A 56755-nucleotide genomic window follows, 5' to 3' on the forward strand; every position below is an offset into this window, starting at 1 on the left:
CGATGCCGAGCGCGCGCACATCTTCGTGGGGGTGCAGATCCGCAACCGCGGCGAGTCGCAGCAGATCGCGAAGACCTTCGTCGATCACGGTTTCCCGAGCGTCGATCTCACTGGCGACGAACTGTCGAAGCAGCATATCCGCTACATGGTGGGCGGCCGCTCGCCACTCGCGCATGACGAGCGTCTGTTCCGCTTCGAGTTCCCGGAGCGGCCCGGCGCGCTCATGCGCTTCCTGTCGTCGATGGCGCCGAACTGGAACATCAGCCTCTTTCACTACCGCAACCAGGGCGCCGACTACAGCTCGATTCTGGTGGGCATCCAGGTGCCCGCGGCCGAGGACGCCGAGTTCCGCCGCTTTCTCGCGACGCTCGGTTATCCGCATTGGGAAGAGACGCAGAACCCGGCGTATCGGTTGTTCCTCGCGTAACCGGCCGCCATCGTGTCCGTTTCGCTTTCCGACAAACTCGTCGTCGCCATTTCGTCGCGTGCCCTCTTCGATTTCGAGGAGGAAAACCACGTGTTCGAGGCCGGCAACCTGCAAGCCTACGAGGCGCTCCAGCGCGAGCGCCTGAACTTGCCCGCGCGGCCGGGCGTGGCGTTCGCGCTCATTCGCAAGCTGCTTGCGCTCAACAATGGCGCGCATCACGTGGAAGTCGTGATCCTCTCGCGCAGCGATCCCATCAGTGGCCTGCGTGCGTTCAGTTCGTGCCGCGAGCACGGGCTCGACATCCAGCGCGGCGTGTTCACGCGCGGGCGCGAGCCTTGGCACTACCTCAAGCCGCTCAACGCTTCGCTGTTCCTTTCCGCGAACCCGGCCGACGTGAAGAGCGCGCTCGACGCCGGCTTCCCCGCCGCACGCGTCTTTCCCGAATCGGCGACAATGGCGGAACGCAACGCGCACGAGATTCGCATTGCGTTCGACGGCGATGCGGTGCTGTTTTCCGATGAAGCCGAGCAGATCTTCCAGAGCAAGGGCCTTTCCGCCTTCGTGAGCCACGAGCGCGACAACCGCGAACTGCCGCTCGCGCATGGCCCGCTGCAGCCGCTGCTAGCAGCGCTCAACCGTCTGCAGAAGCTCGCCGACGCGAACGCGCAAATGCGCATCCGCACCGCCCTTGTCACCGCGCGCTCGGCGCCGGCGCACGAGCGCGCAATCCGTACGCTGATGGCCTGGAACATCGAGATCGACGAAGCGATGTTTCTTGGCGGACTCGACAAAGGCCCGTTCCTGCGCGAGTTCGAACCCGATTTTTTCTTCGACGACCAGATCCGCCACTGCGAATCCGCGCGCTCGGTCACGGCCACCGGGCATGTGGCAAGCGGCGTGACCAATCTCGCAACCGAAGCCAACGCATCATGACTCCCGACCAATCTCCGCTCGGCAAGGCCTCCACCTACACCGAGCAATACGACGCCTCGCTCCTGTTCCCGATCCCTCGCGCCGGCGCGCGCGAGCAGATCGGCATTGGCGCGCGACTGCCCTTCTTCGGCAGCGATATCTGGAACGCCTACGAGCTTTCTTGGCTCAACGCGCGCGGCAAGCCGCAGATCGCGATCGCCACGTTCTTCATTCCCGCCGATTCGCCGAACATCATCGAATCGAAGTCGTTCAAGCTCTATCTGGGCTCGTTCGCGCAAACGCCATTCGAATCCGCCGACGTGGTGCGCGACACGATCAAACGCGACGTGACGGCGGCCTGCGGCGCATCGGTTTCGGTGAGGCTCGATCAGCCGGGCGCGTTCGGCAAGATCCCGTTCGAGGAATTCGAAGGCCTCTCGCTCGATCGCCTCGATCTCGACACGGAAATCTATCTTCCGGAGCCGACGCTTCTGAAAGCGGCCTTCGACGAAGCGCCGGTGGAAGAAACGCTCATTTCGAACCTGCTCAAGTCGAATTGCCCGGTGACGGGCCAGCCCGACTGGGGCAGCGTGCAGATCCACTACGTCGGGCCGCAGATCGATCAGGCGGGCCTCTTGCGCTACATCATCTCGTACCGCAATCACACGGGTTTTCACGAACAATGCGCCGAGCGCATCTTCATGGACATCCTGCGCGAGTGCAAACCGGACCGGCTCGCCGTCTACGCGCGCTACACGCGGCGCGGCGGCCTCGACATCAATCCGTTTCGCACCAACTTCAACATGCCGATGCCGGATAACGCGCGGCTCGCACGCCAGTAAGCGGAAGATCGGAGCACTCGCCAGAAAGCAAAACGCGCCGCAAAAAACGGCGCGTTTTTCGTTGGGGCGTATCAGCGGGCCTCAATGCGGCAACTCAGCCGCCCCCATGCGCCGCGCAATCACTGCCGTACGCTGCGCGAGATACGCCGAGTTGCGATGCTCATCGAAGTACTTGGGACGCGGCAGCATCACCGCGAGCCGCGCCGACTGCCACGGCGTGAGCTTTGCCGCCGTCGTGCGGTAGTAGTAGCGCGCGGCCGCTTGCGCGCCATACACGCCATTGCCCCACTCCACCGAATTCAGATAGATCTCGAAGATGCGCTCCTTGTCGAGCAGCGTCTGCAGCATCCACGTGATGATGAACTCCTGGCCCTTGCGGATGTAGCTTTGCTCGCGCGAGAGGAACAGGTTGCGCGCGAGCTGCTGCGTGATGGTCGAGCCGCCGCGCACGATATGGCCGCGCTTCTTGTTCTTTTCCCACGCCTGGAGGATGGCGTCGGTTTCGTAGCCGTTGTTGTTGACGAAGTTCGCGTCCTCGGACGCGATGATCGCGCGCTTGAGGTTGCGCGAAATCTGGTCGTACGGCACCCACTCGTGCTGGATTGAAAGATCGGGTCGGTCGGAGGAAAGACGCGCGGCGTCGGTGCGCATGAATGCTGTGGTTTGCGGATCGACGAAGTTCCAGAGCGCGATTTGCGCGAAGTAGAAGAGTTGCGTGGCAAGCCACGCAATCGCGACCACGCAGACGCCCCAGGCGAGCCATCGCCGCGCGCCGGGGCGTTTTCGCGACTGCGCGCGCCGCCCGCTGCCGCTGCCGAGCGCCGCGGCTTGCGCACCGATGGCTTGCCTGCGCATGGCGTCGTCTCCGTTTTGTACGAGAGGCGCTGAGCGTTACGTGGCCTGCGCGGCCAACTGCGCGCGCAATGCCACCAGCACCGGTGCGCCCTCGGGCCGCACGCCGCGCCACACGAAGAACGACTCGGCGGCCTGCTCGACCAGCATGCCGAGGCCGTCAGCCGCGCGCGCGCCGAGTGCCTGCGCGTGGCGCATGAACACGGTGGGCTGCGCGCCGTACATCATGTCGTAGGCAAGCGTGCCGGTACCGAACGCGCGTTCGTCGCACTCGGGCAAAGCCGCATCGAGGCTGCCCGCCGTCGCGTTCACAATCACGTCGTAGGGCTTGGGATCAACCGCTTGCGGGCCTCCGCCGTTCAACAGACAACCAAACTCACTCGCCGCGCCTGCGAACTGCTCGATGAGCGCGTGCGCTTTGGGCGCCGTGCGGTTCACGATGGTGATCTCACTCGGGCGGCGTTCGAGCATCGGCAGCACGACGCCGCGCGCCGCGCCGCCCGCGCCGAGCAGTAGCACGCGTGCGCCTTCGAGCGAAACACCGAGGTTCACCTCGATGTCGCGCACGAGGCCGAAGCCGTCGGTGTTGTCGCCGAAGATGCCGTCTGCGTCGAAGCGCAGCGTGTTCACCGCACCCGCCGCCGCCGCGCGCGGCGAGAGCTTGTGCGCCAGTGCGTGCGCTTCCAGCTTGAACGGTACGGTCACGTTCAGGCCCCGGCCGCCCGCCGCGTGAAACGCCTGCACGTGCTCGACGAAACCGTCGAGCGGCGCGAGCAGACGGTCGTATTCGACGCGCTCACCCGTTTGCAGCGCAAACTGCGCGTGGATGTACGGCGACTTGCTGTGCGCCACCGGGTTGCCGACGACGGCGTAGCGGTCGGCATGCGCAACAGGCTTCGACTCGCTAACACTCATTCGCGCGGCTCCGTAGCGTGCTGTTCGCTCGATTGTTCTTCTGCCGCGGGCGCATCGCTTGCTGCGTCGTCTTCGCCTTCGCCCGCTTCCGCGACGGCTTCCGCTTCGCTTTGTGCGGACTCGTCGGCGGCTTCGATCAGCTCTTCGTCTTCGCCCGAATCCTCTTCCGCCTGCTCGCCGCTCGTCACGACGGGCGCGTCGAGCACGCGCAGCATGCGCACCGAAGCCTCGATGGTCAGCTCGTCGATCGACAGCACCTCCATCATCAGGCGCGTACCACGCGCGTGCACGCCAAGCGCGAGGACGTGCATAAGCAGGGGCACTTCTTCAAAGCGCACGAGGTCGTCCTTCACCACGCTCGCCGGGAATTCGCGGCGCGCCTCGCGGCCGCCCTCACCGCGCATTTCCTGCTGGAGCCAGCGCAGGCACCAGAAGTACTCCATGCGGCGCTGATGGTCGGCGTAGGCGGTGTAAGTCTCGTCGAAGCCCTGCACGACGGCGAACAGATCGGCGTCCTTGGGCTTGAACGGCGCGACGAGCTTGGCGGCGACACCATGCTCCACGCACGCGAGCAACTGCCACTGGTTCACGAGGTCCACATAGCGGCGCAGCGGCGAGGTGCTCCACGCATACTGCGCGACGCCGAGACCTTCGTGCGGCGCGGCGTTGGTCTGCATGCGCGTGCGCTTGGGGCCGCTCGGCGCGCCGAACGCACGCTGCGAACGATAGATGCCCGGTACGCCATGATCGTGCAGGAAGGCGCCCCACGTGGAGTTCGCGAGAATCGCCAGTTCCGCGACGATCATGTCGAGCGGCGAACCGCGTCGGCGCGGCGAGATGGTCACATGCTCGCCTTCCACGTAGAAGTTGAAGTCGGTGTTGCGCTGGACTTCGCGGCGCAGGCCGTAACCCGCGCGCGCCTGCTGGCGCTTCTCGAAGAGCGCCTGCGCGAACGGCCACAGCACGGCGATGTCGTCCTTGTGCGGATACTCGCCCGTGCCCGCCGCGAGCGTTTCTTCGGTGACGACCTCGTCGAGCGTGTTGTGGCGCAGATTGCTCTTCACGAATACGCGCTCGGCGCGTGTTTCGGTCGCGACGATCTCCTGCGTCTCGCGGTTCACGATGCAGTAGAGCGACAGCGCCGGGCGCAGACCGCCTTCCTTGAGCGTGAAGGCGTCGACAAAATCGTCGGGCAGCATCGTGATCTTGTCGCCGGGCATGTAGACCGTCGAAAGGCGCGTGCGCGCGATCGTATCCGCCGTGTCGCCGCGCTGGATGCCAAGCGCCGGTGCCGCGATGTGAATGCCGATGCGCACGCGGCCGTCGGCCAGATGCTCGATGGAAAACGCGTCGTCGATTTCGGTCGTCGTGACGTCGTCGATCGAGAAGGCCTGCACGTGCTCGGCGGCGTCGGGCAGATCCTCGGGCAGCGTGCCCACTTCAACGGGCGGGAAGCCCGTGCCGTGCGGGAAGAAGTCCGCGAGGAAGCGCGCCTCGTGCAGCGCGCGCGGCGAAGCGACGCCGCCGCATTCGAGCATGAGGCGCGGCATCGAAATGCCGCGCGCGGCGGCCGCCGCTTCGAGCGCCTTGTATTCGATGGAATTCTTGTCGGGCTTCGTGAGGAGTCCGAGCGCCTTGCCCTTGAATGCCTCGGGCAGTCCGCCGGCCTTCAGTTCCTCTTCGTACCCTGCCTGAACCAGCGCCTGCTGGCGCTTGCGCTCGAGCGAGGCAAGCGCCATCTTGAGCTGCTCTTCGGGCGCGCGCTGATACTGGCCGCGCCCCTTGCGGCGGAAGTACACGGGCGAACCATGCAGGCGCAGCACGAGCGCCGCGCGCTCGACAGGGCCGTACGTTTCGCCGTAATACTCGCTCGCAAGCGCTGTGTACGCGAATTCCTCTGCGGGCGCGCACTCCCAGAGGAAGTCGAGATCGATCTCCTCGGCAGCGGCGTCCGCCTGCTCCAGCAGTTCGCTCGCTGCCGGCTTCTCGAACTCGATCAGCACGTCTTTCGCGCGCACCTTGGCGCGCCGCCCGCCGGGCAGCTCGACCTGGAACGCATCGCCCTGACGCGACAACACACTGCCGGCCTTGAAACTGCCCGATTCCTCAAAGAAAACGTTCACTCAATACTCTCGTTCAGACTTGCTTCGACCGCCGGCGCGGCGCGCGGGCGGTGCTGTATACATATAGGCGTTCGCACGCATCAAGCGGCGTCGCAGAAACGGATCACTTCGTCGACGTAATCTGCGAACTCGCTGATGCCATGATCGCTGCCTTCGATCAGGTGTGTGGGCACACCCGGATAATGCGCGAGCATCTCGCGGTAATCGAGCACTTCGTCGCCGGTCGCGGCCATCAAATAGTAGCGCGCGGGCTGCGTCACACGGGCGACGGCCAGCGCACGCAGCTCTTCCAGATGGCGCGGTTCGACGACGATGCTGCCGCCGCCGTGCCAGAGCGGCTGCTCGCCCAGATACTTCGACAGATCGCGGTCGGGCACCACGGCGGGGTTCAGCAGCGCGGCGCGCCAGCCGTGCTTTTCCGCGAGATGCGTGGCGAAGTAGCCGCCAAGCGAACTGCCGATGAGCGTAACGCGCTCGCCCGGCTTCAATTGCGCGCCGATCTCCTGCTCGGCGAGTGCAATCGCCTCCTGCGGTGAAACCGGCAGCGTCGGGCACAGCCATTCGCCGCTGCGGCCCAGCTCGGCCATGCGCGCCGCCAGCAGTCGCGCCTTGAACGACTGGGGCGACGAGCGAAAGCCGTGCAGATAGACGATCACGCCGCGCTCCGTGTAGAGAGCGCATCGAGCAGCTTTTGATGCACGCCGCCGAAGCCGCCGTTGCTCATCACGAGCACCTGGTCGCCGGGGCGCGCGGCCGCAACGACCGCCTTCACGAGTGCTTCGAGATCGTGGAACGCGCGGGCCTTCTCACCGAGCGGCTCGAGCGCGCCAGCGAGATCCCAGCCGAGCGCGTCCTTGCCGCTGGGCGCGCCGTAGCCGAACACGAGATCGGCGTCGGCGAGACTGGCGGGCAACTGTGCCTTCATCACGCCGAGCTTCATCGTGTTCGAGCGCGGCTCGAGCACGGCGAGGATGCGCGTGTTTTCGTGGCCTACGCGTGTGCGCAGGCCGGCGATCGTCGTTTCGATGGCCGTGGGATGGTGCGCGAAGTCGTCATAGACGGTCACGCCGTCCACGCTCCCGCGCACTTCCATGCGGCGCTTCACGTTGCGGAACGTGGCAAGCGAGGCCGCAGCCTGCGCGGGCGGCACGCCGACGCTGCGCGCGGCGGCAATCGCCGCGAGCGCGTTCAGGCGGTTGTGTTCGCCCTGGATCTGCCAGTCGACCACGCCCACACGCTCACTGTTGTGATACACGGCGAATCGCTCGTCCACGGGCGCGCCGTCTTCCGCGGGCAGCGCCTGCCAGCCGCCATCCACGCCGAAGCGCTCCACGTCGCTCCACACGCCGCGCGTAAGCACGCGCTCGAGCGCGTCCGAACGGCCATTCGTGACGACGCGGCCCACGCCCGGAATCGTGCGCACGAGGTGATGGAACTGCGTTTCGATTGCGGCGAGATCGGAGAAGATGTCGGCGTGATCGAACTCGAGGTTGTTGAGCAGCGCCGTGCGCGGACGGTAATGGACGAACTTCGAGCGCTTGTCGAAGAACGCCGTGTCGTACTCGTCGGCTTCGATGACGAAGAAGCTCGAATCGGTCAAGCGCGCCGAAACGCCGAAGTTCAGCGGCACGCCGCCGATCAGGAAGCCGGGGTTCAGGCCCGCGTCTTCGAGCAGCCACGTGAGCATCGAGCTCGTGGTGGTCTTGCCGTGCGTGCCCGCCACCGCGAGCACCCACTTGTCGCGCAGCACGTGCTCGCCGAGCCACTGCGGACCCGACGTGTACGGCAGGCCGCGATTGAGAATCTCCTCCATCAGCGGGTTGCCGCGCGTCACCACGTTGCCGATCACGTAGAGATCGGGATTGAGTTCGGTCTGGCTCGCGTCGTAACCCTCGATGAGGCGGATGCCCTGCGCTTCGAGCTGGGTGCTCATCGGCGGGTACACGCCGGCGTCGCAGCCGGTCACCGTGTGGCCCGCGCTGCGCGCGAGCACCGCAAGTCCGCCCATGAACGTGCCGCAGATGCCGAGGATATGGATGTGCATAAGCCTGTCGCGCCGCGCGGGCGTCGTGAACGCGTCGATCGGATTGATCGGGTTGAAGAATGCAGAAGCTGGAATGGCGGCAGTCCTGCGCCGCCGCAGCAAAGACCGGTATTGTACCCGAGGCCCCGAGCCCTATTGGCTCGACCTCGGCCTGAGGCCCGACGGAAAACCCCTGGCGACCTCGGCGGCGGGTGCGGCTCAGTGGCCGCCGCCGGGAGGCCAGGGCGATCTCTAGTATCATTAAAGGATGGTTCGCAGATCACATTTCGATCCCCAGCGCGTGCGCGAGGAAATCGCCATCGCGGCAGCAAGGATGATCGCCGAGGACGGCCTCGACTACGCCACCGCCAAACGCAAGGCAGCCCGGCAGGTGGTGGGGGAAACGCGTATCGAAGGCACCTGGCTGCCCGATAACGATCAGATCGAGGAAGAGATCCGCGAATATCAGGCGCTCTTTCAGAGTGACACCCAGCCTGCGGTGCTGCGCCGCCTGCGCGAAATCGCGCTCGAATGGATGCAGCGACTCCAACCGTTCAATCCGTTCCTGACCGGTGCGGTGCTCAACGGCACGGCGGGCGAGCACTCCGACATCCATCTGCAGATTTTTTGTGACAACGCGAAGGATGTCGCGATCTGGCTCCTGAATGCGAACGTGCAGTACGACGTGTCGGAAACACGCCATTTCGCGGCGCGCGGCTTGGTGGAAACGCTCAGCTTCATGTGGCGCGCGTCACGCGCCGAGGAGCCGGTGGGCATACACGTTGCGCTCTACAATACGGACGACTTGCGCGGCGCCGTGCGCGCCGACGCGCGTGGCAGGCTGCCGCGCGCCAATGCGCAGGCCCTCCAGGCGCTGATCGACGAGAGCGGCGCCACTTCTTCCACAACCTGAATACGGCAGCGATGAATACGAAGCGGATTCTGGCCGGCGTGGCAGTGGCGGCAATCGCCGCAGGCGGCGGCATACTGGCTGGGCACTGGGCATCGAGCGGCAGCGCTGGCGTGGCCGACGCAGCCTCGGTAAGTGCAGCCTCGGCGAGCGGCAAGCAGAATGCGGTCGGCCAGCTCTGGTCGGCGGCGGTCACGAACCCGGACGGCAAGGCGCAATCGCTCGCCATCTACAAGGGCCGGCCAATCGTCGTCAACTTCTGGGCCTCGTGGTGCGGCCCATGCATCGAGGAAATGCCGGAGCTTTCCGCGCTCCAGCGTGAATACGCGAAGAAGGGCATTCAGTTCGTCGGCTTGGGCGTGGATTCGGCGACGAACATCAAGACGTTCCTCAAGAAGGTACCCGTCGATTACCCGATCTACATCGCCGGCTTCGGCGGCGCGGATGTCGCGCGCGCGTTCGGCAACAATGCGGGCGGCTTACCTTACACGGTGGTAATCGACGCGAACGGCGCCGTTCGTGCGACAAAATTAGGACAAATCAAGCCGGACGAGCTTCGACGCACGCTCGATGCGCTTTGACGCAGCAGAAGGTCTGACAAGATCTTAAGCGCCGTATCACGGATTTTGCCGTGAAATTCCTGTCATTTGACTGAAGATCGGCCCAGACCGCCGCCGGGAAGCGTAGTCAGGGCCATATCCCCTTATCGGAAAACTAGACAAATTTCTCTAATCGGCGCTAAAGTTCGCGCAATTCCACGGAAAAAGAAGCGACCATGACGCGACTGTTGGTTCTGCACGGCCCCAACCTCAATCTTCTCGGCACCCGGGAACCGGAGGTGTACGGGCGCGTGACGCTGCCACAGATCGATCAGGCGCTCTCGGACCGCGCGGCGGACGCCGGCGTCGAACTCGCGACCTTCCAGAGCAACCACGAAGGCGCGTTGGTCGACCGCATTCAGTCGGCCCGCACCGAGCAGACCGACTTCATCCTGATCAACCCGGCCGCGTACACGCATACGAGCGTCGCGATCAGGGATGCGCTGGCAGGCGTCGGCATCCCGTTCGTCGAGATTCACTTGTCGAACGTGCATCGCCGTGAGTCCTTCCGGCACCATTCGTATTTCTCCGACCAGGCCGAAGGTGTGATTTGCGGCCTCGGCTGGAAGGGTTATCTCTACGCGCTCGAATACGCGCTCGACCGGCTCGCTGCCCGGTCGGCGGCCTGATTCCCGCGCCGGATGACCGTCAATACCTGAACAACAACCCGTGTCGGGACGCGCGCGCCCCGGCACTTCACGTATTCAAAGTAAAAGGGGCTGCACCATGGATCTACGTAAGCTGAAGACTCTGATCGACCTCGTCTCCGAATCGGGCATCTCGGAGCTCGAAGTGACCGAGGGTGAAGGCAAGGTGCGCATCGTCAAGAACGCGCCGCCGGTTTACGTGCAGCCTGGCCCCGCGCAATACGGGGCACCGATCATGGGCGCGCCGCTCGCCGCTCCCGCCCACGTCGGCGACGCCGCAGCAGCGGCCCCCGCCGCGCCCGCCGTGCCGCAAGGTCACGTCGTGACCTCGCCGATGGTGGGCACGTTCTACCGCGCACCGTCGCCGGGCGCCGACCCGTTCGTCCAGGTTGGCGACACGGTCAAGGAAGGCCAGACGCTTTGCATCATCGAAGCGATGAAGCTGCTCAACGAGATCGAGTCGGACGCAGCCGGCGTGGTCAAGGAAATCCTCGTCGAGAACGGCCAGGCAGTCGAATACGGCCAGCCGCTCTACGTGATCGCCTAAGCTTTTCTGCGCGCGGCGGCGGCTTTCTTTTTGGCCGCGCCGCGTTTGTCGCGTTTGGCGCCTCATGACGGCGACGTACGCGACCGATCCTCTGAGGCGTCCGCACACATGACTTGCGACGCCCTTTGATGAGTCGAATACCCACCATGTTTGAAAAAATCCTCATTGCCAACCGTGGCGAAATCGCGCTCCGCATTCAGCGCGCGTGCCGCGAACTCGGCGTCAAGACGGTCGTCGTCTATTCGGAAGCCGACAAGGAAGCCAAGTACGTGAAGCTCGCCGACGAGGCGGTCTGCATCGGCCCGGCGCCTTCGAACCTGAGCTACCTGAACATGCCGGCGCTCATCAGCGCGGCAGAAGTCACCGACGCAGAAGCGATCCACCCCGGCTACGGCTTCCTCTCCGAGAACGCCGACTTCGCCGAACGCGTGGAACAGTCGGGCTTCACGTTCATCGGCCCGCGCCCGGAAACGATCCGCATGATGGGCGACAAGGTCACGGCGAAGCAGACCATGATCAAGACCGGCGTGCCCTGCGTGCCGGGCTCGGAAGGCGCACTGCCCGATGATCCGAAGGAAATCGTGAAGATCGCGCGCGCGATCGGCTACCCCGTCATCATCAAGGCGGCGGGCGGCGGCGGCGGGCGCGGCATGCGCGTCGTGCACACGGAAGCGGCGCTCGTGAACGCGGTCAACATGACCCGCGAGGAAGCCGGCCGTGCGTTCGGCAACCCGCAGGTCTACATGGAGAAGTATCTCGAGAACCCGCGTCACATCGAGATCCAGATTCTCGCGGACTCGTTCAAGAACGCCGTATGGCTCGGCGAGCGCGACTGCTCCATGCAGCGCCGTCACCAGAAGGTGATCGAGGAAGCGCCGGCGCCGGGCATCGCGCGCCGCCTGCTCGATCGTATCGGCGACCGTTGCGCCGACGCGTGCAAGAAGATGGGCTACCTCGGCGCGGGCACGTTCGAATTCCTCTATGAGAACGGCGAGTTCTACTTCATCGAGATGAACACGCGCGTGCAGGTCGAGCATCCGGTCACCGAGCTGATCACCGGCATCGACATCGTGCAGGAACAGATCCGCATTGCCGCGGGCGAGAAGCTCTTGTTCCGTCAGCGCGACATTCAGCTGAAGGGCCACGCGATCGAGTGCCGTATCAACGCCGAAGATCCGTTCAAGTTCACGCCGTCGCCGGGCCGTCTCACGTCGTGGCACATGCCGGGTGGCCCTGGCGTGCGCGTCGACTCGCATGCCTACAATGGCTATTTCGTGCCGCCGAACTATGATTCGATGATCGGCAAGCTGATCACCTACGGCGCCACGCGCGAGCAGGCCATTCAACGCATGCGCATCGCGCTCTCGGAAATGGTGGTCGAAGGCATTCAGACCAACATCCCGCTGCACCGCGAACTGATGCTCGACGCGAAGTTCGTCGAGGGCGGCACGAGCATTCACTACCTCGAAAGCCGTCTGGCCGAACGTCAGGCAGTGAAGAAGGACGAAGCGTAATTCATGAGCTACCGGGAACTGATCGTCGAGCTGGATCGCAATCGCGCAGAGGCACTGTCCGACGCGCTGATCGAGCTTGGCGCCCTCTCGGTGTCGGTGGAAGACGCCGACGCCGACACGCCCGACGAGCAACCGCTCTTCGGCGAACCGGGCCTCACCCCCGATCGCACCGCGTGGCAGCATTCGCGCGTGATTGCGCTGATCGCCGCCGATCAGGATCCCGCCGTGCTGCTCGCGGCCGCTTCGAACGAGGTAGGCCTCACTGAAGCGCCAAAGTTCTCGCTGCGCGAAGTCGAGGAGCAGGACTGGGTGCGTTTGACGCAATCGCAGTTCGACCCGATCCAGATCGGCCAGCGCATCTGGGTCGTGCCGTCGTGGCACGATGCCCCGGACCCGAACGCGCTAGTGCTCGAACTGGACCCGGGCCTCGCATTCGGCACGGGCAGCCATCCCACCACGCGTTTGTGCATGGAATGGCTCGAACAGCACGTGCAGCCCGGCAATTCGCTGCTCGACTACGGCTGCGGCTCGGGCATCCTCGCGATCCTCGCGAAGAAGTGCGGTGCGAATCCGGTGATCGGCATCGACATCGACCCGCAGGCGGTCGAGTCCGCGCGTCATAACAGCGAGCGCAACCGTGCGGAGGTCACGTACGGCCTGCCCGACGATTGCCCCGCCGGCGAGTTCGACATCGTCGTCGCCAACATTCTTTCGAATCCGCTCAAGCTGATGGCCTCGATGCTCTCCTCGCGCGTGAAGCCGGGCGGACGCATCGCACTTTCGGGCATCCTCGCGCGCCAGGCAGAGGAAGTCGCGCAGGTGTACGCGCAGTGGATCGACATCTCGGTCTGGCGCGAACACGAAGGCTGGGTCTGCCTCGCGGGCACGCGGCGCGCGTAATTTCTTTTCGTTCCGATCAGGCTCGCGCGAGCCTGATCGCGCCCCGAGCGGCATGGCCGAAGTCGTAGACTGTTGTGGATTGCCAGTAGAATGCGGGTATCACCAATCCTCCGGTCTACCCAGATCATCGGCTCACATGCTTCTGGCAACGCGCTGCCCCTTCTGTGAAACTGTATTCCGCATCCAGCCCACGCAGCTCGCCGTGCGGCGCGGCCTCGTGCGTTGCGGACATTGTCAGGAAGCGTTCGATGCGTCGGGCAGTTTGTACGAGATGTCCGAAGGCGGCGACTTCACGCGCGCCGTGCCCGTTGCTGCCGAGATCGCGGCCAGTCTGACGTCGGCGCCATCGGAGCCTGCTTCACACTTTGCTGCGCAGCCTGCTTCACAACCTGCTTCACAACCCGATTCACAGTCGGCGTCACAGCGCACTTCTCAGCAGCCTGATGTTCAGCGTGGTCAGGCGACTCAGCCTGCAGCAGCGGCGCCGTCGCAGGAGCCCCCTCCGCAGCTGAGCGCCACACCCAATTTCACGAATCGCACCTGGGACCCGTGGGCGCCGCCCCAGGACGGCCAGCTCGATTCGAGCCTGAAATACAACGCCGACAAACTACCAGGGGCAAGCATTGCCCCTGGCGCCACGCCTGGTGTCACACGCGGAGTCGAGTCGCGGATCATTTTTGACGACGAGCCGACGCTTCGGCGCACGCCCCACGATGGGCCGCACGCGCCGGCGACACCAGCAGCGCCCGCGGCAACTCCAGCCGCTGCACCGGCGCCAACGCCCGAGCAACCTGCAGCCGCCGAGCCCTTCCCACCCGCCGCGCGCTGGACGCGCAGCGAGCCGAACCTGGACACGAGCGGCCCGACCGAGCCGACCTTTTCGGCCAACGAAGCATCGGCTGCGGCCCACATGAACGACCCGGAACCCGCGCTCGGCCCTCGCACTCGCGAAGCCGCGCCCGAGCCCGCGTTCAGCGCGCTCTCGCCCAACGACGGCACCTCGCCATTCGCCGTCACCCGCGAAGCGCCGGCCCGCCCGCGCGGCTCGCGCGGTCTCGTCTGGCGCATTCTCGGCACGCTCATTGCCATCCTGTTGCTCGCGCTGCTCGTCGTGCAGCTCGCGTGGTGGCAGCGCGAAACGGTCATGGTCTACTGGCCCGACTCGCAGCCGCTCTATCAGCAGGCGTGCGAGCAACTCGGCTGCCGCGTGCTGCCGCCGCGCGACATCGACGGCCTGTTGGTCGAGCCGTCCGATCTGCGCCAGGTCGACAACGAGCCGCATCACCTCGAACTGAGGGTGCCGCTGCGCAACCGCTTCAACGTGGCGCTCGCGTACCCAGCCATCGAGCTCTCGCTGCTCGACCGGCAGAACAACATCGTCGTGCGGCGCGTGCTGTGGCCGCAGGACTACGTCACGCCCGGCACGCCCATCGAAGCCGGTCTGCCCGCACGCACCACGCAGACCATGATCGTGCGGCTCGAGACGGGTGACGTGGTGGCGTCGAACTTCCGTATCGAAATTTTCTACCCCTGATTTTCCGTCTGTGCGCGGGCGCACTGGCGTGCCCCGCGCATTTCCCGGCGCCCCGCTTCGCGCGGGCGCGCCATTCACCACAACATGCATTCCCGGAGAGCACATCATGAGTCAAGTCACGCTAGGCGGTAACCCGATCGACGTCGCCGGCACCTTCCCGAGTGCCGGCCAGAAGGCCCCGGCGTTCTCGCTCGTCGGCAAGGATCTGAAGCCTGTCTCGCTCGCCGATTTCGCCGGCAAGCGCAAAGTGCTGAACATCGTGCCGAGCCTCGACACGCCGACCTGCGCCACCTCCACGCGCAAGTTCAACGAAGCCGCGGCCGGCCTGAGCAACACGGCTGTTGTCGTGATCTCGGGCGACCTGCCGTTCGCCGCAGCGCGCTTTTGCACGACCGAAGGCATCGCCAACGTCGTCACGGCCTCGACCTTCCGCGGCCATGACTTCGCGCAGGCCTATGGCGTCGACGTGACGAGCGGCCCGCTCACCGGCCTGACCGCGCGCGCCGTCGTCGTGCTCGACGAGAACGACAACGTCCTGCACGCCGAGCGTGTGAGCGAAATCAAGAACGAACCGAACTACGACGCCGCACTCGCCGCGCTGAAGTAATCCGGCGGCGGCGCACACGCTCAGAGCCCGCTTTCCCAACCGATTCGCAGGCCGGTGCGCCGCCCCTTCTCCTACCACGCCCTACAGGAATTCCCGCCTTGGCTACGCTGATCTGCGGCTCGCTCGCCTACGACAACATCATGACCTTCGAAGGTCGCTTTCGGGAGCACATCCTGCCCGAGCAGGTGCACATCCTGAACGTGAGCTTTCTCGTGCCGACGATGCGCCGCGAGTTCGGCGGCTGTGCCGGCAACATCGCGTACTCGCTGCATCTGCTCGGCGGCGACGCGCGCATCATGGCGACACTCGGCGCCGCCGATGCGCGCCCCTATCTCGAACGCCTCGACACGCTAGGCCTCTCGAAGGCGCACGTGCGTGTGCTGGACGATACCTGGTCCGCGCAGGCGATGATCACGACCGACCTCGAGAACAACCAGATCACCGCGTTCCACCCGGGTGCGATGATGCAATCGCATTTGAACCGCGCCGACGAAGCGCCCGGCATCAAGCTCGGCATCGTCGCGCCCGACGGCTTCGACGGCATGGTTCAGCACGTCGAGCAGTTCGCGAAGGCCGGTGTGCCGTTTATCTTTGATCCGGGTCAGGGTCTGCCGCTCTTCGACGGTGCGTCTTTGCGCCGCGCAATTGAACTTGCGACCTACGTAGCGGTCAACGACTACGAAGCAAACCTTGTCAGCCATCGCACCGGCTGGTCGTTCGACGAAATCGCCAGCCATGTCGACGCGCTGATCATCACGCGCGGCGAGCACGGCTCGCAGATCTACCACGGCGGCAAGATCGAGGAGATTCCTCCGGTCAAGGCCGCTCAGGTGCTCGACCCGACCGGTTGCGGCGACGCTTTCCGCGGCGGCCTGCTCTACGGCATCGAGAACGGCCTCGACTGGGCAACCACGGGGCGTCTCGCGAGCCTGATGGGCGCGCTCAAGATCGAACATCTCGGTCCGCAGAACTATGCGCCCACGCGGGCGCAGATCAACGAACGGTTCAAGGAGGCATTCGGCTACGAACTGCCGAACTGAACGCGGGCGCCGCACACGAACGGCGCCCATTGGAGCTACGGGAATGAAAATAACAAGTCGTCTGATTGTTGCAGCCATGATCGCGGGGTCGCTCGCGATGTCGGGCTGCGCCTATAACAGCAGTTCCGCCGATGTGTACACGGCCTCGCAGGCGCAGCGCGAGCAAACGGTGCGCATGGCCACGATCGAAAGCGTGCGCGCGGTGAAGATCAGCTCGAACAACGGCCAGCCTAGCGGCCTTGGCGCGATCGGCGGCGGCGCGCTCGGCGCGGTGGCCGGCAGTCAGATCGGCGGTGGCACGGGCTCGATCGTCACCGGCATCATTGGCGGCATTGCGGGCGCCGTGGCAGGCAACGCAGTCGAGAACGGCGTCGCCATGCGCGACGGCCTCGAGATCACCGTGCGCCTCGACAACGGCGACTACCGAGCCATCACGCAAACGGCGACCGGCGAAGTCTTCAACGCGGGCGACCGCGTGCGGCTGCTCTCGAGCGGCGGCGTGACGCGCGTCACGCACTAAAGCTTTCCCCTGTACCGCTGCGGCGCCTCGCACCGGATGCGGAACCTCAGGCGCATGTGCTCCCCTGTGCATGCGCCTTTTTTCATGCCCGCGCGCGCGGCATGAGCGTGCCCTCGCACCCCCAACGTCAATTATTACGAAGTCCAGACGAAAAAAATCCCGCCGCGGACAACCCAGCGACGGGATTGGGATCGAGCCTGGCGCTCCATGCCGCCCGGCCCGGCCAACGAAGCGCGCGAACGATGTAGCCTGCGCGCTTCGTCTCGGACTGCTTACGGACGGCTGCCGGTCGGGAACGGCCATGCTGCGGCCGGATTCAGGGCAGTCTTGACCGTTGCTGCGGGCGCGGACGGTTGCGCAGCAGGGGCAGCAGGTGCGGCAGCGGCCTTCGCAGGCGCCTTCTTGGCAGCCTTCTTGGCGGCAGCCTTCTTCGCAGGCGCAGCCTTCTTGGCAGCAGCCTTCTTCGCAGGCGCCTTCTTGGCAGCAACCTTCTTCGCAGCAACCTTCTTGGCCGCGGCCTTCTTCGCCGGCGCTGCCTTCTTCGCAGCAACCTTCTTCACGGCGACTTTCTTGGCTGCAACCTTCTTCGCTGCGGCCTTCTTCGCCGGTGCTGCCTTCTTCGCAGCAACCTTCTTCACGGCGACTTTCTTGGCTGCAACCTTCTTCGCTGCGGCCTTCTTCGCCGGTGCTGCCTTCTTTGCAGCAACCTTCTTCACGGCGACTTTCTTGGCTGCGACCTTCTTGACCGCGACCTTCTTCGCTGCGGCCTTCTTCGCCGGAGCTGCCTTCTTCGCTGCAACCTTCTTCACTGCGGCCTTCTTAGCCGCCGGTTTCTTCTTGGCAGTAGCCATTTTTTTTCTCCTTCAGGTTCAGATGAGAGTCAGTTCAAACTACACCCTTCGTCAAAACCCGCTTCCCGCGAACGCTTCTCACGGCGCACGCTGCGAAGCGGGCTATTCATCGGCGTACGCTGATCCCGCGCGCTTACGCTAATGAATGCGGTAAGGCGCGCCGTGCCACGAGGCACAGCGCGCCAAGTCATTCCGGCGTCGGCTACCGACACCGGGCAACGTTCGTTGAAAGCGGCGACTACATAGCCAGCGCGCTTTTCCGGGGGGAAGTTTGCCCATCCCTCTGAAGGGTTCGCAAAGTGCCTGTCACGTCGATGAGCCAACCTGGCTCCGGGCATGCTTTGCATCAGGCGTTCCTGCTCCTAATCATCATGCCGGTCGAGGCGGCTCGCGCGCCGCCTCCGGCAACCCCAATAGACTTGCACCGCAGTGCGCCCGGGTTACTCCCAGGACAGCGCACCGCCCGTCTGATATTCGATCACGCGCGTCTCGAAGAAGTTGCGTTCCTTCTTCAAGTCGATCATCTCGCTCATCCACGGGAACGGATTCTCTTCGTTCGGGAACAGTTGATCGAGACCGATCTGCTGGCAACGGCGGTTGCAGATGAAGCGCAGATAGCTCTTGAACATCGATGCGTTCAGACCAAGCACGCCGCGAGGCATGGTGTCCTCGGCGTAGCGGTACTCGAGGTCGACCGCATGCTTGAACAGTTCGGTGATCTCCGCACGGAACGCCGGGGTCCACAGGTGCGGGTTTTCAAGCTTGATCTGGTTGATGAGGTCGATGCCGAAGTTGCAGTGCATCGACTCGTCGCGCAGGATGTATTGGTACTGCTCCGCGGCGCCGGTCATCTTGTTCTGGCGGCCGAGCGCCAGAATTTGCGTGAAGCCCACATAGAAGAACAGGCCTTCCATGATGCAGGCGAACACGATGAGCGACTTGAGCAGGTTCTGGTCGGCTTCGAGCGTGCCGGTCTTGAACGCGGGATCGGTCAGCGTCTGGATGAACGGGATCAGGAACTCGTCCTTGTCGCGGATCGACTTGACCTCGTGGTACGCGTTGAAGATCTCGCTCTCGTCCAGACCCAGCGACTCGACGATGTATTGATAGGCGTGCGTGTGGATCGCCTCTTCGAACGCCTGGCGCAGCAGGAACTGGCGGCATTCGGGCGCCGTGATGTGCCGGTAGGTGCCGAGCACGATGTTGTTCGCGGCGAGCGAGTCGGCCGTCACGAAGAAACCGAGGTTACGCTTGACGATACGGCGCTCGTCCTCGGTCAGACCGTTCGGGTCCTTCCACAGGGCGATGTCGCGGGACATGTTGATTTCCTGCGGCATCCAGTGGTTCGCGCAGCCCGCGAGGTATTTTTCCCAAGCCCACTTGTACTTGAACGGGACCAACTGATTCACGTCGGTCTGGCCGTTGATGATGCGCTTGTCGGCGACATTCACGCGCGCTTCGGTCGAGACCGGCGCTTGCGGCGGCGGTGCGACGGCGAAGTCGCTGGCGAAGATGTTGGTCGCCGTGGAAGCCTGAGGAGCGGAACGCAGACCAAACTGCACCTCGGCAGCCTGGACAGCCTGACCCGCGGGGTTGCGCATTGCGTTTTGCTGCGCACCGCTCGACGGAGTTACGGCCGTGATCTCGTCATCCCAGTTGAGCATAAATGTCACCATCAATTTAGATCGGTTTGTACCATCTTTTCGTGAGCGATAAAAGGGTTCGCACACGAAAAATCCTGTTTTCGATTCGCGTTGCGACCTCGATACAACACTTTGTTATCGCATCGTGTCGATTGCGTCGCATGAGCACTGCGTAGAGAGCACTGCTTCGTCGTGCTCACTTCGCATGTGCGATGTGCTTCGAAGGTCTTCGCGACATCGAGAGCGTGTGTGAAAGACGGTGTTCGCCGCGCGCTTTTCGCTCGCGCTGCGAGTGCGTTTTCACTCGCCGCTCACTGCTTGCCGCGCGCGGCGCTAGAAGCTCGCGCGGCCTTAAGTCTTGTCCCTGCGCGAAACTCCAGGGATTCCTTCCTGTTGCCTCTTTCGCGTACTGCAACACGCGGGGTGCGAGTTGCCGGGAGAGTCGGCGCGCATTGCGCGCGCCTCTTTCGTTGTTACATCTCGCTACGACTTGCTACTGTTGACTACCGATGCTTCGGTCCTCGCATGATGCGCGCGGCGTTGCACCGCACGCATCATGCGCAGCCAGCTTTACTGGCAAGCCTCGCACTCTTCGAAGCCAGGATCGCCCGGACGCATCATGCACACCGGACCATCTGCTTCCGGCGCGGCTTCGACTGCAGCTTCCGGCGCCGCCTGCATCGTGGTCGACCCTGCTGCACCGCCGAATGCGCCACCCGATGCGCCGCCGAACGCGCCACCTGCATTGCCGCCACCTTCGCCGCCCGTCGGCACGGCGTTGAGCGCGCCGTGCGCAACCGTCGACTTCTCGACGTGCGTCGCCGCCATCGTGCGCAGGTAGTACGTGGTCTTCAGACCGCGCACCCAGGCAAGCTTGTAGATCTCGTCGAGCTTCTTGCCCGAAGCGCCCGCCATGAAGATGTTCAGCGACTGCGCCTGGTCGATCCACTTCTGACGACGCGAAGCGGCTTCGACGAGCCACGTCGGATCGACTTCGAACGCCGTTGCATACACAGCGCGTAGATCAGCCGGCACGCGGTCGATGCGCGAGAGCATGCCGTCGAAGTACTTCAGGTCGGCGACCATGACTTCGTCCCACAGGCCGCGCGACTTCAGGTCGCGAACGAGGTAGTCGTTCACCACCGTGAATTCGCCCGAGAGGTTCGACTTCACGTAGAGGTTCTGGAACGTCGGCTCGATGCACGGCGACACGCCGATGATGTTCGAGATGGTCGCGGTCGGTGCGATCGCGATGCAGTTCGAATTGCGCATGCCGTGCTCTGCGATGCGCTCGCGCAGCGACGTCCAGTCCATCGACTCGCTCGAGTCGACTTCGACGTAGCCGCCACGTGCTTCGGCCAGCAGCTTGAGCGTGTCTTGCGGGAGGATGCCGCGATCCCACAACGAGCCGCGGTAGGTCGAGTAGCGGCCGCGCTCGGCTGCCAGCTCCGTCGACGCCCAGTACGCGTAGTAGCAGACGGCTTCCATCGAGCGGTCGGCGAACTCCACGGCTTCTTGCGAAGCAAACGGCGTGCGCAGAACGTGCAGGCAGTCCTGGAAGCCCATGATGCCCATGCCCACCGGACGGTGCTTCAGGTTCGAGTTACGCGCCTTCGACACCGCGTAGTAGTTGATGTCGATGACGTTGTCGAGCATGCGCATCGCCACGCTGATGGTGCGCTTGAGCTTGTCGTGGTCGAGCGCGAACGTGCCGTCGGCCTGTTCGACCATGTGCGCGACCAGGTTCACCGAACCCAGGTTACACACGGCGATTTCGCTGTCGCTCGTGTTCAGCGTGATTTCCGTGCACAGGTTTGACGAGTGGACGACGCCCACGTGCTGCTGCGGCGAACGGATGTTGCACGGATCCTTGAACGTGATCCACGGATGACCCGTTTCGAACAGCATGCCGAGCATCTTGCGCCACAGTTGCGCGGCCGGCAGCTTCTTGAACAGCTTGATCTCGCCGCGCGCGACCTTCTCTTCGTAAGCCGTGTAAGCCTGTTCGAATTCGGCGCCGAACTTGTCGTGCAGATCCGGGCAGGTCGAGGGCGAGAAGAGCGTCCAGTCGCCGCCTTCCATCACGCGCTTCATGAACAGGTCGGGAATCCAGTTCGCCGTGTTCATGTCGTGGGTGCGGCGGCGGTCGTCGCCGGTGTTCTTGCGCAGCTCGAGGAACTCTTCGATGTCGAGGTGCCACGATTCCAGGTATGCGCACACCGCGCCCTTGCGCTTGCCGCCCTGGTTCACGGCGACTGCCGTGTCGTTGACCACCTTCAGGAACGGAACCACGCCTTGCGACTTGCCGTTGGTGCCCTTGATGTGCGAACCGAGCGCGCGCACGCGCGTCCAGTCATTGCCCAGACCGCCGGCAAACTTCGAGAGCAGCGCATTGTCCTTGAGCGCTTCGTAGATGCCGTCGAGGTCGTCGGCAACCGTCGTGAGGTAGCACGACGAGAGCTGCGAGCGGTGCGTGCCCGAGTTGAACAGCGTGGGCGTGGACGACATGAAGTCGAACGACGAGAGCACGTTGTAGAACTCGATCGCGCGCGCTTCGCGGTCGATCTCGTTGAGCGAGAGGCCCATCGCGACGCGCATAAAGAATGCCTGCGGCATTTCGATGCGCGTGCCGCCGACGTGCAGGAAGTAGCGGTCATACAGCGTCTGCAGGCCGAGGTAGCCGAACTGCAGGTCGCGGCTCGCGTCGAGCGCGTTGCCGAGGCGCTTCAGGTCGAACTGCTGAAGCTTGTCGTCGAGCAGGCCCGCTTCGACGCCGCGCTTGATGAACTGCGGGAAGTAGTCCGCATAACGCACGGCCATTTCGGCTTGCGTCACTTCCTCTTCGAGAATTTCGCGACGGATCGTGTGCAGCAGGATGCGCGAGGTCGCCTGGCTATACGCCGGGTCCTTTTCGATCATCGTGCGCGCAGCGAGGATGGCCGAGTCGTAGACCTGGGTCATCGGCACGCCGTCGTACAGATTCTTCACCGTTTCCGCGACGATCGGGTCAGCGTTGACCGCGTCGCCGAGACCTTCGCACGACGACACGATCAGCGCGCGCAGACCTTGCATGTCGAGCGGGCGCGTCACGCCGTTGTCCGTGACGTTGATGCCAGGCGCTGCGGGCGCTGCCGTCTCCGGCGCGTGCGCGCGCTCCTGGTTGCGCTTCTCGCGATACAGAACATAGGCGCGCGCGACGTTGTGCTCGCCACCGCGCATCAGCGCGAGTTCGACCTGATCCTGGATGTCTTCGATATGGAACGTGCCGCCGTTAGGACGGCTGCGCACGAGTGCGCGCACGACGTTCTGCGTGAGCTGCTCGACGAGCTCGCGAACGCGGGCCGACGCCGCGCCCTGGCCGCCATTCACGGCGAGGAAGGCCTTCGTCATCGCGATCGCGACTTTCGAAGGTTCGAATGACACCACGCTACCGTTGCGGCGAATCACCTTGTGGTCGGCGAACTGCTGCGCGCTCGTCTGGCCGTCGTGCGTTTGGCCACCCAGCGTGTGCGCGGCGCTCGCGCTTTCATACCGGGTCGAGACGTTATCGGTCGTTTGCATGTGCAAAGCTCCTGGGTCCTGGAAAGGTGCGAAGAGAGTTCGCGGATTAGTACGGACGCCGACGCCGCGCCCCCGTGTGCGCGATCGATCGGGCGGAGAAAAAAGTCCAGCCTGGCGAGGCTGCCGGATGCGACAAGGCAGATGAATCACGGACTGCTTCGGTCTTCATCGTGGATGTCGCGATCATTGGCTGTACCTTCTCTCTCGATTACAGCCGGTGCGCCGGTTCTCTCGGCCGACGGCACCGTACAAAGTTTCTGTTTTTTCTATGCTGGTAACGCGCGCGGCGCCTTGCTCGTGAAGCGGGGCGCCGCGGTACAACACAACATATGGTGTGAAGCCTTGTTTCGGGTACAAAGTATAGTGGAAGAAACAAGACGATCAAACGGCTTTTTTTGCTGGTCCTATCTTGACAAGACCGCAAGCCAAGCAGCGCGGGCCTTACCGGCCAACGCGCTTTCGAGTGGTCTGCGAGGCGCGCGCAAAGACCCTGCGTTTGCGCGCGAGACGTGCTTATTTCTTGTGCAGCCGGAGAGCGATTAGCCTGCGTTCAAACGCGTCACGAAGCCGCGTTCTGCGCATCGCGCCCCTGGATATAGGGGAAGCGAGCATCGGCGAGCTGCGTATCGTGTTTGAGGCGTGCCCAGTCGAAGTGTGGGCCGGGATCGGTTTTGCGCCCAGGAGCGATGTCCGAGTGGCCGGCCAGCGCCTCGATCGGATAGTGCGCGACGAGCGCCTTCACGAGCGCCGCGAGCGTGGCGTATTGCGCCGCCTCGAATGCCGTCGTATCGCTGCCTTCCAGCTCGATGCCGATGGCGAAATCGTTACAGCGCTCGCGCCCGAAGAAGCTCGATGCGCCCGCGTGCCAGGCGCGCTCGTCGCACGAGACGAATTGCTCGAGCGCGCCATCGCGATGAATGACGAAGTGCGCCGAGACGCGCACGCCGCGCAGGTTGGCGTCGAAGTACGGATGCGCGTCGCAGTCGAGGCGGTTGAGGAAAAGATCGGCGATCTCGGGGCCGCCGAATACGTTGGGCGGCAGGCTGATGTTGTGGACGACGATGAGCGTCGGCACGGCGCCTTGCGGGCGCGCCTCGAAGTTCGGCGAAGGCAGATGGCGCGCGCCCGGCACCCAGCCTTGCGCGTCGACTTCGTACGCGCGCGATCCTGGTATTTCTGGCGATGCAGCAGCGCTCATCGTGCGGGACGATCCTGGGCCGTGGTGCGCGCGTCATAGGCGCGCGCGTGCTCGGAACTGCAAAACGAGCGCTCGCCGGCATTCACCGATTCACTGCGGGGTGCATGCACCCCGCACTCGGCGCAGCGGACCATCGGCTCGGGCAGCGCGGCCTTGCCGCTCGCGCTCGTGCCGCCGCTCGTGCCGCCATTGGCATTGCGCGCGGCGCCCTGCCCCGGCTGTGCGCCTTGCCCGGGTTGAGCACCGGGACGCGACTGCGTCTGCGCACGGCGCAGCGCCTTGACGAACCACTGTCCGACCACGAACAGCAGAACGAGGAGAAAAATCTGTCTCATCGGAACACGCGACTCAAGCGACTCAAACCACGGGGCGGTGCAGCAGCACCTCGAAGACGAAACGGCTGCCCACATAAGCAAGCAGCAACGCGATGAATGACGCGATCACCCAGCGCAGCGCGGCGCGTCCGCGCCAGCCGGAAATCTTGCGCGCGGTGAGCAGCGCGCCGAACATCAGCCACGAAAGAATCGCGAAAACGGTCTTGTGATCGAGCGAAAGCGGCCGGTCGATCAACTGCTCGCTGAACATGATGCCGGAAACGAGCGTGGCCGTGAGCAGCACGAAGCCCGCGCCGATCAGGCGGAACAGCAGCTTCTCCATCGTGAGGAGCGGCGGCAACGTCTCGATCCAGTTCGAGAGCCAGCCGCCACCGCGATTGCTCGCGTTGCGCTGGAATCCGGCGCCCTTGAGCGCGTGTAGCCGGCGCTCGACAGCGAGCATCAGCACCGCGTGCAACGCGGCGATCGCAAAGAGCCCATAGGCGACGTTCGCGATGACGAAGTGCAACTTGAACATGGGCGCCGCCGCATAGGGCAGCACGCGCACCCCGCCGAATACGAGCGGCAGGATCGACGCGACCGCGGCCAGCGGCAGCAGCAAAAGACGCAGGCCGTCGAGCGCAAAGAAAAAGCTCTCGATCCAGTAGATGCCGGCGCCGAGCCAGAACATGGCCGACAACGCGAAGGCGAAGCCGAACACCATTTCGTTGGCTGGGAAAATCGTCATGTGCAGGAGCACGCCGTGCGCGGCGAGCGCGACAAAGAGCAGCGCGCGCGAAAGCGGGCCGAAGGTCCGCGCACGCAGGGCGTCACCACCCAGGCCCGCGCCGAGCGTCACCGGCACGGGCGGCACGCTGCCAAGCAGCGGCGCGGTGCCCGCGCGGCGCAGCGCGCGCCAGTCGGCAGCGCACAATCCGCCGTACAGGAGCACGGTGAGGGCATACAGTACAATATCCATATTCGAAGTTTACTATAGGCCCCCTGGCCGCGCGGCAAACACACAGAAGCGCGACGAAACGCGGCGCTTTCCCGTTTGGCGCGCGCGGGCCGGGCCGCACTGCTCACCGCCTCCCCATGCTCGACAATCTCACTCAACGGATGGCGCGCGTCGTCAAGACGCTGCGCGGCGAAGCCCGGCTGACCGAAGCCAATACGCAGGAAATGCTGCGCGAGGTGCGTCTCGCGCTGCTCGAAGCGGACGTGGCGCTGCCCGTCGTGCGCGAATTCATCGCCAAGGTGAAGGAAAAGGCGCTCGGCGAGGAAGTGATCGCCAGCCTCTCGCCAGGCCAGGCGCTCGTCGGCGTGGTGCAGCGCGAACTGACCGCCGTGATCGGCGGCGACTACGAAGGCAAGGCCGCCGAACTCGATCTAGCCGTCACGCCGCCTGCCGTCATCCTCATGGCGGGCCTGCAGGGCGCGGGTAAAACCACCACGGTCGGCAAGCTCGCCAAGCTCCTGCGCGAGAAGTACAAGAAGAAGGTCCTCACCGTTTCGTGCGACGTCTACCGCCCGGCCGCTATCGCGCAGTTGAAGACGGTGACGGAACAGGTCGGCGCCGACTTCTTCCCCTCGCAGCCGGACCAGAAGCCCGTCGAGATCGCTGCCGCCGCGGTCGATTGGGCCAAGCGCCACTATCACGACGTGCTGCTCGTCGACACGGCCGGCCGCCTCGGCATCGACGAGGCGATGATGAACGAGATCACCGCGCTGCACGCGTCGCTCAAGCCGGCTGAAACGCTGTTCGTGGTCGACGCGATGCTCGGCCAGGACGCGGTCAATACCGCGAAGGCGTTCAATGACGCCCTGCCGCTCACCGGCGTCGTGCTCACCAAGCTCGACGGCGACTCGCGCGGTGGTGCGGCGCTCTCCGTGCGCCACATCACGGGCAAGCCGATCAAGTTCGTCGGCGTCGCGGAAAAGCTCGACGGCCTTGAGGTGTTCCACCCGGACCGCATGGCGAACCGTATTCTCGGCATGGGCGACATTCTCGCGCTCGTCGAGGAAGCGCAGCGCGGCGTGGACGTGCAGGCCGCGCAAAAGCTCGCCGACAAGGTCAAGAAGGGCGGCGACTTCGACCTCAACGACTTCCGCGCGCAGCTCTCGCAGATGAAGAACATGGGCGGCCTGTCGTCGCTCATGGACAAGCTGCCCGCCCAGTTCCAGCAGGCCGCCTCAGGCGCCGACATGGGCCAGGCCGAGAAGCAGATGCGCCGCATGGAAGGCATCATCAACTCGATGACGCCCGCCGAGCGCGCCAAGCCCGAACTCATCAAGGCCACGCGCAAGCGCCGCATCGCGGCGGGCGCGGGCGTGCAGGTTCAGGAAGTGAACCGCATGCTCAACCAGTACGACCAGATGCGCACCATGATGAAGAAGTTGAAGGGCGGCAATCTGCAAAAGATGATGCGCGGCATGAAGGGCATGATGCCCGGCATGCGCTGATCCTGCGGGCCGCGCTGCGCACATCGCGCGCACGGCGGCCCCACTCGACGCGGCGCGCGACGGACCAAATGCGCGGGTTTATGCTGTAGCGCGCGCCGCCGTTATTTTCCACACTTCAATAGCTACAGCCACCTTCCCGCCAGAGTCATGAATCGCGAAGAAGCCCTGCACATTTTCCGCCACTCCGAAGAGATCGTTTCGGAGGGCGACGTCAATGCGTCGATCGGCCGGATGGCCGAAGCCATCCGCGCCGAGATCAACGAGGACTTCCCGCTCGTGCTGTCGGTGATGGGCGGCGCCGCCGTGTTCACCGGCATGCTCCTGCCGCACCTCGACTTCCCGCTCGAATTCGACTATATCCACCTCACGCGCTACCGCAACGCCATCAAGGGTAGCGCCGAGATGCAATGGCGTGTGGCGCCGCGCGAGTCGGTGAAAGACCGCGTGGTGCTCGTGCTCGACGACATCCTCGACGAAGGCGAGACCATGGCCGCGATTCGCGACCGCATCATGGACATGGGCGCGAAGCGTTTCCTCTCGGCCGTGCTGTGCGAGAAGACCCTCACGAAGGCCAAGCCGCTGCATCCCGATTACTGCGGGTTTTCGGTGCCGGACCGCTACGTGTTCGGCTGCGGCATGGACGCCAAGGGTTACTGGCGCAATCTGCCGACCATCCGTGCGCTGACCGAAGGCGCGTGAAGCGCGCGTCGACGTTCTGAAGCGCCATGAAAAAAGCAGCCCGCGGGCTGCTTTTTTATTGCCTGCGACGCTCGCTGCATGCAGCGTCAGAGGTGATGCACAAAGGTAGCGATGCCCGCGAGGATCATCTCCACCGATATCGCCACGAGCACGAGGCCCATCAGCCGCTCGAAGGCCGTCACTACACGCTCGCCCAGCCACTGCTGGATGCGCTCCGCCATCACGAGCACGATCGCGCAGATCACCATCGTCACGACGAGCGCCGCCACCCATTCATACAGTTTGCCAGGCGCCTGCGAGGTGAGCAGCATGACCGTGGCGAGCGCCGAAGGCCCCGCGAGTGCGGGAATGGCGAGCGGCACGATGAGCGGCTCGCCGCCCTTGTCGGCGCCGCCGAACGGGCCGCCCGGATGCGGAAAGATCATGCGCAGCGCGATGAGGAACAGCACGATGCCGCCGCCGATACGCAGCGACGTGTCCGTGAGCCCCATCATGCGCAGGAAGCTGTTGCCCGCAACCATGAAGATGAGCAGAATCACGAACGCAATCGCGACCTCGCGCAGGATCACGATCGCGCGGCGCTGCTGGGCAACGCCGCGCAGGCAAGTGATGAAGAGCGGAATGTTACCGAGCGGGTCGGTGATGAGGAGCAGCAGAACCGTAGCGGACAGAAAACTGTACTCCACGTTCGCAGCGCTCCTTTAACCGTGATGGATCGTCGTTAAACCGCAAGCGCCGCGCGGATCTTCTGCGCCACCGTCTGCGCAGCCTCATCGGCGGGCAGCAGCGTCGCTTCGGTGTCGCGGCGCCCCTGGTACTCGATCTTGCCGTCCTTCAAGCCGCGCTCGCCGATCACGAGACGATGCGGCACGCCGATCAGCTCCCAGTCGGCGAACATCACGCCCGGGCGCTCGCCGCGGTCGTCGAGGATCACGTCCACGCCCGCTTCGACGAGTTCGTTGTAGACGCGCTCGGCGTGCTCGCGCACAAGCTCGCTGCGGTCCATGCCCATCGGACACACGACGACCTGGAACGGCGCGATCGACTCAGGCCAGATGATGCCCTTGTCGTCGAAGTTCTGCTCGATGGCTGCACCGAGAATACGCGTGATGCCGATGCCGTAGCAGCCCATCTGCATCGGCGCGGGCTTGCCGTTTTCGGCGAGGAACGTGGCGTTCATCGCTTCCGAGTATTTCGTGCCGAGCTGGAACACGTGGCCTACTTCGATGCCGCGGCAGATGTCGATCACACCTTTGCCGTCCGGCGACGCATCGCCTTTCTTCACGTTGCGGATATCGGCGACGACCGGCTCCGGCAGGTCGCGGCCCCAGTTCACGCCCGTGGTGTGGAAGTCGACTTCATTCGTGCCCACCACGAAGTCGCTCATGTTCGCGACCGTGCGGTCGGCGATCACCTTGACCGGCTTCTTCGTGTTGAGCGGACCGAGGTAACCCGGCGGCGTGCCGAACCACTCGACGATTTCCGCTTCGGTAGCGAAGCGAAAGCCGCTCAGGCCTTCGAGCTTGCCGACCTTGATCTCGTTCAGATCGTGGTCACCGCGCAGCATCAGCAGCCAGATGGTCGGCTCGGCGCCTTCGTTGTCCGTCGCGAGGATGATCGACTTGATCGTGCTTTCGAGCGCAATGCCGAGCAGCTCAGCCACTGCCTCGCACTTGGCCGCGCCCGGCGTAGGCGTTTTCGTGAGCGCTTGCGTGGGTGCGCCGCGCTGCGCGATGAGCGGCAGCGCTTCGGCGGCCTCGACGTTGGCTGCGAATTCCGAGGTCGGGCAGTAAGCGATATCGTCCTCGCCCGTTTCCGCGATCACGTGGAACTCGTGCGAGCCACTGCCGCCGATCGAACCGTTGTCGGCCGCGACCGCGCGGAACTGCAAGCCAAGACGCGTGAAGATGCGCACGTAAGCGTCGTACATCTTCTGGTACGAGAGCTTGAGACCTTCGACGTCCTTATCGAACGAATACGCGTCCTTCATGATGAATTCGCGCCCGCGCATCACGCCGAAACGGGGACGGATTTCGTCGCGGAACTTCGTCTGCACCTGATAGAAGTTCACCGGCAACTGGCGATAGCTCTTGATCTGGCCACGCGCGATGTCGGTGACGACCTCTTCGTGCGTCGGGCCCATCACAAAGTCGCTCTGCTTGCGGTCCTTGAAGCGCAGCAGTTCCGGCCCGTATTTCTCCCAGCGACCCGATTCCTGCCACAGTTCGGCCGGCTGCACGGCCGGCATGAGCAGCTCGATTGCGCCGGCGCGGTTCATTTCCTCGCGCACGATCTGTTCGACCTTGCGGATCGAACGCAGGCCAATCGGCAGATAGTTGTAAATGCCGCCAGCGATGCGACGGATCATGCCCGCGCGGACCATCAGCTTGTGGCTGACGATTTCCGCGTCAGCGGGCGCTTCCTTCAGGGTGCCGATAAAGAAACGGGAGGCTTTCATTCAAATTTTCCAAAAGCGGCGGCCCGGTGCAGACCGCCCGAAGAAGTGACCAACGGAGGAGTTCACGAACCCGCCATTATGACAACGCGCCAACTGCCGCGCCGATGACGCCGGCCGGATTCGAAGCCGATCGCGCCCCTAGACCGTTTTGCGCGGTCGCGGCCATTCGCTCAACTTTCCGGACGGCGGGTGCGTGAGGACCGTTATCTGTTTATAATCAAAGCAATTTTAAAGGATTCGAAGGTGGTTGTATGCTGGATCGTGAGGGGTTTCGCCCGAACGTCGGCATCATCCTCTTGAACGCGCGAAACGAGGTGTTTTGGGGCAAGCGGGTTCGCGAACATTCCTGGCAGTTTCCGCAAGGGGGCATCAAGTATGGTGAAACCCCCATGCAGGCAATGTTTCGGGAGTTGCACGAAGAAACCGGTTTGCATCCGGAGCACGTCAAGATCGTCGGTCGCACACGCGACTGGTTGCGTTATGAGGTGCCGGACAAGTTCATCAAGCGCGAAGTGCGCGGTCATTATCGCGGCCAGAAACAGATCTGGTTTCTGCTGCGTATGGTCGGGCGCGACTGCGATATCTGCCTGCGGGCAACGGAGCATCCTGAGTTCGATGCGTGGCGGTGGAACGAATACTGGGTGCCGCTCGAAGCGGTCATCGAGTTCAAGCGTGACGTCTATCAGCTCGCGCTGACGGAGCTCTCGCGCTTCCTGCGCCGGCCCGCGCCGCGCCAGGAGCGCTTGGGCGTGCAGGCTCACGAGGTGCGTTACCCGCGCATCGTGACGTCGGCACACGCAGACGCGGTGCATGCGGAGCCGTACGAGGCCGTAACAGAATGCGCGCCCGAACGTATGCCGCGTACGCCGATCGAAAGCGATTGCGCGTCGGCGCAGAGTATCATCGAGCCTGCGCAGGACGAGCAGGATCAAGGGGCTTGAGCCAACGCAAAGAACGCCCGAACCGGCGGGGCCCGACGCATTACGCGCCGAGCCCCGCCGGTTCGCATTCGCGGCGCAGTTCGTTCCTAACGCGCGCCCGTGCTTCGAGGAAAACCAATTTGAAACGATTTGCTCTTGCTGCGGCATGCGCCGCAGGCGGTGTACTGCTTGTGTCAGGACTGGCCGCGTGCTCCAGTTCCGGTCCCACGAACAAGGACGACAGCGCGTTTGTCTACCTTCTGGACCGCAAGGGCGAATGGCAGGAAAACAAACTCGAAGGCTTGCCGCCGCTGCCGCAGGCCGGCGCGACGTTGCTGCCGTTCGACGTCTCGAACAATTCGCCGCTCAAGTTCGCGATCGACCCTGCTTCGCTCACGGTCGGCACGGATGGCGTCGTGCGCTACACGATCGTCATCACGAGCCCCTCTGGCGCGCGTAACGTGAACTATGAAGGGATTCGCTGCGACACCTACGAGTGGCGCCTCTACGCGAGCCTCGACGCCGATCACAACGGCTGGGACCAGACCGTCGCGAACAACTGGTCGCGCATCGAGAACGGCACGCTCAATGCGTACCAGTCGAGGCTTTATCAGGACTACTTCTGCGCCAACAAGATGCCGATCGCGAAGGCGCCGACCCTCATCGAGAACCTGCGCTACGGCCGCACGCAGTCGACGCTGGTGCGTTAAAAGCCGCGCCACTGCACGCTGTGATGCGCATGAAAAAAGCCGCTGCGGCCTTTGGCCACAGCGGCTTTTTAACTTTTGGCGATGCGCGGCTGGCTGGGAACGGCCGTCAAACCAGCACGAGATTGTCGCGGTGGATCAGCTCCGGCTCGAGCATATAACCGAGGATGCCCTCGATCTCGCCGCTCGGATGGCGCTGGATCAGCTTCGTTTCCGCGCTGCTGTAGTTGGTGAGCCCGCGCGCCACTTCCACGCCCGCGCCGTTCAGGCAAGCGATCACTTCACCGCGCGCAAACGCCCCCTGCACGCCGGTCACGCCGATCGGCAGCAGGCTCTTGCCGTCTGCCGTGAGCTTCTGCACCGCGCCGTCATCGATCACGACGTGACCGCGCACCTGCAGATGGTCGGCCATCCACTGCTTGCGCGCCGCCATGCGCGCCGTGCGTGCGATGAGCTGCGTGCCGATCGCCTCGCCCGCAGCGAGCCGCACGAGCACTTCCGCTTCGCGCCCGCTTGCGATCACCGTGTTCGCGCCGCTGTGCGCGGCGCGTTTGGCAGCGAGGATCTTGGTGAGCATGCCGCCACGGCCGATGCTCGACCCCGCGCCGCCCGCCATTGCCTCGAGCTCCAGCTTGCCTGCGTCGGCTTCCTGCACGAGCGTTGCGCTCGGGTCCTTGCGCGGATCGGCCGTATAAAGGCCGCTCTGGTCGGTGAGGATGATGAGCGCATCGCCTTCGATCAGGTTCGCGACGAGCGCGCCGAGCGTGTCGTTGTCGCCGAACTTGATTTCGTCGGTGACCACGGTGTCGTTCTCGTTGATGATCGGCACGACACCCAGGCGCAGCAGCGTGAGCAACGTGGAGCGCGCATTGAGATAGCGCTCGCGATCAGCCAGGTCGGCGTGCGTGAGCAGGATTTGCGCGGTGCGAATGTCGTGCTCGGCAAAGCGGCTCTCGTACACCTGCGCAAGCCCCATCTGCCCGACTGCCGCAGCGGCCTGAAGCTCGTCGATCTCGCGCGGTCGCTTCGTCCAGCCGAGCCGTTGCATGCCTTCGGCGATCGCGCCCGAACTCACGAGCACGACTTCCTTGCCCTGCGCGCGCAACGCCGCAATCTGCGCGGCCCAGCGGCCGATTGCCGCATGATCGAGCCCGCGGCCGTCGTTGGTGACGAGGCTCGAACCGACTTTCACTACCAGACGCCGCGAATCGGCGATGACGGAACGCATGCTGCGCGGTCTCCCAAATGACTGATGACGCGTGAAGTTTCCTGGGCGCAGCCGGCGCGGATCGCGCGCCGGCCGGTGCGGCGAATTACTCCTGCGGCTGCTCCGCGTTCCCGCCTTGCCCCTCACGGAAGCGCACGTCTGATGCGAGGTCTTCGGCTTCCTCAGCACGGCGCGCGTCCGAGTGCGCGGAGACGTAGTCGTACACCGCGTAACACAGGTTTTCGCAGCCTTGCCCCGTGAGCGCGGAGATCTCGAACACAGGACCTTCCCACTCGAAGCGCTTCACGAAGTCGGCAATGCGCTCGGCACGTTCGTCCTCCGGCACCATGTCGAGCTTGTTCAGCACGAGCCAGCGCGGCTTTTCATAAAGCGTCTCGTCGTACTTGCGCAACTCGCCGACAATCGCCTTCGCCTCCGCAACCGGATCGACGCTTTCGTCGAACGGCGCGAGATCGACCAGATGCAGCAGCAGGTTCGTGCGCTGCAGATGGCGCAGGAACTGGTGACCGAGGCCCGCGCCTTCTGCGGCGCCTTCGATCAGGCCCGGAATATCGGCGATCACGAAGCTCTTGCTCGGCCCCACGCGCACCACGCCCAGATTCGGCGCAAGCGTCGTGAATGGGTAGTCGGCAATCTTGGGCTTCGCGTTCGACACCGAGGCGATGAACGTGGACTTGCCCGCGTTCGGCATGCCGAGCAGGCCGACGTCGGCCAGCACTTTCAGTTCCAGTTTGAGCATGCGGCGCTCGCCGGGCTTGCCGTCGGTCTTCTGACGCGGCGCGCGGTTCGTGGACGACTTGAAATGCAGGTTGCCGAGGCCACCCGCGCCGCCTTTCGCAACCATCACCTGCTGCTCGTGCTCGGTCAGGTCGGCGATCAGTTCGCCCGTGTCCTGGTCGGTGATAACCGTGCCCACCGGCATGCGCAGCGTGATGTCGTCGCCGCCCTTGCCGTAGCAGTCCGAGCCACGGCCGTTCTCGCCGTTACGCGCCTGGTGCTTTTTCGTGTACCGGTAATCGATGAGGGTGTTGATGTTGCGGTCCCCGACTGCGTAGACGCTGCCGCCGCGCCCGCCGTCACCGCCGTCCGGCCCGCCGAACGGGACGAACTTCTCGCGTCGCATCGACGCGCTGCCATCGCCCCCATCGCCGGCGATGACTTCGATCTTCGCTTCGTCAATGAACTTCATGAGTTACTCCGTCCCGTGAATGTCGATATTTTGCCCGCCATGGCCGAAACTGGCCAACCTGGCTGAACGGCCAACGACGCTCTCCAAGCCCATCGGAAGCCCGTTACGACCCCGAAAGACTACAGGTAAATAAAAAGGCCCCGCAAACTTCGCGGGGCCTTCTTAGCGTCGCGTGTAGCCCGCTCGCAAGCGGTCTAAAGCTTAGGCCGCTGCCGGGACGACGTTGACCTGTTGCTTGTTGGCTGCGCCCTTGATCGAGAACGAGACGTGGCCGTCGACCAGCGCGTAGAGCGTGTGGTCCTTGCCAATGCCGACGTTCAGGCCCGGGTGCATACGCGTACCGCGCTGGCGAACGATGATGCCGCCTGCGAGAATAGCTTGACCGCCGAACACCTTCACGCCAAGTCGTTTCGACTCTGAGTCGCGGCCGTTACGTGACGACCCGCCTGCCTTTTTGTGTGCCATTTGTTTGCTCCTTTACCTGCGTGCGCTTACGCGTTGATCGCGTCGATGCGCAGTTCGGTGTAGTTCTGGCGGTGGCCGCCATGCTTCTGGTAGTGCTTCCGGCGACGCATCTTGAAGATGGTCACTTTGGCGTGTCGGCCTTGCGACACAACGGTGGCCTTGACGGAAGCCCCACTGACCAGCGGCGTACCGAACTTAATCGATTCGCCTTCGCCCACTGCGAGAACCTGGTCGAGCGTGATTTCTGCGTCAATGTCAGCCGGTATCTGTTCTACTTTAAGTTTTTCGCCAACGGCAACTTTGTACTGCTTGCCGCCGGTTTTTATGACCGCGTACATTGAGAACCTCACTCTAGATAATCTTTTCAGGCACACTGCGCGCCCGAAACCTTAGATTATACATAGAGTTAGCTGCGCGGTCAAAAGGCATGCAAGTCCGTTGCGCGGGTGTGTGCGAGGGGCCTGGAGCCCACCAGACGGCTCCGCGGCTATCCGATTGGCACAGCGCCAACATCCGTGCGGCCGCCCGGGCGGCTTGAAAATAGAGGGCGCCATCAGCCGGACGGCAGTGGAGCGTCCGGCATGCCGTCGATTCGCCTTATAATCCGCGGCACTACCCATATTTGCCATCATGTCGTCCACCGCCACCCCATCCCCCAGCGCAGCCACCCTGCTCGCCCCCATCGCCAGTGACATGGAGCAGGTGAATCGTGTCATCCGGCAAAGCCTGGCGTCCGAGGTGATGCTGATCAACCAGATCTCCGAGTACATCATCGGCGCAGGCGGCAAGCGGCTGCGTCCGGCGCTCCTGCTGATGGTGGCCGGCGCGCTCGGCGAACGCGGCACGGAGCGCCATGTGCTCGCGGCGGTCGTCGAGTTCATTCACACGGCTACGCTCCTGCACGACGATGTCGTCGACGAATCGGACCTGCGGCGCGGCCGCCAGACGGCCAACGCGCTGTTCGGCAACGCCGCCAGTGTGCTGGTGGGCGATTATCTGTATTCGCGCTCGTTCGAGATGATGGTGGGCGTCGGCAAGATGCGCGTGATGGAAATTCTCTCGGCGGCCACAACGATCATCTCCGAGGGTGAAGTCCTGCAGCTCCTGAACATGCACGACGCCGACGTGGACACCGACCGCTACATGCAGGTGATCCGCTACAAGACCGCCAAGCTTTTCGAAGCTGCGGCGCAGCTTGGCGCGGTGCTTTCGGGGGCGGATGCGCGGACCGAGGAGGCTGCGGCCGAGTACGGGCGGCGCATCGGCACGGCATTCCAGATCATGGACGACTGGCTCGACTATACGGGCACGCCTGAATCGATGGGCAAGAACGCCGGCGACGACCTGCGCGAAGGCAAGCCCACGCTGCCGCTCATCTGGCTGATCGAGCACGGCACGGCTGCGGAAGCCGCGCTTGCGCGCGAAGCGATCGAGCAAGGCGGCACGACGCGCTTCGACGAAATCTTCGCGGCAATTACCCGCTCGGGCGCGCTCGAACACACGCTGCAATGCGCGCGCGCCGAGGCGCAGGCCGCCGCGGACGCGATTTCGGGGTTCCCCCCTTCCATTTACAAAGATAGCCTGCTAGAATTATGTTCTTACTCGACGACGCGCCAGTCTTGAAGCAGACGAAGCGAGTTGTGGAGTCCAGCAGTAAATTCGGGGTGTAGCTTAGCCTGGTAGAGCGCTACGTTCGGGACGTAGAGGCCGGAGGTTCGAATCCTCTCACCCCGACCAGAATTCAAGAAAAACCGCGCATGCATTGCGCGGTTTTTTTTCGCCTGTACCTTCTATGCGGGAGGACACGCGCGGGCGCGCCGGCAGAGGCCTTGTCCGTTCGGCCAGTGGCCCCGGAAGTGCAGGACCCCTCTGTTATAGTTTCCCCATCCGCCCCCCCCTCATTTTCTCGACGCGTGGACCACCTTCCCTTATGGGCGCAGATTTGCGCCGTCTTCGTCCTGCTCATCTGCTCCAGCTTTTTCTCCATCTCCGAAACGGCGATGATGGCGCTCAATCGCCATCGGCTCAAATACCTCGCCAATCACGGCACGCTCGGCGCGAAGACCACCCAGAAGCTGCTCGCGCGCACCGACCTGTTGCTTTCGGTGATCCTGATCGGCAACAACCTCTTCAACACCATCATCCCGGTCCTCACGACCTCGATCGCGCTCCATACCTTCGGCCGCAATAACCTCGTGCTCTCGATCGCAACCGGCATCGTTGCGTTTCTCATCATCGTGTTCGCGGAGATCACGCCGAAGATTGTGGGCGCAACGTTCCCGGAAAAAATCGCGCTGCCGGCGAGCCTCTTGATCGCACCGCTCATGCGTGTGACGAAGCCACTCATCTGGTTCGTCAACATGTTCGCGAACACTATCTTGCGCATACTGCACATCAATACGCACAAGGCGCATGACCAGCGGCTCTCCACCGAGGAGTTGCGCACCATCGTGCTCGAGTCGGGCAGCTTCATGCCGACCAAGCACCGCAGCATCTTGCTGAACCTGTTCGATCTGGAGAACATCACCGTCGACGACGTGATGATTCCGCGCCGGCGCATCGAGGCGCTCGACTACGACGCCCCTCTCGAAGACATCCTGCATCAGCTCGAGACCTGCTATCACAACAAGCTGATTGTCTATCAAGGCGACATCGATCGCGTACTCGGCGTGCTGCATGTGCGCAAGACGCTGGCCGCGCTGCACAACCAGGAATTCGAGCGCGAGACGTTGCGCGAACTGCTCACCGAGCCGTATTTCGTGCCCACGGGCACGCCCGGGTTCCAGCAACTTCAGTACTTCCAGGAAAGCCGCCATCGCATCGCGCTCGTCGTGAACGAGTACGGCGAGATGCAAGGGCTCGTGACGCCCGAGGACATCATCGAGGAGTTGATCGGCGAATTCACCACGTCGATGCCGCGCAGCGGCACCGGGCGTGGCGGCTGGAACGAAGAAGGCGAATGCATCGTGCCAGGCAGTATGCCTTTGCGCGAACTCAATCGCTGGCTTCATATCAAGCTGCCTACGGACGGTCCCAAGACGCTCAACGGCCTGATCCTCGAAGTGCTCGAAGAGATTCCCGAGGGCGACGTGTGCCTGCAGATCGGCGACGTGAAGCTCGAAGTGCTGCGCAGCGACGACCAGGCCGTGCGCACGGTCAAGCTCTTCAAGCCGGGCGCCAAGCCACGGCAGGGTACGTTGCAAAAGGCGAAGAAGCTGCTTCCGGGACGTTAGCCGTTCGGCCAGGTGGCGGCGCAGTGCACCGCAAGCCATGATAAAGGCGTCATTTGTTCGAGGCGGCTTCTCGCTGGCATGTCGATGCTTTCTACTCCTTATCGTGTGCGCCTCTTCGCCGCCGTGCCTTCCGAAGGCGGTATGGGCGGCGGGTCAACGGCACGCACACCTGCGCCTGTTTCTGCACCGCAGCTCGACGACGCCCCGGCCGTTCGCCTGCTATCCGACACGCTGCGTGAAGCCGCGCGGCGCAACGCCTCGGATCTGCACATCGAGCCAATGGAACACGGCTGGCGCGTGCGTCTGCGCATCGACGGCGTGCTGCATGAAATGGCGAGACCGCCCGCCCATCTGCGCGATGCGTTCGTCACGCGCATCAAGGTGCTCGCACGCATGGACATCGCCGAGCGGCGCATTCCGCAGGACGGCAGGCTGCGGCTCGCAGCCTCCGCGACGTCGCAAGCCGCCGAGGACTATCGCGTGAATTCGCTGCCCACGCTTCACGGCGAAAAGCTCGTGTTGCGTAGGCTCGAAGCGCTTCCCGCGGACCTCTCTCTCTCCGAACTCGGGCTCGATGAAGCTCAACAGCGAACGGTTGCCGATGCGATCGGCGCGCCGCATGGTCTCGTCCTCGTCACCGGCCCCACCGGCAGCGGCAAGACGCTCTCGCTCTACTGCTTCCTGCAGAGGCTCAACGGCACGGCGCACAATCTCTGCTCGGTGGAAGACCCCGCCGAAATCCAGCTCGCCGGCATCAATCAGGTCAACGTGCGCGAGAAGGCCGGGCTCACTTTTGCGGTGGCATTGCGCGCGCTGCTGCGCCAGGACCCGGACGTCATCATGATCGGCGAAATTCGCGACGAAGAAACCGCTAGCGTCGCCGTGAAGGCCGCGCAGACCGGCCATCTCGTGCTCTCGACCGTGCACACGAACGACGCGAGTGCGGCCTGCGCACGGCTCGTCGACATCGGTGTCGAGCCGTACAACCTGGCGGGCTCGCTGCGGCTCGTCACGGCGCAACGTCTCGTGCGGCGGCTGTGTCCGCAATGCCGCGTGCGCGGCGAAGCTTCGCAGGCGGTGCTCATCGCGGCGGGACTGAACACGCATGACAGTGACATCACGCAGCCTTATGTTGCGCGCGGCTGCGAAGCTTGCCACGGCATTGGCTATCGCGGTCGCGTGGGCATTCACGAAGTGTTGCCGATCTCAGAGGCGATACGCGACCTGATCGTCGCGGGGCGCGGCGCACACGAAATCGCCCGCGAAGCGCGCAGAAGCGGGGTAGCGATCTTGCGCGAGGCCGCACTCGCACGCGTGCGTGACGGCACCACGAGCCTTGACGAAGCGCTCGCCGCAACGGAAGCGCCATGAGCGCCCATCGCGGCCCATCCGAGTGGCGCTTCGCATGGCGCGGTCTCGATGCATCGGGCGCGGCGAAGCGTGGCACGGTGATTGCGCTCGACGCCACCGCTGTGCGCGTCGCGCTCAAGCGCGAGCGCATCACCGTGCTCTCCATCGAGCGCAAGTCGAACGCAGGCGCGCCCAAGGCAAGCCACGCGGACGTCACGCGCTTTACACGCCAGCTCGCGAGCCTCCTGCGCGCCGGCCTGCCGCTTGCGAATGCGCTCGATCTGCTCGCGCTCTCGCCGGGGCCGCACGGCATGCCGCGCATCGCCGCTGCGCTCGCGCGCGACATCGCCAGCGGCCTGCGCTTTGCCGACTCGCTCGCTCAGCATCCCGCGCGCTTCAACGCGCTCTATTGCCAGCTCGTTGCCGTTGGCGAAGCCTCGGGTGCGCTCGCCGCCATACTCGCCCGCCTCGCCGACGACCGCGAGCGCGCCGCCGCGCAGCGCGCCAAAGTGCGCGCTGCGCTCACCTACCCCGTCGCGGTGCTGCTGCTCGCATTCGTCATTACCGCGGCGCTGCTGGTCTGGGTCGTGCCCACGTTCAAGCAGATCTTCGACGGCTTCGGCGCCGCGCTGCCCGCGCCCACGCAGTTCGTGCTGATGCTCTCAGCGGGCGCCGCACGTTGGAGCGTGCCGGCCGTCGTCACTACTGCGACCGGCGCGCTCGCCGTGCAAGCAGGCTTACGCCGCTCGGAAGCCGCGCGCATCGCGTTCGGAGGCGCGATGCTGAAGCTCCCGCTTTGCGGCGCGCTGCTCACCACGCTGTGCGCTGCGCGCTGGAGCCGTGCACTCGGCACGCTGCTCGCCGCCGGCACTCCGCTCGCCGACGCCTTCGATTCGCTCGCACACGCGAGCGGCAACGCATTCTTCGATCGAGCGAGCGCGGGCATCAGCGAGCGCCTGCGGCACGGCGAGCGGCTCGCCGCAGCCATGCGCGCGGCGGGATGTTTTCCGGTCGACGTCGTTCAACCCGTTGCGGTCGCGGAAGAGTCGGGCGCGCTCGACGCCATGCTGCTCGATGTGGCCTCGCTCGCCGACCGTCAGGTCGACGAAAAGATCGCGCTCGTGTCGAGCCTGTGCGAGCCGCTCGTGATTGTCGTGCTGGGCGCGCTGGTCGGCGGCCTCGTCGTGGCGATGTATCTTCCCATCATTCAACTGGGCAACGTGGTGTAGCATCGCTGCCAGATTCCGGTTCCGTCTCATGCCCGTCCAACTACTTTCCGCGCCAGACACAGCAACGCCGCTCGCCGCCGCTATCGCCAGCCTGCCCTTCGGCGTGCTCATGGGCTTTACCTTTGCGTTCGGGCTCGTCATCGGCAGCTTTCTCAACGTGGTCGTGCACCGGCTGCCCATCATGCTGGAGCGCGCGTGGCGCGCCGATGTGGCCGAAGCGACCGGCACACCCGGCCCGCTCTTCGAAGAAGACGGGCTGCCCGCGCGCTACAACCTCTGGCTCCCGCGCAGCGCGTGCCCGCACTGCGGCCACGTCTTGCGCGCCTGGGAAAACATTCCGGTGATCAGTTGGGTCGCGCTGCGCGGGCGCTGCTCCCAATGTCATGCACGCGTGAGCGTGCGCTATCCGCTCATCGAAATCACAAGCGCGGCTTGCGCCGCCGGCGCATTGCTCGCTTTCGGGCCCACGGGCAAGGCGCTCGCCGCCTTCGTGCTGTGCGCCACGCTCATCGCCGCGAGCGCCATCGACCTCGAACACCAGATGCTGCACGACGAGATCACCCAGCCGCTGCTGTGGGCCGGGCTCCTGGTCAACTTTGCGGGCACCTTCGTCACGCTGCGCGAAGCCGTGATTGGCGCGGTCGCGGGTTATCTGGCGCTCTGGTGCGTCTATTGGGTCTTCAAGCTGTTGCGTGGCGTAGAAGGCATGGGCCACGGCGACTTCAAGCTGCTCGCCGCGCTCGGCGCATGGCTTGGATGGAGCGCGCTGCCGCAGATCATCGTGATCGCAGCCGTGGCCGGCGCGCTCGTCGGCATCATCGCTACGTTGACGGGACGCATGCGTTTCGAGGAGCCGCTGCCGTTCGGCCCGTATCTGGCCGCAGGCGCGCTCATCACATTGTTTGCGGGCACACCGCTGTATGGCGTATTTGCGTGGGGGAACTGATCAAATGTTCGCGGTCGGATTGACGGGTGGCATCGGCAGCGGCAAGTCCACCGTTGCGGATTGCTTTGCAGCGCGCGGCGTGACGATCGTCGACACTGATCTCATCGCGCATCGTATTACCGCGCCGCATGGCGTCGCGATGGCGCAGATCGCCGTGGAATTCGGCCCCGAATTCGTCGCGCCGGACGGCTCGATGGACCGCGCGCGCATGCGTACGCTCGTGTTCGGCGACGAAGCCGCGCGCAAGCGGCTCGAGGCCATCACCCATCCGCTGATCCGCTCCGAGACCGAACGCGAAACGCGAGAGGCCAGCGGGCCTTACGTGATCGTGGTCGTGCCCTTGCTCGTGGAGTCGGGTACCTGGAAGACACGCGTCGATCGCGTGCTTACCGTCGATTGCAGTGTGGAAACCCAGATCGCCCGCGTCATGCGCCGCAACGGCTTCACACGTGAGCAGGTGCTCGCGATCATCGCGCGACAGGCCACGCGCGAGGCACGCCTCGCGGCCGCCGACAACGTGGTGGTCAACGACAACGGGGCAACGCTCGAAACGCTCGGCCAGGACGTCGACGGATTGCATCAGGCGTATCTCAAGCTCGCTGCCGCAAAGGGCAGTAAAGCGTAAAGCGCACCACCCGCGCGCAAGAAACTCACGCTCGCCGCGCCAGTCGAAAACGCATCGCGGGACAACGCACGGGGCAAATTAGCGGGACACATCGGCACAGGGCCAAGCCGGCGCGATTGCGACCGTAGTCCCACGGCATTAGAATGTCCTGCAATCCGTCACCTACCACGCCCGAGGCGAGCGCGCTTGATTCTTTACGAGTATCCCTTCAACGAGCGAATCCGAACGCTGCTGCGCCTCGAGGACCTGTTCGAGCGCTTCACGTTTTTCCTGACCCAGGAGGATCCGAGGGAACATCACGTCGCGCTCACGACGCTCTTCGAAATCGCCGAAGTCGCAGGCCGCGCCGACCTGAAGTCGGACCTCATGAAGGAACTCGAGCGGCAGCGTCAAACGCTTGCGCCGTTCCGCGGCAACCCCGGCATCGAGCAGAATGCACTCGAAACCGTGCTGGGCGAAATCGAGCAAACGCTAGCCGGCCTCACGCAGATGCAAGGCAAGACGGGCCAGCATTTGATGGACAATGAGTGGCTCACGAGCATCCGCAGCCGCGCGATCATTCCCGGCGGCACCTGCAAGTTCGATCTGCCTTCGTATTACGCGTGGCAGCAGTTGCATCCCGATCAACGTCGTCAGGACATCGCGAAGTGGGTCACGCCGCTGCTGCCGCTGCGCGACGCCGCCGCCATCGTGCTGCGCCTCGCGCGCGAGTCGGGCCAGGCGTCGAAGGTGATGGCCATGCAGGGCAGCTATCAGCAGATGCTGTCGGGCCGTGCGTATCAGCTCATGCAAGTACGCGTGGCACCGGAATTGCGCATGATTCCCGAAGCGAGCGCCAACAAGTACATGCTCTGGGTGCGCTTCACCGTGCAGGATGGCGATCTGCGTCCGCGAGCCGTCGATCAGGACGTGCCGTTCCAGCTTACGCTCTGCAGCCTCTGAAACCGAACGCGGCGCCGCGCCAGACCCAACGCAACCAAAGTTCTATCGCATGACCACTGTTGTCAAATGTCCGACCTGCGGCAAAGAAGTCCGCTGGGTGCCGGAAAACCGCTTCCGGCCTTTCTGCTCCGAGCGTTGCAAGCAAATGGATCTCGGCGCATGGGCGGCCGAAAAGTACCGCATTGGCGGCGCCGACGACGAAACGCCGCCTGAAGAGGCGCCGCCCACGGATACGCGCCAATAAGTACCTGTAAGCGACGCGACGCGCGCCAAACAAAAAAGGCCGCTGTGCATCACGCACAGCGGCCTTTTGCATCGCAGTGGCCCGTAAAGTGTTACTCCGCAGCCAGCCACTCCAGCACGGGAATCGTCGCGGGCAAGAGCGGCTCGACGCTCGCCGGCAACGACTGCCAGACAAACGCCTGACCTTCACGGCCATGCGGCTCGCCAGTCCACTCAGTCACCTTGCAGAAATAGAGCCGCACATAGGCATGCGGATAATCGTGCTCGAGCGTGTGCCACAAGTGGCACGCCTTCACGTCGATGCCCAGTTCCTCGTGCAGCTCGCGCGCAAGCGCGGCTTCGACCGTTTCGCCCGCTTCCAGCTTGCCGCCCGGAAACTCCCAGTAGCCTGCATACGGTTTGCCTTCGGGGCGCTGCGCGAGCAGATAGCGGCCATCGGGCTGCACCAGCACGCCCACCGCGACTTCTGTCACGGGGCGTGCGTTTGCGGATGCGTCCTTTGCGGCGTTGCCTTCGGCGCTCATGCCTCTTGCGCCTTCTTGCCCGACCAGTCGCGTGCGAACTGCCATGCCACGCGGCCCGAACGCGAGCCGCGCTCCAGCGCCCAGACGAGTGCATCGCCGCGCGCCGATTCGACTTCGGCGTCGTCGCAGCCGAAATGGCGCAGCCAGTGGCCGACGATCGTCAGATAGTCGTCCTGCTTGAACGGATAGAAGCTCACCCAAAGGCCAAAGCGCTCGGAGAGCGAAATCTTCTCTTCCACCACTTCACCCGGATGAATCTCGCCGTCGGGCATGTGCTTGTACGTCTCGTTGTCGCTCATGTACTCAGGCAGCAGATGGCGGCGGTTCGAGGTCGCGTAAATGAGCACGTTGTCCGACTGCGCGGCCACCGAGCCGTCCAGCGCCACCTTCAACGCCTTGTAGCCCGATTCGCCTTCCTCGAACGAGAGGTCGTCGCAGAACACGATGAAGCGCTCGGGGCGCGTCGAGATCAGATCGACGATATCGCCGAGGTCATGCAGATCGTCCTTATCGACTTCGATCAGGCGCAGCCCGTCCTGCGCGTACGCGTTCAGGCACGCCTTGATCAGCGACGACTTGCCGGTACCGCGCGCGCCGGTGAGCAGCACATTGTTCGCCGGCTTCTTCTGCACGAACTGGCGCGTGTTGCGGTCGATGAGATCTTTCTGTCGGTCGATGTTCTGCAGGTCGTCGAGCGAGATCAGCGAGATCGCGGGCACCGGCTGCAGGAAACCGCGCCCCTGGCGCTTGCGCCAGCGAAACGCGACGGCCGCGTTCCAGTCAATATCGGGTGCCGACGGCGGCAGCACGGCTTCGAGGCGGCCGAGCAGCGCTTCGGCGCGGGTCAGAAACTGTTCGAGCTTGTCCATGTGATAAAGGCGTGAATCAGGAGCGGTAATCGGCGTTGATGCTTACGTAGTCGTGCGAGAGGTCGCAGGTCCAGATCGTGGCCTGCGCGTCGCCGCGGCCAAGCAGCACGCGAATCAGGATCTCGCTCTTCTTCATGACGCGCTGGCCGTCTTCTTCGCGGTATGCCGGGTTGCGGCCGCCCGCCTTGGCGACGAGCACGTCGTCGAGATAGAGGTCGATTTTGTCGACGTCGAGATCCGTCACGCCCGCATAGCCGATCGCGGCGAGGATACGCCCGAGGTTAGGGTCCGAGGCGTAGAACGCCGTCTTCACGAGCGGCGAGTGGCCGATTGCATACGCAATCTGGCGGCACTCGGCCACGTCCTTGCCACCTTCCACCTGCACGGTCATGAACTTGGTCGCGCCTTCGCCGTCGCGCACGATCAGTTGCGAGAGTTCCTGGGCGACGGCCGTCACGGCGTCGCGTAGCGCGGCGTAGGCGGGCGCATCCGTCGACGTGATCGCGGGCAGGCTCGACTTGCCCGAAGCGATCATGATGAATGAGTCGTTGGTCGAGGTATCGCCGTCGATGGTGACGCAGTTGAACGAGCGGTCGGCCACGTGCTTCACGAGCTCGTCGAGCACGGGTTGCGCGACGTTCGCATCGAAGGCGAGGAAGCCGAGCATGGTCGCCATGTTCGGCTTGATCATGCCCGCGCCCTTGCTGATGCCCGTGAACGTGATCGTGTGGCCGTCGAGCGTGACCTGACGCGACACGGCCTTCGGCAGCGTGTCGGTCGTCATGATGGCCTGCGCGGCGTCGTACCAGTTTGCGGCCTTGCGGCTGTCCAGTGCAGCGGGCAGCCCTGCCTTCAGACGGTCGATGGGCAGCGGCTCGAGAATCACGCCCGTCGAGAACGGCAGCACCTGCGATGACTCGAGGCCGGCGAGGCGCGCGAGTTCATCGCAGGTCTCACGCGCGTGCTTCATGCCCGGCTCGCCGGTGCCCGCGTTCGCATTGCCGGTGTTCACCACCAGCGCGCGAATGCCCTTGCCGCCTGCGCGCACCTTCGCGAGATGCTCGCGGCACACCGTCACCGGCGCGGCGCAGAAGCGGTTCAGCGTGAATACGCCGGCCACGCTCGCGCCTTCGTCGACGGAAATCACCAGGACGTCCTTGCGATTGGGCTTGCGGATGTTGGCTTCCGCCCAGCCGAGCGTCACGCCGGCGACCGGATGAAGTTGAGCGGGATCAATCGAGGGGAAATTGACAGCCATGGTGGCGACCTGTCGAAATGGCGATGCCGGCCAGGGCGCTGGAGCCTGGCCGGCATCGGGATTCAAAACGCAAGGCCCGCCATAAGGAGCGGGCCACCGGAATCTACGTTCAAGCCTGCGTCAAGCGATCTTGCCGTGACACTGCTTGTACTTCTTGCCGCTGCCGCACGGGCACGGATCGTTGCGGCCCACCTTTGGCAGCTCGCTGCCCACCGGCGGCGTATGGCTCATGGCCGCGCCCACCATTGCGGCGGCAGCGTCGGCGGCCACCGGTGCGGCAACCGCGGGAGCCGGCGCTGTGTCGGCTTCGGCGAACTCGGCATGGCGGAACTCGACGTTCTCGACATGATGGCCCTGCTCTTCGATCTGCTCGGCCGCCTGTTCAAGCTGCTCCGGCGACTGGATCTGCACGTTCATCACGATACGCGTGACTTCGAGCTTCACGGCTTCGAGCATCGCGGCGAACAGTTCGAACGCCTCGCGCTTGTACTCCTGCTTCGGGTTCTTCTGCGCATAGCCGCGCAGATGGATGCCCTGACGCAGGTGGTCGAGCGCCGCGAGGTGTTCGCGCCAGCTGCGGTCGAGCGTCTGCAGCATGACCGAGCGCTCGAACGCGCTGAACGATTCGCGGCCCACGAGCCCGACCTTCTGCTCGTACGCTTCATCGCCGGCGGCGAGCACGGCTTCGAGAATTTCATCGGCGTCGATCGACGACGACTCGTTGATCATCTCCTGGATCGCGAGGTCGAGCTGCCATTCGTTGCGCAGCACTTCTTCGAGCTCGGGCACGTCCCACTGCTCTTCGATACTGCCGTGCGGCACGAACTGGCGCACGATGTCGGTGATCACGCCATGACGCATCGCGCCGATCGTTTCGGTGATGTCATGCGCTTCGAGCAGCTCGTTGCGCTGCTGGTAGATCACCTTGCGCTGGTCGTTCGAAACGTCGTCGTATTCGAGCAGCTGCTTGCGGATGTCGAAGTTGCGCGCTTCGACCTTGCGCTGCGCCGACTCGATCGAACGCGTGACGATGCCCGCCTCGATCGCCTCGCCTTCCGGCATCTTCAGGCGGTCCATGATCGCGCGCACGCGGTCGCCCGCGAAAATGCGCAGCAGCGGGTCTTCGAGCGAGAGATAGAACCGCGACGAACCCGGGTCGCCCTGACGGCCCGCACGGCCGCGCAGCTGGTTGTCGATCCGGCGCGACTCGTGACGCTCGGTGCCGATGATGTGCAGGCCGCCCGCGGCCTTCACCCGATCGTGCAGCGTCTGCCACTCGTCGTTCAGTTGCTGGATGCGGCGCGCCTTTTCGTCGGTGGGGATGGCGTCGTCGGCTTCGATGAAGGCCGACTGCTTCTCGACGTTGCCGCCAAGCACGATGTCGGTACCGCGGCCCGCCATGTTCGTGGCGATGGTCACGCGCTGCGGACGACCTGCTTCGGCAACGATCGCGGCTTCACGCGCGTGCTGCTTCGCGTTGAGCACTTCATGCGGCAGACCGGCCTTGGTCAGCAGGTTCGAAAGCAGCTCGGAGTTTTCGATCGACGTCGTGCCGACCAGGACCGGCTGACCACGCTCGTAGCAGTCGCGGATGTCGCGAATCACGGCGTCGTAGCGTTCTTTCGCCGTCTTGTAGATCTGGTCCTGCTTGTCGATGCGCTTGGGCGGGCGGTTCGTCGGGATCACGACCGTTTCGAGGCCGTAGATCTCGTTGAATTCGTACGCTTCGGTGTCGGCCGTACCCGTCATGCCCGAAAGCTTCGCGTACATGCGGAAGTAGTTCTGGAACGTGATCGAAGCGAGCGTCTGGTTCTCGCTCTGGATCTTCACGTGCTCCTTCGCTTCCACGGCCTGATGCAGACCGTCCGACCAGCGGCGCCCAGCCATGAGACGGCCGGTGAATTCGTCAACGATGATCACTTCGCCGTTCTGCACCACGTAGTGCTGGTCCTTGTAGAACAGCGTGTGCGCGCGCAGCGCGGCGTACACGTGGTGCATCAGCGTGATGTTCTGCGGCGCGTAGAGGCTTTCGCCCTGGCCGATCAGGCCCCACTCGGCGAGCATGCGCTCAGCCTTCTCGTGGCCCGATTCGGTGAGGAATACCTGACGCGCCTTTTCGTCGAGCGTGTAGTCGCCCGGCTTTTCCACGCCCGTGCCGTCGGCCTTCTCTTCGCCGATCTGCTGCTCGAGAAGCGGCGGCAGCGCGTTCATGCGCACGTAGAGTTCGGTGTGGTCTTCGGCCTGGCCCGAGATGATGAGCGGCGTACGCGCTTCGTCGATCAAGATCGAGTCCACCTCGTCGACCACGGCGAAGTTCAGCGCGCGCTGCACGCGCGCCTCGGTCTCGTAGACCATGTTGTCGCGCAGGTAGTCGAAGCCGAACTCGTTGTTCGTACCGTAGGTGATGTCCGCCGCGTAAGCTTCCTGCTTCATCGCGTGGTCCATCTGCGACAAGTTGATGCCGACCGAGAGACCGAGGAAGTTGTAGAGGCGCGCCATCCATTCGGCGTCGCGCTGGGCGAGGTAGTCGTTCACCGTCACGACGTGGACGCCACGGCCCGACAGCGCATTCAGATACACGGGCAGCGTGGCGACGAGCGTCTTGCCTTCGCCGGTGCGCATTTCGGCGATCTTGCCGTAATGCAGCACCATGCCGCCGATCAACTGCACGTCGAAGTGGCGCATCTTCAGCACGCGCTTGCTCGCCTCGCGGCAAACGGCGAACGCCTCGGGCAGCAATTCGTCGAGCGACGTGCCATTGGCAACGCGCTCGCGGAACTCGACCGTCTTCGCGCGCAGTTGCTCGTCGGTGTACTGCTCGATCTTCGGTTCGAGCGCGTTGATCGCCACGACCGTCTTCTGATATTGCTTGATCAGGCGCTGATTGCGGCTGCCAAAGATTTTCTGTAAGAGACCGGTGGTCATCGGATCGGTGTCTGCGTCGCGGCTTCGGCCGGGATTCCTGAGGGTGGGTTCAGCGGGTTGTGCACAACGTCTGCCGACGTCGGCACTACGCATCCGGACCGGAGGGACCTCGGCGGCTTTAGCCCAAAATGGTGGATTCGAATCGGGCATTTTAGCACGCGCCCTCTCGCCCGCCTGTGTCAGCGCAAAGACGGCTCTGGCGCGCGCGGTGCCCGCGCGGACGGCCTTCCCGCCATGCGGCGAAGGGCCGCGATGCGGCCCTGGCCGAATGGCCTGAAGGCGCTTGGATGAGGGGTGCGCAGGCTACAATGACGGCATCGCAGGCAACGAGATGCCGCTTGCGCTCTCCCATCCCTTACGCCACATGAGCCGTTTCTCGCCGTTTTCAAGGTCCAGGGGACCACGCGCCCCGCAGCCGCTCGCCGAAGTGCTGAGCCGCACGGACGCGTTCGCGCCGCTGCGCGCCGGCGTCGAGCAGATCGCGGCCATTCAGCGCGACCTGAACGCACTGCTGCCCGACTATCTCGCGGCGAGCGTGGAGCCCGGCTTCATCAAGGACGGCACGCTGGCCCTTTTCACGGCGCACAACGCGCTCGCGGCGCGGCTGCGGCATCTGGAGCCGCGGCTAGTGGCCGACCTGCAGGCGCGCGGCTGGGCGTTGAACAGCGTGCGCATCCGTGTGCGCCCGCAAGCCGTGAAAGATCCCGCGCCGCCCAAGCAGGCGCGCATGACACCGGCTGGCGCAGCAGCGCTTCAGGCACTCAGCGAAACGCTGGAGGCGTCGCCGCTGCAGGCAGCCCTCGCGAAGATGGCGGCGCGCCACACGCGAAAGCGCTGATCCAGCGCGCGCAATCTTACGAAACTGCGCAGCGAAGCCCGCAAAAAGAAAAAGGGCAGCATATAGCTGCCCTTTTTACTGGCGAGACGCGCTCGAAACTCAGGCGAATGCCGTCTGCGCCTCGTAGCCGAAGCCGCGCGGCGCCTTCTGCGGATCGTCGAACGTGACGATCTCGTAGGCGTCCTCATTCGCGAGCAGCTCGCGCAGCAGCGCGTTGTTCAGGCCGTGGCCCGACTTGTACGCGTCGTACGCCGCCAGCAGCGGATGGCCGACCACGTAGAGGTCGCCGATCGCGTCGAGCATCTTGTGTTTCACGAACTCGTCGTCGTAGCGCAGGCCGTCGTTGTTCAGGATGCGGTACTCGTCCAGCACGATCGCGTTGTCCATGCTGCCGCCGCGCGCGAGGCCCAGCTCGCGCATCATCTCGACTTCATGTGCGAAGCCGAACGTGCGGGCCCGCGCGATCTCGCGCACGTACGAGGTATTCGCGAAATCCACTTCGAGCGCCTGGCCCGTCTTGTCGACGGCCGGGTGGCGGAAATCGATCGTGAACTTGAGCTTGAAGCCGAAGTAAGGCTCGAGGCGTGCGAACTTGTCGCCGTCGCGGATCTCCACCGGCTTCTTGACCTTGATGAACTTCTTAGGAGCGTTCTGCTCCTCAATACCCGCCGACTGGATCAGGAACACGAACGAAGCCGCGCTGCCGTCCATGATCGGAATTTCTTCGGCGGTCACGTCCACATACAGGTTGTCGATGCCAAGGCCTGCGCAGGCGGACATAAGGTGCTCGATCGTCGAGACACGTGCGCCGTCTTTCTGCAGCACCGAGGCGAGGCGCGTATCGCCAATCGCCATCGCCGATGCGGGGATGTCAACCGGCGTCGGCAAATCCACACGCGAAAACACGATGCCCGTGTTCGGCGCCGCCGGACGGAGCGTCAGGTCGACCTTGCGGCCCGAGTGCAGGCCGATGCCGACTGTCTTCACGATTGATTTGATGGTTCGCTGCTTCAACATGGTCTTCTTGCTCATTGAAAATCCCAATCGGGATTTTTTAACTCATAGCTCGAATTATACTCCAGTTGCACCGAGTCCGTCGTTTTCACCGGCGTGACAAACTGTTTCCCTGTGTTACCCAATAGAGATGGAGGGCGGGCCGATGCCCGGAACGGAGGCGTTCCCGGGGTGATCGGCCCGCTGGGCTCACGTAATCGCCTGTCACATTTGCGCCGCAGGTTCGCGTTGCATCAGGGCAACGCAGCGCCCGCAAGCGCGCTCATGCGCGGGTCAACGTGGCAAGTATGCTCGCGGCATCGCTCACTTCGAACTTGCCGGGTGCTTCGACGTGCAGCGTCTTGACCACGCCGTCGTCGACCACCATCGCATAGCGCTGGGAGCGGATTCCCATGCCACGCGCCGACAAATCCTGCTCCAGTCCAAGTACACGAGTCAACGCTGCGCTGCCGTCGGCCATCATGCGTACCTTGCCCGAGGTACGCTGATCGCGTCCCCACGCGCCCATGACGAACGCGTCGTTGACGGACACGCACCAGACCTCGTCGACACCGGCGGCGCGCAGCGCGTCAAAGTGTTCGACGTAACCCGGCACGTGCTTCGCGGAGCACGTAGGCGTGAACGCGCCAGGCAATCCGAAGATCACCACGCGCTTGCCCGCCGCTTCCTTTCGCACGTCGAAGCTGTTCGGCCCCAGCGTGCAACCCTCGCGCTCGTCTTCGACGAACTCGAAGAGGGTCGCTTCGGGCAGCGTTTCACCCTGTTTGATCATGACTCGTCCTTCACAACGATGTGCAAGCTTTTACGAGCGTGATGCGCTGGCGTGCGGATGGCCGCCCACGGATGGCCGCCCCCTGCAATGTTGGGCAACGATGTACTCCAAGGATACACAGGTTCGCTGGGCGACACCGCGCCTGTCCCCCACGCTCAACGCGTGGCGGGCAACCGTCCCTGCCGCGCATCCTCGCGGATGCGGCCTTGCTGGTCTTGCTCGCCTTCATTGCAACGCCGCGCGCTATCTGTCTGCGGGCGAGGGCAACGCGTGCCCTGCCGCAGTCAGATCGGCTCGCGTTAGTCCGCCTGCTTGCGCAGGAATGCCGGGATGTCGTAAGTGTCGACGCCCTTTTCCTGCAGCGCCTGCACGTGCGAAGCCGCGGTGTCGCGCGACGTGCGCCACACAGCCGGCGTGTCGAGCGCGCCGTAGTCGGCCGTGTTGCCGTGGCCGCTGTGCTGCGGTGCGTACGAACCCGCCGGAGCCGGGATCGGCTGATTGTCCGTGCCCGTGCGCAGCAGTTGCATCGGCGCGGCTTGCTGCTTCTTCGCAGCGCGGCCGAGGCCCGTTGCCACCACCGTGACGCGCAGCGCGTCGCCCATCGCATCGTCGTACACCGCACCGAAGATCACCGTGGCGTCTTCTGCAGCGTAGCTCTTGATGGTGTTCATCACTTCGCGCGTTTCCGACAGACGCAGCGAACGGCTCGACGTGATGTTGACCAGCACGCCGCGCGCGCCCGACAGATCGACGCCTTCGAGCAGCGGGCTCGCCACGGCCTGTTCCGCCGCGAGGCGTGCGCGATCGACGCCGGCCACCGTGGCCGTGCCCATCATCGCCTTGCCCTGCTCGCCCATCACCGTCTTCACGTCTTCAAAGTCGACGTTCACCAGACCGTCGACGTTGATAATTTCGGCGATGCCTGCGACTGCGTTGTTCAGAACGTCGTCGGCGCACTGGAAGCACTTGTCCATCTCGGCGTCATCGCCCATCACGTCGAACAGCTTGTCGTTCAGGACGACGATCAGCGAGTCGACGTGATCCTCCAGTTGCTGCGAGCCGGCTTCCGCCACTCGCATACGCTTGCCGCCTTCGAACTCGAACGGCTTGCTCACCACACCAACGGTGAGAATACCCATTTCCTTGGCGATCTGCGCGACGACCGGGGCTGCGCCCGTGCCGGTGCCGCCGCCCATGCCGGCGGTGATGAACACCATGTGCGCGCCGCGCAGTGCGTCGGCGATGCGCTCACGGGCTTCTTCAGCGGCCGCGCGGCCCATCTCCGGCTTCGCACCGGCGCCGAGGCCCGTGTTGCCGAGCTGAATCACGGCCGATGCACGCGAGCGCGAGAGCGCCTGTGCGTCCGTGTTCATCACGATGAAATCGACGCCTTGCACGCCGCGGTTAATCATGTGCTGCACGGCATTGCCGCCCGCACCACCAACGCCTACCACCTTGATGATGGTGCCGTTGGTTTCCGTTTCCAGCAGCTGGAATTCCATGTTGCCTCCGTCAAGAAAAAGATTCCGCTCCTCGGCCGTTATCCAGTGGAAGATCGGGCAACCTTCCACTGCGCGCTAGCCGCCGTCACCAGCGCGATTTTTCGAAGCTTGTACTTCGCCTTCTGTCCTGCGACTTCTGTTCCTAGAAGTTGCCGAGGAACCAGTCCTTCATGCGTGAAAAGACCTGGCCCATCGACCCCGACTGCACTGCAACCTTGCGCCCGCGCATGCGCTGCGAGCGGCCTTCGACGAGCAAGCCCATTGCCGTCGAGTAGCGCGGATTGCGCACCACGTCGGCCAGGCCGCCCGCGTATTCCGGCACGCCAATGCGCACCGGCTTCAGGAAAATGTCCTCGCCCAACTCGACCATGCCCGGCATCATCGCGGCGCCGCCCGTAAGCACGACGCCCGAGCTCAGCAGTTCTTCGTAGCCCGATTCGCGCACCACCTGCTGCACGAGCGAGAAAAGCTCTTCTACGCGCGGCTCGATCACGGCGGCGAGCGCCTGACGCGACAGCGTGCGCGGACCGCGCTCGCCAAGACCCGGCACTTCGATCATCTCGTCCGGATCGGCGAGTGCCTGCTTCGCGATGCCGTAGCTCACCTTGATGTCTTCCGCGTCGGGCGTGGGGGTGCGCAGCGCCATCGCGATGTCGCTCGTCACCTGGTCGCCCGCGATCGGAATCACCGCGGTATGGCGGATCGCGCCTTCGCTGAAGATCGCGATGTCGGTCGTGCCGCCGCCCACATCGACGAGCACCACGCCCAACTCCTTCTCGTCCTCGGTCAGCACCGCCAGCGACGAAGCGAGCGGTTGCAGAATGAGGTCGTTCACTTCGAGCCCGCAGCGGCGCACGCACTTCACGATGTTCTGCGCCGCGCTCACCGCACCCGTCACGATATGCACCTTCACTTCCAGACGAATGCCGCTCATGCCGATCGGCTCGCGCACATCTTCCTGGCCGTCGATGATGAATTCCTGCGTGAGGATATGCAGCACCTGCTGGTCGGTCGGGATGTTGATCGCCTTCGCCGTTTCGATCACGCGCGCGACGTCTGCCTGCGTGACTTCCTTCTCCTTGATGGCAACCATGCCGCTCGAGTTGAAGCTGCGAATGTGGCTGCCCGCAATGCCGGTGAATACGTTAGTGATCTTGCAGTCGGCCATGAGTTCCGCTTCTTCGAGCGCTCGCTGGATAGACTGCACCGTGGCCTCGATGTTCACCACCACGCCTTTCTTGAGACCTTTCGATTCGCTCTGGCCGAGACCGATCACTTCGTAGTGGCCTTCGCCCTTTAGTTCGGCGACGACGGCCACCACCTTCGACGTCCCGATGTCGAGGCTGACCAGCAGATCCTTATAGTCTTTACTCATATCGTGCTCGTTGCGTGTGATGTCTTGTTACTTCTTGCCCGGAGCGGGCGTGTCACTGATGAAGCGCATGCCGGCCGCCCTTATCGCAAACCCGTTCGGATAACGCAAGTCCGCGTATTCGATCTCTTTGCCCCAACGCTGCGTCACTGCCGACCATGCGGCGATGAGGCGATGCGAACGCTCGCTCAATGTGTCGGCGTTGCGCTCGCGGCCCAGCTCCACCTGCATGCCGTTCGAGAGCTTCACCGTCCACGCGTAGCGCGCCGAGAGCGTGACCTCGTCGGGCGTGAGCCCGAGCGGCGCGAACCACTTCTCCAGGTCCCGGTAGCGCGCAACCACTTCGGGCGCGGTGCCGTCGGGGCCATCGAGCGCGGGCAATTCTTCGTCCAGCTCGCCCTGGTTCGCCGTGAACAGTTCGCCGTCCGTGCTCACGAGCTGATCGCTGCCCCACGTGCCCAGCGGTTTGTACTCTTCGAGCGTGACAGCCAGCGCGTTGGGCCACACGCGGCGCACGCTCGCGTGACGTACCCACGGCATTTGCTCGAACGCCGCGCGCGCCGTGTCGAGATCGACCGTGAAGAAGTTGCCCTTCAGCCGGCCGACCACGCTCGCGCGCACGGTGGGCGAGTTGATGTGCTCGGTGTCGCCCTCGATGCGGATCTCTCGCAGCGCGAAGTTCGGGCGCTGCACGAGCCAGTAGCAGCCAGCCGCCAGAAGCGCGAGCGCGAGCAGCGCGTGCAACGCGTTGGCGGCAAGGTTGAGCTGGCGTACGTTATTCCACATTTCGAGATTGTCGGTTTAGTCCAGGTTCGGCAATTCGTCGGTCAGCGATTCATTAGGGGTTCAATCTTTCAGCGTCAGCGCAAGCACGCGCACCACGAGGTCGCGATATTCGATGCCCACCGAGCGCGCGGCCTTCGGCGGCAGCGAGTGATCGGTCATGCCCGGCGCCGTGTTCACTTCGAGGAAATACGCGTTACCCGCGCCGTCCATCATGAAATCGGCGCGGCCCCAGTCGGTGCAGCCGAGCACGTCGAACGCGCGGCGGGCGAGCTTCTTCAGTTCTGCTTCCTTCTCGGGCGCGACGCCACAGGGAATCAGATACTGCGTCGTGTCGAGGATGTACTTCGCGTCGTAGTCGTAGAACTCGCCCGCCGGCACGATCTTGATGATCGGCAGATCGAGGTCGCCCGCGATGCACGCGGTGTACTCGCCACCGCCTTCGATGCTCTTTTCCACCAGCACGATCTTGTCGAACTTCGCGGCTTCTTCGAGCGCCGGCACGAGTTCGGCTTCGGCCTTCACCTTGATCACGGCCACGCTCGAGCCTTCGCTCGCGGGCTTCACGAAGAGCGGCAGGCCGAGCTTCGCGACGATCTGCGGCGCGCGCGCCGCGTAGTCGTCGCCGCGCAGCACCGCTTCGAACGGCGGCGTCGGAATGCCGAGCTGCTGCCACACGAGCTTGCTGCGGAACTTGTCGAGCCCGAGCGCCGAGCCGAGCACGCCCGTGCCCGTATAGCGGATGCCGTAGAAGTCGAGTGCACCCTGAATCTGGCCGTTCTCGCCATAGCCGCCATGAAGCGCGTTGAACGCGCGCACGAAGCCTTCGTCCTTCAACGCCGAAAGCTCACGCACGGACGGATCGAACGGATGGGCGTCGATGCCGGCGCTCTGCAGCGCCTGCAGCACCAGCGTGCCCGACTTGAGCGATACCTCGCGCTCGGCGGACACGCCGCCGAACAACACCGCCACCTTGCCGAACTGCTTCGGGTCGAACTTCGGATCGATACTGCTCATGTCACTCACGCCTTCTGTTCCTGGGCTGCGATGCGGCCCGGCACACTGCCGATCGAACCCGCGCCCATCGTGATCACCACATCGCCGTCGCGCACTACTGCCGCGAGCGCCTCCGGCACTTCATCCACGGTCTCGACGAATACCGGCTCGACCTTGCCCGCCACACGAATCGCGCGTGCGAGCGCGCGGCCATCCGCTGCGACGATCGGCGCTTCGCCGGCCGCGTAGACATCGGTCAGCACGAGCGCGTCGACGGTCGAGAGCACGCGCACGAAATCTTCGAAGCAGTCACGCGTGCGCGTATACCGGTGCGGCTGGAACGCCAGCACGAGACGCCGCTCGGGAAACGCGCCGCGCGCCGCTGCGATGGTCGCCGCCATTTCCACCGGGTGATGGCCATAGTCGTCGATCAACGTCCAGGCGCCGCCGCCGTTGACGGGAATCTCGCCATAGCGCTGAAAACGACGGCCCACGCCGTTGAATTCCGCGAGCGCGCGCTGAATGTCGGCGTCCTTCACTTCGAGTTCGGTCGCGATCGCAATCGCAGCGAGCGCGTTCTGCACGTTGTGCGTGCCCGGCAAGTTCAGCACGATGTCGAGCGACGGCGCGTCTTCGCGCATCACCGTGAAGTACATCTTGCCTTCGCGCGCGATCACATTCACCGCGCGCACTTGCGCGTCGGATGCGAAGCCGTAGCGGATGATC

At 64.4% G+C, this 56755-nt stretch carries 54 protein-coding genes, 1 tRNA gene and 1 pseudogene (1 of these 56 cut by a window edge); 27 read left to right on the top strand and 29 right to left on the bottom strand.

Annotated features, from left to right (window positions below):
* From JMY28_RS35705 to queF, 3 genes and pseudogenes are all read left to right on the top strand, one after another.
* Positions 1-427 (top strand): annotated as a pseudogene (locus JMY28_RS35705) (threonine ammonia-lyase, biosynthetic); the annotation flags it as partial.
* A 12-nt stretch (positions 428-439) separates the two neighbouring features.
* On the top strand, positions 440-1360 hold the full coding sequence (locus JMY28_RS35710) for a 5'-nucleotidase (protein WP_201700598.1): 921 nt from the start codon (positions 440-442) through the stop codon (positions 1358-1360).
* The gene (gene queF, locus JMY28_RS35715) at positions 1357-2181 is read left to right on the top strand and encodes an NADPH-dependent 7-cyano-7-deazaguanine reductase QueF (protein WP_201700599.1); all 825 of its coding nucleotides are present in this window, start codon (positions 1357-1359) and stop codon (positions 2179-2181) included. The genes JMY28_RS35710 and queF overlap by 4 nt, the downstream gene beginning before the upstream one ends.
* Before the next feature lie 81 nt (positions 2182-2262).
* On the opposite strand, the gene mtgA is transcribed toward queF, so the two are convergent.
* From mtgA to mpl, 5 genes are all read right to left on the bottom strand, one after another.
* The gene (mtgA, locus tag JMY28_RS35720) at positions 2263-3036 is read right to left on the bottom strand and encodes a monofunctional biosynthetic peptidoglycan transglycosylase (RefSeq protein WP_201700600.1); all 774 of its coding nucleotides are present in this window, start codon (positions 3034-3036) and stop codon (positions 2263-2265) included.
* A 36-nt stretch (positions 3037-3072) separates the two neighbouring features.
* Positions 3073-3948 (bottom strand): shikimate dehydrogenase, encoded by an 876-nt coding sequence (gene aroE / locus JMY28_RS35725; RefSeq protein WP_201700601.1) that lies wholly within the window; start codon positions 3946-3948, stop codon positions 3073-3075.
* On the bottom strand, positions 3945-6071 hold the full coding sequence (locus JMY28_RS35730) for a ribonuclease catalytic domain-containing protein (RefSeq protein WP_201700602.1): 2127 nt from the start codon (positions 6069-6071) through the stop codon (positions 3945-3947). Before JMY28_RS35730 ends, aroE begins: the two co-directional genes overlap by 4 nt.
* Positions 6072-6151: 80 nt before the next feature.
* Positions 6152-6727: a YqiA/YcfP family alpha/beta fold hydrolase gene (locus JMY28_RS35735; RefSeq protein ID WP_201700603.1), complete on the bottom strand. Its 576-nt coding sequence runs from the start codon at positions 6725-6727 to the stop codon at positions 6152-6154.
* Complete coding sequence (gene mpl, locus JMY28_RS35740) at positions 6724-8115, bottom strand: UDP-N-acetylmuramate:L-alanyl-gamma-D-glutamyl-meso-diaminopimelate ligase (RefSeq protein WP_201700604.1); 1392 nt, start codon at positions 8113-8115, stop codon at positions 6724-6726. The genes JMY28_RS35735 and mpl overlap by 4 nt, the downstream gene beginning before the upstream one ends.
* Before the next feature lie 247 nt (positions 8116-8362).
* Between mpl and JMY28_RS35745 the strand changes: the two genes are divergently transcribed.
* From JMY28_RS35745 to JMY28_RS35790, 10 genes are all read left to right on the top strand, one after another.
* Positions 8363-9007, top strand: a complete 645-nt coding sequence (locus JMY28_RS35745; RefSeq protein ID WP_201700605.1) for a UDP-N-acetylmuramate--alanine ligase — start codon at positions 8363-8365, stop codon at positions 9005-9007.
* 11 nt (positions 9008-9018) lie between these two features.
* The gene (locus tag JMY28_RS35750; protein ID WP_201700606.1) at positions 9019-9585 is read left to right on the top strand and encodes a TlpA family protein disulfide reductase; all 567 of its coding nucleotides are present in this window, start codon (positions 9019-9021) and stop codon (positions 9583-9585) included.
* A 194-nt stretch (positions 9586-9779) separates the two neighbouring features.
* On the top strand, positions 9780-10232 hold the full coding sequence (aroQ, locus tag JMY28_RS35755) for a type II 3-dehydroquinate dehydratase (protein ID WP_042270394.1): 453 nt from the start codon (positions 9780-9782) through the stop codon (positions 10230-10232).
* Between the two features lie 97 nt (positions 10233-10329).
* Positions 10330-10797, top strand: coding sequence for an acetyl-CoA carboxylase biotin carboxyl carrier protein (gene accB, locus JMY28_RS35760; RefSeq protein ID WP_201700607.1), 468 nt, complete (start codon positions 10330-10332; stop codon positions 10795-10797).
* Between the two features lie 146 nt (positions 10798-10943).
* Positions 10944-12311, top strand: a complete 1368-nt coding sequence (accC, locus tag JMY28_RS35765) for an acetyl-CoA carboxylase biotin carboxylase subunit (RefSeq protein WP_201700608.1) — start codon at positions 10944-10946, stop codon at positions 12309-12311.
* A 3-nt stretch (positions 12312-12314) separates the two neighbouring features.
* A complete protein-coding gene (prmA, locus tag JMY28_RS35770; protein WP_201700609.1) occupies positions 12315-13211 on the top strand; it encodes a 50S ribosomal protein L11 methyltransferase in 897 nt (298 codons plus the stop codon).
* A 136-nt stretch (positions 13212-13347) separates the two neighbouring features.
* The gene (locus JMY28_RS35775; RefSeq protein ID WP_201700610.1) at positions 13348-14745 is read left to right on the top strand and encodes a zinc-ribbon and DUF3426 domain-containing protein; all 1398 of its coding nucleotides are present in this window, start codon (positions 13348-13350) and stop codon (positions 14743-14745) included.
* A 106-nt stretch (positions 14746-14851) separates the two neighbouring features.
* Positions 14852-15352, top strand: coding sequence for a thiol peroxidase (tpx, locus tag JMY28_RS35780; protein WP_201700611.1), 501 nt, complete (start codon positions 14852-14854; stop codon positions 15350-15352).
* Positions 15353-15450: 98 nt separating this feature from the next.
* A complete protein-coding gene (locus tag JMY28_RS35785; RefSeq protein WP_201700612.1) occupies positions 15451-16392 on the top strand; it encodes a carbohydrate kinase family protein in 942 nt (313 codons plus the stop codon).
* Positions 16393-16435: 43 nt separating this feature from the next.
* On the top strand, positions 16436-16912 hold the full coding sequence (locus JMY28_RS35790; RefSeq protein WP_201700613.1) for an outer membrane lipoprotein: 477 nt from the start codon (positions 16436-16438) through the stop codon (positions 16910-16912).
* 272 nt (positions 16913-17184) lie between these two features.
* On the opposite strand, the gene JMY28_RS35795 is transcribed toward JMY28_RS35790, so the two are convergent.
* The 7 genes from JMY28_RS35795 to JMY28_RS35820 all read right to left on the bottom strand — a co-directional run bounded on the left by JMY28_RS35795 (position 17185) and on the right by JMY28_RS35820 (position 25458).
* Positions 17185-17763, bottom strand: a complete 579-nt coding sequence (locus JMY28_RS35795; RefSeq protein ID WP_069268515.1) for a histone H1-like DNA-binding protein — start codon at positions 17761-17763, stop codon at positions 17185-17187.
* Between the two features lie 29 nt (positions 17764-17792).
* The gene (locus JMY28_RS39205) at positions 17793-18110 is read right to left on the bottom strand and encodes a hypothetical protein (RefSeq protein WP_236597197.1); all 318 of its coding nucleotides are present in this window, start codon (positions 18108-18110) and stop codon (positions 17793-17795) included.
* Between the two features lie 93 nt (positions 18111-18203).
* Positions 18204-19427, bottom strand: a complete 1224-nt coding sequence (locus JMY28_RS35800; RefSeq protein ID WP_201700614.1) for a ribonucleotide-diphosphate reductase subunit beta — start codon at positions 19425-19427, stop codon at positions 18204-18206.
* 549 nt (positions 19428-19976) lie between these two features.
* The gene (locus JMY28_RS35805; RefSeq protein ID WP_201700615.1) at positions 19977-22967 is read right to left on the bottom strand and encodes a ribonucleoside-diphosphate reductase subunit alpha; all 2991 of its coding nucleotides are present in this window, start codon (positions 22965-22967) and stop codon (positions 19977-19979) included.
* 559 nt (positions 22968-23526) lie between these two features.
* Positions 23527-24165 (bottom strand): 1,6-anhydro-N-acetylmuramyl-L-alanine amidase AmpD, encoded by a 639-nt coding sequence (gene ampD, locus JMY28_RS35810; RefSeq protein WP_201700616.1) that lies wholly within the window; start codon positions 24163-24165, stop codon positions 23527-23529.
* Positions 24162-24500: a PP0621 family protein gene (locus tag JMY28_RS35815; protein WP_201700617.1), complete on the bottom strand. Its 339-nt coding sequence runs from the start codon at positions 24498-24500 to the stop codon at positions 24162-24164. The genes ampD and JMY28_RS35815 overlap by 4 nt, the downstream gene beginning before the upstream one ends.
* Before the next feature lie 22 nt (positions 24501-24522).
* Positions 24523-25458, bottom strand: a complete 936-nt coding sequence (locus tag JMY28_RS35820) for a cytochrome C assembly family protein (protein WP_201700618.1) — start codon at positions 25456-25458, stop codon at positions 24523-24525.
* A 116-nt stretch (positions 25459-25574) separates the two neighbouring features.
* On the opposite strand from JMY28_RS35820, the gene ffh reads away from it, so the two are divergent.
* Both ffh and JMY28_RS35830 read left to right on the top strand, forming a co-directional pair.
* On the top strand, positions 25575-26942 hold the full coding sequence (gene ffh, locus JMY28_RS35825; protein ID WP_201700619.1) for a signal recognition particle protein: 1368 nt from the start codon (positions 25575-25577) through the stop codon (positions 26940-26942).
* Positions 26943-27089: 147 nt separating this feature from the next.
* Positions 27090-27641, top strand: coding sequence for a hypoxanthine-guanine phosphoribosyltransferase (locus JMY28_RS35830; RefSeq protein ID WP_201700620.1), 552 nt, complete (start codon positions 27090-27092; stop codon positions 27639-27641).
* Between the two features lie 86 nt (positions 27642-27727).
* On the opposite strand, the gene JMY28_RS35835 is transcribed toward JMY28_RS35830, so the two are convergent.
* Together JMY28_RS35835 and JMY28_RS35840 are read right to left on the bottom strand one after the other, a co-directional pair.
* Entirely contained in the window at positions 27728-28327 is a 600-nt protein-coding gene (locus tag JMY28_RS35835) for a MarC family protein (RefSeq protein ID WP_201700621.1), read from the bottom strand.
* A gap of 35 nt (positions 28328-28362) precedes the next feature.
* A complete protein-coding gene (locus tag JMY28_RS35840) occupies positions 28363-30099 on the bottom strand; it encodes a proline--tRNA ligase (protein ID WP_201700622.1) in 1737 nt (578 codons plus the stop codon).
* A 251-nt stretch (positions 30100-30350) separates the two neighbouring features.
* On the opposite strand from JMY28_RS35840, the gene JMY28_RS35845 reads away from it, so the two are divergent.
* Positions 30351-31040, top strand: coding sequence for an RNA pyrophosphohydrolase (locus tag JMY28_RS35845; protein ID WP_201700623.1), 690 nt, complete (start codon positions 30351-30353; stop codon positions 31038-31040).
* 119 nt (positions 31041-31159) lie between these two features.
* Positions 31160-31729: a CNP1-like family protein gene (locus JMY28_RS35850; protein ID WP_236597198.1), complete on the top strand. Its 570-nt coding sequence runs from the start codon at positions 31160-31162 to the stop codon at positions 31727-31729.
* 106 nt (positions 31730-31835) lie between these two features.
* Here the strand turns inward: JMY28_RS35850 and proB are convergent, their stop codons facing one another.
* From proB to rplU, 4 genes are all read right to left on the bottom strand, one after another.
* Positions 31836-32954 (bottom strand): glutamate 5-kinase, encoded by a 1119-nt coding sequence (proB, locus tag JMY28_RS35855; RefSeq protein WP_201700625.1) that lies wholly within the window; start codon positions 32952-32954, stop codon positions 31836-31838.
* Between the two features lie 85 nt (positions 32955-33039).
* Positions 33040-34143 (bottom strand): Obg family GTPase CgtA, encoded by a 1104-nt coding sequence (cgtA, locus tag JMY28_RS35860; protein WP_201700626.1) that lies wholly within the window; start codon positions 34141-34143, stop codon positions 33040-33042.
* Between the two features lie 201 nt (positions 34144-34344).
* Positions 34345-34608: a 50S ribosomal protein L27 gene (gene rpmA / locus JMY28_RS35865; protein WP_158758669.1), complete on the bottom strand. Its 264-nt coding sequence runs from the start codon at positions 34606-34608 to the stop codon at positions 34345-34347.
* 26 nt (positions 34609-34634) lie between these two features.
* Positions 34635-34946, bottom strand: coding sequence for a 50S ribosomal protein L21 (rplU, locus tag JMY28_RS35870; protein ID WP_007180329.1), 312 nt, complete (start codon positions 34944-34946; stop codon positions 34635-34637).
* A 292-nt stretch (positions 34947-35238) separates the two neighbouring features.
* Here rplU and JMY28_RS35875 point away from each other — a divergent pair, with 292 nt between their 5' ends.
* The 9 genes from JMY28_RS35875 (at position 35239) to JMY28_RS35915 (ending at position 43177) form a co-directional block, all read left to right on the top strand.
* Positions 35239-36231, top strand: a complete 993-nt coding sequence (locus tag JMY28_RS35875) for a polyprenyl synthetase family protein (RefSeq protein WP_201700627.1) — start codon at positions 35239-35241, stop codon at positions 36229-36231.
* A gap of 37 nt (positions 36232-36268) precedes the next feature.
* A tRNA-Pro gene (locus tag JMY28_RS35880) sits at positions 36269-36345 on the top strand.
* A 176-nt stretch (positions 36346-36521) separates the two neighbouring features.
* Positions 36522-37841, top strand: coding sequence for an HlyC/CorC family transporter (locus tag JMY28_RS35885; protein ID WP_201700628.1), 1320 nt, complete (start codon positions 36522-36524; stop codon positions 37839-37841).
* 141 nt (positions 37842-37982) lie between these two features.
* Positions 37983-39212 (top strand): GspE/PulE family protein, encoded by a 1230-nt coding sequence (locus JMY28_RS35890; RefSeq protein WP_201700655.1) that lies wholly within the window; start codon positions 37983-37985, stop codon positions 39210-39212.
* On the top strand, positions 39209-40420 hold the full coding sequence (locus tag JMY28_RS35895) for a type II secretion system F family protein (RefSeq protein WP_201700629.1): 1212 nt from the start codon (positions 39209-39211) through the stop codon (positions 40418-40420). The genes JMY28_RS35890 and JMY28_RS35895 overlap by 4 nt, the downstream gene beginning before the upstream one ends.
* Before the next feature lie 28 nt (positions 40421-40448).
* Positions 40449-41366: a prepilin peptidase gene (locus JMY28_RS35900; RefSeq protein ID WP_201700630.1), complete on the top strand. Its 918-nt coding sequence runs from the start codon at positions 40449-40451 to the stop codon at positions 41364-41366.
* Between the two features lie 4 nt (positions 41367-41370).
* The gene (coaE, locus tag JMY28_RS35905) at positions 41371-41991 is read left to right on the top strand and encodes a dephospho-CoA kinase (RefSeq protein WP_201700631.1); all 621 of its coding nucleotides are present in this window, start codon (positions 41371-41373) and stop codon (positions 41989-41991) included.
* 186 nt (positions 41992-42177) lie between these two features.
* On the top strand, positions 42178-42933 hold the full coding sequence (zapD, locus tag JMY28_RS35910; protein WP_028207804.1) for a cell division protein ZapD: 756 nt from the start codon (positions 42178-42180) through the stop codon (positions 42931-42933).
* Between the two features lie 49 nt (positions 42934-42982).
* Positions 42983-43177: a DNA gyrase inhibitor YacG gene (locus tag JMY28_RS35915; RefSeq protein ID WP_201700632.1), complete on the top strand. Its 195-nt coding sequence runs from the start codon at positions 42983-42985 to the stop codon at positions 43175-43177.
* 91 nt (positions 43178-43268) lie between these two features.
* On the opposite strand, the gene mutT is transcribed toward JMY28_RS35915, so the two are convergent.
* From mutT to secA, 4 genes are all read right to left on the bottom strand, one after another.
* A complete protein-coding gene (gene mutT / locus JMY28_RS35920) occupies positions 43269-43700 on the bottom strand; it encodes an 8-oxo-dGTP diphosphatase MutT (protein ID WP_201700633.1) in 432 nt (143 codons plus the stop codon).
* Entirely contained in the window at positions 43697-44569 is an 873-nt protein-coding gene (locus tag JMY28_RS35925; protein ID WP_201700634.1) for an ATP-binding protein, read from the bottom strand. The genes mutT and JMY28_RS35925 overlap by 4 nt, the downstream gene beginning before the upstream one ends.
* Before the next feature lie 16 nt (positions 44570-44585).
* Entirely contained in the window at positions 44586-45827 is a 1242-nt protein-coding gene (gene argJ, locus JMY28_RS35930) for a bifunctional glutamate N-acetyltransferase/amino-acid acetyltransferase ArgJ (protein ID WP_201700635.1), read from the bottom strand.
* A gap of 120 nt (positions 45828-45947) precedes the next feature.
* Positions 45948-48752 (bottom strand): preprotein translocase subunit SecA, encoded by a 2805-nt coding sequence (secA, locus tag JMY28_RS35935; protein WP_201700636.1) that lies wholly within the window; start codon positions 48750-48752, stop codon positions 45948-45950.
* Positions 48753-49116: 364 nt separating this feature from the next.
* On the opposite strand from secA, the gene JMY28_RS35940 reads away from it, so the two are divergent.
* Entirely contained in the window at positions 49117-49590 is a 474-nt protein-coding gene (locus JMY28_RS35940; RefSeq protein ID WP_201700656.1) for a DciA family protein, read from the top strand.
* A gap of 99 nt (positions 49591-49689) precedes the next feature.
* On the opposite strand, the gene lpxC is transcribed toward JMY28_RS35940, so the two are convergent.
* The 7 genes from lpxC to murC form a co-directional block, all read right to left on the bottom strand.
* The gene (lpxC, locus tag JMY28_RS35945; RefSeq protein WP_028207797.1) at positions 49690-50607 is read right to left on the bottom strand and encodes a UDP-3-O-acyl-N-acetylglucosamine deacetylase; all 918 of its coding nucleotides are present in this window, start codon (positions 50605-50607) and stop codon (positions 49690-49692) included.
* Between the two features lie 259 nt (positions 50608-50866).
* Positions 50867-51376 (bottom strand): peroxiredoxin, encoded by a 510-nt coding sequence (locus JMY28_RS35950; protein ID WP_201700637.1) that lies wholly within the window; start codon positions 51374-51376, stop codon positions 50867-50869.
* Positions 51377-51675: 299 nt separating this feature from the next.
* Entirely contained in the window at positions 51676-52878 is a 1203-nt protein-coding gene (gene ftsZ / locus JMY28_RS35955) for a cell division protein FtsZ (RefSeq protein ID WP_201700638.1), read from the bottom strand.
* Between the two features lie 142 nt (positions 52879-53020).
* The gene (gene ftsA / locus JMY28_RS35960) at positions 53021-54253 is read right to left on the bottom strand and encodes a cell division protein FtsA (protein WP_042270315.1); all 1233 of its coding nucleotides are present in this window, start codon (positions 54251-54253) and stop codon (positions 53021-53023) included.
* A gap of 27 nt (positions 54254-54280) precedes the next feature.
* Positions 54281-55036: a cell division protein FtsQ/DivIB gene (locus tag JMY28_RS35965; protein WP_201700639.1), complete on the bottom strand. Its 756-nt coding sequence runs from the start codon at positions 55034-55036 to the stop codon at positions 54281-54283.
* A 60-nt stretch (positions 55037-55096) separates the two neighbouring features.
* Positions 55097-56050 (bottom strand): D-alanine--D-alanine ligase, encoded by a 954-nt coding sequence (locus tag JMY28_RS35970; RefSeq protein ID WP_201700640.1) that lies wholly within the window; start codon positions 56048-56050, stop codon positions 55097-55099.
* 5 nt (positions 56051-56055) lie between these two features.
* Positions 56056-56755 carry the 3' portion of a UDP-N-acetylmuramate--L-alanine ligase gene (gene murC / locus JMY28_RS35975; RefSeq protein ID WP_201700641.1) on the bottom strand. It continues 695 nt past the right edge of the window, so only the last 700 of its 1395 coding nucleotides appear in the window; its start codon lies off the right edge, out of view — the gene reads right to left on this strand; it ends in the stop codon at positions 56056-56058.

The sequence above is a fragment of the Paraburkholderia hiiakae genome (assembly GCF_904848665.1).
GTDB classification, from domain to species: Bacteria; Pseudomonadota; Gammaproteobacteria; order Burkholderiales; family Burkholderiaceae; genus Paraburkholderia; species Paraburkholderia hiiakae.

What these genes read in the sequence shown, in the direction of transcription:
- queF (WP_201700599.1), top strand. Translation starts at nt 1,357, where the DNA reads ATGACTCCCGACCAATCTCCGCTCGGCAAGGCCTCCACCTACACCGAG.
- mtgA (WP_201700600.1), bottom strand. Translation starts at nt 3,036, where the DNA reads ATGCGCAGGCAAGCCATCGGTGCGCAAGCCGCGGCGCTCGGCAGCGGC.
- aroE (WP_201700601.1), bottom strand. Translation starts at nt 3,948, where the DNA reads ATGAGTGTTAGCGAGTCGAAGCCTGTTGCGCATGCCGACCGCTACGCC.
- mpl (WP_201700604.1), bottom strand. Translation starts at nt 8,115, where the DNA reads ATGCACATCCATATCCTCGGCATCTGCGGCACGTTCATGGGCGGACTT.
- JMY28_RS35745 (WP_201700605.1), top strand. Translation starts at nt 8,363, where the DNA reads ATGGTTCGCAGATCACATTTCGATCCCCAGCGCGTGCGCGAGGAAATC.
- JMY28_RS35750 (WP_201700606.1), top strand. Translation starts at nt 9,019, where the DNA reads ATGAATACGAAGCGGATTCTGGCCGGCGTGGCAGTGGCGGCAATCGCC.
- aroQ (WP_042270394.1), top strand. Translation starts at nt 9,780, where the DNA reads ATGACGCGACTGTTGGTTCTGCACGGCCCCAACCTCAATCTTCTCGGC.
- accB (WP_201700607.1), top strand. Translation starts at nt 10,330, where the DNA reads ATGGATCTACGTAAGCTGAAGACTCTGATCGACCTCGTCTCCGAATCG.
- accC (WP_201700608.1), top strand. Translation starts at nt 10,944, where the DNA reads ATGTTTGAAAAAATCCTCATTGCCAACCGTGGCGAAATCGCGCTCCGC.
- prmA (WP_201700609.1), top strand. Translation starts at nt 12,315, where the DNA reads ATGAGCTACCGGGAACTGATCGTCGAGCTGGATCGCAATCGCGCAGAG.
- JMY28_RS35775 (WP_201700610.1), top strand. Translation starts at nt 13,348, where the DNA reads ATGCTTCTGGCAACGCGCTGCCCCTTCTGTGAAACTGTATTCCGCATC.
- tpx (WP_201700611.1), top strand. Translation starts at nt 14,852, where the DNA reads ATGAGTCAAGTCACGCTAGGCGGTAACCCGATCGACGTCGCCGGCACC.
- JMY28_RS35790 (WP_201700613.1), top strand. Translation starts at nt 16,436, where the DNA reads ATGAAAATAACAAGTCGTCTGATTGTTGCAGCCATGATCGCGGGGTCG.
- JMY28_RS35795 (WP_069268515.1), bottom strand. Translation starts at nt 17,763, where the DNA reads ATGGCTACTGCCAAGAAGAAACCGGCGGCTAAGAAGGCCGCAGTGAAG.
- JMY28_RS39205 (WP_236597197.1), bottom strand. Translation starts at nt 18,110, where the DNA reads ATGCAAAGCATGCCCGGAGCCAGGTTGGCTCATCGACGTGACAGGCAC.
- JMY28_RS35800 (WP_201700614.1), bottom strand. Translation starts at nt 19,427, where the DNA reads ATGCTCAACTGGGATGACGAGATCACGGCCGTAACTCCGTCGAGCGGT.
- JMY28_RS35805 (WP_201700615.1), bottom strand. Translation starts at nt 22,967, where the DNA reads ATGCAAACGACCGATAACGTCTCGACCCGGTATGAAAGCGCGAGCGCC.
- ampD (WP_201700616.1), bottom strand. Translation starts at nt 24,165, where the DNA reads ATGAGCGCTGCTGCATCGCCAGAAATACCAGGATCGCGCGCGTACGAA.
- JMY28_RS35815 (WP_201700617.1), bottom strand. Translation starts at nt 24,500, where the DNA reads ATGAGACAGATTTTTCTCCTCGTTCTGCTGTTCGTGGTCGGACAGTGG.
- JMY28_RS35820 (WP_201700618.1), bottom strand. Translation starts at nt 25,458, where the DNA reads ATGGATATTGTACTGTATGCCCTCACCGTGCTCCTGTACGGCGGATTG.
- ffh (WP_201700619.1), top strand. Translation starts at nt 25,575, where the DNA reads ATGCTCGACAATCTCACTCAACGGATGGCGCGCGTCGTCAAGACGCTG.
- JMY28_RS35830 (WP_201700620.1), top strand. Translation starts at nt 27,090, where the DNA reads ATGAATCGCGAAGAAGCCCTGCACATTTTCCGCCACTCCGAAGAGATC.
- JMY28_RS35840 (WP_201700622.1), bottom strand. Translation starts at nt 30,099, where the DNA reads ATGAAAGCCTCCCGTTTCTTTATCGGCACCCTGAAGGAAGCGCCCGCT.
- JMY28_RS35845 (WP_201700623.1), top strand. Translation starts at nt 30,351, where the DNA reads ATGCTGGATCGTGAGGGGTTTCGCCCGAACGTCGGCATCATCCTCTTG.
- proB (WP_201700625.1), bottom strand. Translation starts at nt 32,954, where the DNA reads ATGCGTTCCGTCATCGCCGATTCGCGGCGTCTGGTAGTGAAAGTCGGT.
- cgtA (WP_201700626.1), bottom strand. Translation starts at nt 34,143, where the DNA reads ATGAAGTTCATTGACGAAGCGAAGATCGAAGTCATCGCCGGCGATGGG.
- rpmA (WP_158758669.1), bottom strand. Translation starts at nt 34,608, where the DNA reads ATGGCACACAAAAAGGCAGGCGGGTCGTCACGTAACGGCCGCGACTCA.
- rplU (WP_007180329.1), bottom strand. Translation starts at nt 34,946, where the DNA reads ATGTACGCGGTCATAAAAACCGGCGGCAAGCAGTACAAAGTTGCCGTT.
- JMY28_RS35875 (WP_201700627.1), top strand. Translation starts at nt 35,239, where the DNA reads ATGTCGTCCACCGCCACCCCATCCCCCAGCGCAGCCACCCTGCTCGCC.
- JMY28_RS35890 (WP_201700655.1), top strand. Translation starts at nt 37,983, where the DNA reads ATGGGCGGCGGGTCAACGGCACGCACACCTGCGCCTGTTTCTGCACCG.
- JMY28_RS35895 (WP_201700629.1), top strand. Translation starts at nt 39,209, where the DNA reads ATGAGCGCCCATCGCGGCCCATCCGAGTGGCGCTTCGCATGGCGCGGT.
- JMY28_RS35900 (WP_201700630.1), top strand. Translation starts at nt 40,449, where the DNA reads ATGCCCGTCCAACTACTTTCCGCGCCAGACACAGCAACGCCGCTCGCC.
- coaE (WP_201700631.1), top strand. Translation starts at nt 41,371, where the DNA reads ATGTTCGCGGTCGGATTGACGGGTGGCATCGGCAGCGGCAAGTCCACC.
- JMY28_RS35915 (WP_201700632.1), top strand. Translation starts at nt 42,983, where the DNA reads ATGACCACTGTTGTCAAATGTCCGACCTGCGGCAAAGAAGTCCGCTGG.
- mutT (WP_201700633.1), bottom strand. Translation starts at nt 43,700, where the DNA reads ATGAGCGCCGAAGGCAACGCCGCAAAGGACGCATCCGCAAACGCACGC.
- JMY28_RS35925 (WP_201700634.1), bottom strand. Translation starts at nt 44,569, where the DNA reads ATGGACAAGCTCGAACAGTTTCTGACCCGCGCCGAAGCGCTGCTCGGC.
- argJ (WP_201700635.1), bottom strand. Translation starts at nt 45,827, where the DNA reads ATGGCTGTCAATTTCCCCTCGATTGATCCCGCTCAACTTCATCCGGTC.
- secA (WP_201700636.1), bottom strand. Translation starts at nt 48,752, where the DNA reads ATGACCACCGGTCTCTTACAGAAAATCTTTGGCAGCCGCAATCAGCGC.
- JMY28_RS35940 (WP_201700656.1), top strand. Translation starts at nt 49,117, where the DNA reads ATGAGCCGTTTCTCGCCGTTTTCAAGGTCCAGGGGACCACGCGCCCCG.
- lpxC (WP_028207797.1), bottom strand. Translation starts at nt 50,607, where the DNA reads ATGTTGAAGCAGCGAACCATCAAATCAATCGTGAAGACAGTCGGCATC.
- JMY28_RS35950 (WP_201700637.1), bottom strand. Translation starts at nt 51,376, where the DNA reads ATGATCAAACAGGGTGAAACGCTGCCCGAAGCGACCCTCTTCGAGTTC.
- ftsZ (WP_201700638.1), bottom strand. Translation starts at nt 52,878, where the DNA reads ATGGAATTCCAGCTGCTGGAAACGGAAACCAACGGCACCATCATCAAG.
- ftsA (WP_042270315.1), bottom strand. Translation starts at nt 54,253, where the DNA reads ATGAGTAAAGACTATAAGGATCTGCTGGTCAGCCTCGACATCGGGACG.
- JMY28_RS35965 (WP_201700639.1), bottom strand. Translation starts at nt 55,036, where the DNA reads ATGTGGAATAACGTACGCCAGCTCAACCTTGCCGCCAACGCGTTGCAC.
- JMY28_RS35970 (WP_201700640.1), bottom strand. Translation starts at nt 56,050, where the DNA reads ATGAGCAGTATCGATCCGAAGTTCGACCCGAAGCAGTTCGGCAAGGTG.